We start from the raw sequence: 57,671 nt of genomic DNA, 5'->3' as shown, positions 1-57,671 counted from the left end.
ATCCTTGGGAAAGCGTAGTAGGCGGAGATGGCGCGTATCGTCGTGCTCGGCGCCGGGTTTGCAGGCCTGTGGGCGGCCATCGGTGCTGCGCGCATGCGCGAGGAGATCGGTGCTGTCAGCGACATCGAGATCCGCCTCATTGACCGCAATCCCTATCACAACATCCGCGTGCGCAATTACGAGGCCGATCTTTCCGAGGTCGCCATCCCGCTGCCGCAACTGCTCGATCCGATCGGTGTCAGTCACGGCATCGGTGAGGTCGAGACCATCGATCCGGCACGGCGTGAGATTTCGCTGGTCACCGACCGCGGCGATGAGACGCTGAGATACGACCGCCTGGTGCTGGCGCTCGGCAGCGAGGTGATGCGGCCCGACATTCCGGGCCTCGCCGAGCATGCGTTCGACGTCGATACCTATGCTGCGGCGCTCAATCTCGAGGAGCATCTCACCTCGCTCGGACACAGCGCGCCGTCGCCGGGTCGCTCGACGGTCGTGGTGGTCGGCGCCGGCTTCACCGGCATCGAGGTCGCGGCCGAGATGCCGGACCGGCTGGCGCGTGCAGGTATCACCGGCAGTCGCCGTATCATCCTGGTCGATCCCAATCCGGCGGTCGGCGCCACCATCGGCGTGCATGCGCGACCGGTGATCGAGACCGCGCTTGCCTCGCTCGAGGTCGAGACGCGGCTCGGCGTGCGTGTCGCATCGGTCGAGGCCGCCGGCATGCACCTGAGCTCGGGCGAGTTCATCCCGACGCAGACGGTGATCTGGTGCGCCGGGATGCGTGCAAGCCGTCTCGCGGCGAGCTTTCCGGATGCGCGTGATCGCCTCGGGCGCCTCCTGGTCGATCCCTTCATGCGGGTCGCGGATGTCGGCGGCGTGTTCGCGGCCGGCGATGTCGCCTCCAGCGTCGTCGATGGCTTACATCCGACCGTGATGTCCTGCCAGTTCGCGCGGCCGATGGGCCGTTTCGCCGGCCACAATGTCGTGGCCGATCTCGCGGGCCGGCCGATGCTGCCGCTGCGGATCGACTGGTACGTGACCGTGCTCGATCTCGGCGGCTGGGGCGCGCTCTACACCGAGGGCTGGGACCGGGAGGTGCGGACGACAGGTGCAGCAGCGAAGGCGACCAAGAAGACCATCAACTGCAAGCGGATCTATCCGCCGCTCTCGGGCAGCAAGGACGAGCTGTTCGCAGCCGCTGCGCCGACGGTGCAGGCGCCGCCGCCGACCTACGGGGCGCGGTAGTATCGGGTGACGCTTTGGCAGGGAGCTGGTTGGAGGATCGCGGCTGTGCGCCTTGCTCCGTCATTGCGCTCGCAATGACGGGAACCCCAGACGTGAGAAAGCGCCCGTGGGGGGCGGGCGCTTTCTGTAGTCGACTTGGGGTTGGGGTCGTCTACATATCCACGCGGTGACTTTGGGGGGCTGGTAAAGAGCCGCGTGAATTCAAAAAACTCGTCAGATCTCCTTATCGAACGAGGGATGCGTTCGAGCTGGTGATAACGACCGGCTTCCCGGCCTTGATGACGCGGGCCGTCTGGGTCAGACCTTCATCAGAACCCGAGCGTGCCGTGATGCCGAGGCCTGCCACCGCGATCCCTGCGACGAGGGCCACGACCACAATCTTCAAGTGGGTCGAGCGATCGGCGCTGTAGATCGAGTGGTTCATGGAAGCCTCCTGCCGCCATCTACCCGAAGTAGTCGCCGGCCGTTTCAGGCAGGTTCATGCTTCCGGTGCCCAACAACGTAGTATTGGTGGGATTCGTTCCCAAGAGGCCATCACAAGAGCGTGAAAGGACGTGAAAGATCGCGATCAAAAACGACGCGAGATCGTTCGATTATATAATTATTTCAAAGATATAATGTGCTTGCCTGGCGCCTTTCCGGCCTTTGGTCGACAAGGCGCCAGGAACTCAAAAACCATTTGCCTGTGGCCGAAAAACACACGGCTTCTTAAGGCAAATCAGATGCTTCCGACCGTTTTCAACCTCGCCCTGGGGTGGATTTCAGCCTGCGACAGCACGGTCGTCTGGGCCCGGAACCGCTCGACCAGGGAACGTACGAACGGACGAATTGCCGCAGAGGTGACCAGCACCGGAGCCTCGCCTTCGCGGGCGGCGCGCTCGAACGCCTCGCGCACGGCCGTCATGAACTCCGACAGTTTCGAGGGCTGCATCGCGAGGCTGCGCTCCTCGCCCTGGCCGATGATGGATTCGGCGAACGCCTGCTCCCACTTCGCCGACAGCGCGATCAGCGGCAGATACCCGTTGTAGGAGGTGTTTTGCGCGCAGATCTGGCGCGCCAGGCGGGCGCGGACGTGCTCGACCATGGTCGCGGGATTGCGCGAGAAGGCGAGCGAGTCGGCGATGCCTTCGAGGATGGTCGAGAGGTCGCGGATGGAGATGCGCTCGGCCAGCAGCAGCTGCAGCACGCGCTGGATGCCGGACACGGTGACCTGTCCCGGCACGATGTCCTTGACCAGCTCGCTCTGCTCCTTCGGCAGCTCCTTGAGCAGCTTCTGCACCTCGCCATAGGAGAGCAGGTCCGACATGTTGGCCTTGAGCAGCTCGGTGAGATGGGTCGAGAGCACGGTCGCGGCGTCGACGACGGTGTAGCCCTTGAGCGAGGCTTCTTCCTTGAGGCTGGCGTCGACCCAGGTCGCGGGCAGGCCGAAGGTCGGCTCGGTGGTGTGGATGCCGGGCACCTGAACCTGGCTGCCGCCGGGGTCCATGACCATGAACTGGTTCGGCCAGATCTTGCCGCTGCCGGCGTCGACCTCCTTGATCTTGATGATGTAGGTGTTGGCTTCGAGCTGGACGTTGTCGAGGATGCGCACCGCCGGCATCACGAAGCCCATCTCGATCGCCAGCGAGCGGCGCAGCGCCTTGATCTGCTCGGTGAGGCGGTCGGTGCCGTCGGGCCCGTTGACGAGCGGCAAGAGGGCGTAGCCGAGCTCGATCTTGAGGTCGTCGATCTTCAGCGCAGCGGAGATCGGCTCCTCGGCCGCAGCGGTGCCCGGCGCGCCAGGCTGACCTGCCGCAGGAGCGGCCTTGGCAGCTTCCTCGGCCTTGACGGTGGTGCGCTTGTGGTTGCGGGCGTGCCAGGCCAGCGCGCCGGCGCCGGCGCCGAGCGCGAGGAAGGGGATGGTCGGGATGCCCGGCAGGGCCGCCAGCACCAGCATGACTGCCGAGGACATCGCCAGCGCCTGCGGATAACCGGAGAACTGCTTCATCAGCGCCTTGTCGGCGGCGCCGGAGACGCCGGCCTTGGACACGAGCAGGCCCGCCGCGGTCGAGACGATCAGCGCCGGCACCTGGGTGACGAGGCCGTCGCCGACGGTCAGCAGCGTGTAGCTGCGCCCGGCGTCGGCGAAGGAGAGGCCCTGCTGCGCGACGCCGATGATCATGCCGCCGACGACGTTGATGAAGACGATCAGGAGGCCGGCGATGGCATCGCCGCGGACGAATTTGGAGGCACCGTCCATGGCGCCGAAGAATCCGCTCTCGTCCTCCAGCTCCTTGCGGCGCTGCTTGGCGACCTTCTCGTCGATCAGGCCGGCGGAGAGGTCGGCGTCGATCGCCATCTGCTTGCCGGGCATGGCGTCGAGGTGGAAGCGGGCGGCGACTTCGGCGATACGGCCCGAACCCTTGGTGATGACGACGAAATTGACGATGATCAGGATGGCGAAGACGATGATGCCGATGACGAAATTGCCGCCCATCACGAAGCTGCCGAAGGCTTCGATGACGTGACCGGCGGCATCCGTGCCCTCGTGCCCATGCGACAGGATCAGGCGGGTCGAGGCCATGTTGAGCGAGAGGCGCAGCATGGTCGAGATCAGGAGGATGGTCGGGAAGGCCGAGAATTCGAGCGGCGCCTGGATGAACAGCGAGGTCATCAGGATCAGGATCGAGAGCGTGATCGAGATCGCCAGGAACAGGTCCAGCACGATCGCGGGCAGGGGGAGGATCAGCACCACCAGGATGGTGAGGATGCCGAGCGCGAGCGCGATGTCGCCGCGCTTGAGGATGCTGACGATTTCGTTGAGGGAGGGGATGCCGGGCTTTGCTGCGCCTACGCCCTGTCCCGCGGTGACGTCGACCATGGTAGCTGCCTCCCCGCGCGACTGCCGGCCGCGCGCCCCAAACGCCTGCGCGGCGGCCGAGGGGCCGCCGTTCCGAAAGTGAGGCACCGCACTGGCGTCCACAGGGGATCCCCCGTTCTAACGCGGCCGACGACACTCGACTTCACCCGGCAATTTTTGCCCGGTGTATGGTTAGCAAAGGGTTAACGGAGGGTGCGGCAGGAGGTCTGGGCAGGGGGATTCGGGGGCTGCGGGGTGTCATTCCGGGGCGCCCGAAGGGCGAGCCCGGAATCCATTGTGCGGCGGAGCCAGTAGATAAATGGATTCCGGGCTCGCGCTGCGCGCGCCCCGGAATGACCAAAATGCCCCTACTTCGCCTTCTCCAACTTCGTCACCGTGTACCCGGCCGCCGCCTCCTCGGCCTCGAAGGTCACCTTGTCGCCGACCTTCACCTGCTTGAGCATCGTGGTGTCCTTGACGCGGTAGACCATGGTCATGGGCTCCTCCATGCCGAGGCTCTTGGCGGGGCCGTGCTTGAGCGTGATCTTGCCGGCGCTCTCGTCGATCTTCTTGACCTCGCCGCTGATGGCGGCGCCGGCAGCCACGACTCCAGAAGAAAAGACGCCAGTGGCAAGACCGACGGTCAGCGCCAGCGCTGCGGCGATGCGGATGATGCGGTTCATGGGAGTCTTCCTTCGCGTTACTTCACGGTGACGTGGCCGACCATGCCGTAGTTGCGGTGGTCGGGAATGAGGCAGGAAAATTCGAACGTGCCGGCCTTGCTGAATTTCCAGAGGATCTCGGCGGTCTTGCTCGGTGCGAGGCGCACGCCGTTGGGATCGTCGTGCTCCATGTGCGGATGCTTCTTCATCACCTCGGCATGCGCGAGATTTTCCTTGGTAGTGGCGAGCAGGAATTCATGGTCCTCCTTGCCGACATTGCGCAGCACGAAGCGGATCTGCTCGCCGCGTTTGACCTCGATCTTGGCGGGCGTGTAGTCCATCTCGTTCATCAGGATCTCGATGGTGCGCGCGGGCTTTTTGGGATTGCCGGGCTCCCCGGCCGAAAAGGACTCGTGCCCGTGCTGCTCATGGGCAAAGGCCGGCGCGATCGACAGCGCAGCCAGCGCGAGAGCGAGTTTGATCGTCTTCATCTTGTTCTCCAGTTGATGGTTCATCGAAATCTTCACATCTTCATCTTGTGCGCGGGCGCGCCGGGTTGCCTCGCCGGCTCCGTAGCTGGTGCTGCGACCTCGTAGGCGACGGTGCCTTTGGGGAATTGATAGGGGCCGGGATCGCGATAATCGTCACGCGCAAGGTCCTCGCGGATCTTCATTACCGTGAACATTCCGCCCATCTCGATCGGGCCGAACTGGCCGGTGCCTGACATCATCGGCAGCGTGTTGTCGGGCGCCGGCATCTCCATGTTGCCCATCGCCATGCCGGATTGCCCCATCACCATCGCATCCGGCGCGAGCTTGCCGACGGCCTTGGCGAGGTCCTTGCGCGACACCCCGATCAGGTTGCGCATGTCGTGGCCCATCGCATTCATTGTGTGATGCGACTTGTGGCAATGAAATGCCCAGTCGCCCGGATTGTCGGCGAGCACGTCGAACACTCTGATCGCACCGACCGGGACGTCGGTGGTCGTCTCCGGATATTGCGCGCTCTCGGGAATCCAGCCGCCGTCGGTGCAGGTCACCGCAAAGCTGTGGCCGTGCAGATGGATCGGATGGTTGGTCATGCTGAGATTGCCGATCCGCACGCGCACCTTGTCGCCGAGCCGGACGGCCAAGGGATCGATGCCGGGAAACACCCGCGCATTCCAGGTCCACATGTTGAAATCGGTCATCTCGTTGACCTGCGGCAGATAGGTGCCGGGATCGACGCGATAGGTGCTCATCACGAAGACGAAGTCGCGGTCGACGGGGCGGAAGCCCTGATCGCGCGGGTGCACCACGACCATGCCCATCATGCCCATCGCGATCTGCACCATTTCGTCGGAGTGCGGGTGGTACATGAAGGTGCCGCTCTTCTTCATCTCGAACTCGTAGACGAAGGTCTTTCCCGGCTGGATGTGCGGCTGGGTCAGCCCGCCGACACCGTCCATGCCGCTGGGGATGATCATGCCGTGCCAGTGCACACTGGTGTATTCGGGCAGCTTGTTGGTGACAAAGATGCGGACCTTGTCGCCCTCGACCGCCTCGATGGTCGGGCCCGGCGACTGGCCGTTATAGCCCCACAGGTTCACCTTCATGCCTTCGGCGAATTCGCGCACCACGGGCTCGGCGACGAGATGGAATTCCTTCCAGTCGCCGTTCATGCGGAACGGCAGCGACCAACCGTTCAGCGTGACCACGGGGCGATAATCTGGCCCGCTGATGGGGTGCAGCGGCGGCTGCATCACCACCTTGTCCATGTGCGGGGCTTCCGGAATCGAGGCCGCCTGCACGCGGCCGCTGACGACGGATGCGCTGGCGAGCGCGGCCGTGCCCAAAAATCCTCGGCGGGAAAACATGCTGGTCTCCATCTCAGTGGCCGCCATCGGCAGGCGCTGCCGCGGCGAAGGTGGTTGAAGTCTCGCCGCCGGATGCGGGCACGCCGCCGCCATTGACGGCGGTCTGCAGCTCGGACTGGGCGAGGAAGAATCTCTGCCTGGCGTCGATCGCGCCGCGCAGCGAGGCCAGGCGCTGCCGCGCCTCGGTCAGCAGCGCGAAGATGTCGACCTGCATGCTGGAGAAGCGCAGCTGCATCTCCTCGGTGATGATCTTTCGCAACGGGAGGATCTCGCGCTGGTAGTGGCTGGCGATGTCGTAGCTGGAGCGATAGACGCGATAAGCGTCGCGCGCTTCCGAGCGGACGTTCACGGCGCGCTCGGTCAGGCGGTTGAAGGCGAAATTGTAGGTCTCTGCCGCCTGCCGTACGCGCACCTCGCCGCCGTCGAAGATCGGGATCTGGAACTGCACATCGAAGCCGCGCTCGCGGAACGGCGGCCCTTCCGGATCCTGGGTGCGGCGGGAGATGCCGGCGAGATCGAGCAGCGTGACGAAGCGGGTTGCCTCAGTGAGGTTCAGCGATTTCGCCAGCGCCGTCAGCTCCAGCCGCGCGATCTGCAAGTCGATGCGATGGGACACCGCATCGGCTTCGATCGAGGGCAGCGCTTGTGGCCGGCGCGGCAGCGGCGGCAACTGATTGGGCAGGCGGAAATCGAGGCCGCCGTCCCACAGCCCCATCAGCCGCGCCAGCCTTTCGCGTGCGCTCGTCGCTGCCTGCCGCGCGGTGGCGAGGTCGGCCGTCGTCTCGGCGTAAAACACCTGCTCGCGGGCCTGGTCGAGCTTGTTGAGCGAGCCGGTCTCGCCGAGTTTTATGGCAAGCTGCGCGGTCGATTCCGCCGTTGCCTTCGCGTCGGTGAGCAGCACCACCATCTCGTTGCCGGCGACCGCGCCGATGTAAGCGCGGCGCACGTCAGCGGCGAGCCGCAGCGTCGCCAGCGCCGCGCGCAATTGCGCCTGACGAAAACGTTCGCGGGCGATGTCGGAGCGGAACGGCAGGGTGGCGAGCGCGAGGATGTCGCCGACCACCTGGCGCTCGATCTCGCTGGCGCCATTGCCCGAGATGCGCGAGACCGAGAACACGGGATTGGGCGGCAGGCTCTGCTCGACCAGATCGGTCTCGGCCAGCGCCAGCTCGTTATAGGCGGCTTGCAGCCCCTTGTTGTTGAGCAGCGCGACCTGAACGGCCGTATCTGCGCTGAGCGTCCGCGACAGCAACTCGCGAACGCGCACATCGATCGCACCGGCTCCCTCCGCCGTGCGCACGAAGGCGACGTCCTTGTTGATGGTCTGGCTCGTCAGCTCCGAGACCGTGCTCATGCCGCTGTCGGGCGAGAACGCGGCGCAGCCGGAGAGACCGAAGGCGGCAACAGCGAGCAGGCTTCGCGCAAAATGGTGTGCCATGGCGCGCTCCTACTGGTCTTGCTTCGGCTGTGGCGCGGCGCGGTCGTTGTGCTTGCGCCATGGGGCCGGCGCCGCCGGCCGCAGGCTGGTGTAGGGCGCGATCGTCGACCGATAGCCGGCGCGCGCGACCTTTGCCGCGGGATCGGCGGGATCCGCGCTCGCAATTTGCGTCGTTGCCGGCATGCAGCCGGACAGCGCCAATGCAGCCAAGGCCAGCAATGGCCAATTGAATAGAAAGTGTCCTCCACGCGCCGCGGATGCGGCGGCGGATCTCGCCCCGGAAAGCGTAAGCATAAATTATTCCTGATCTGTCTGGAGACCACAGGTCCGCGCGCGCGGATGCGCGCGGCCTGACGTCGTCGCGTGTCAGATCAGGCGATGGGAGGGCGGTAGTGCCGGGGCGGCGCTGCGCTGTGCAGGCTGGCCACGATCTCGGGCGCGCAGGCGGAGACGGGCTGAAGCGGCTTTGCGACGCCGGGCAGATCGGCCGGCAGCGCGCTCACGCACATCATCGCGCAGCACGGGCCAACCTTGCCCTTGCCGTCATGATGATGCGACGCGGGTGCGTCCTGTGCGGCGGTCTGGTGATGCGCGTGCGGTCCTGCGTGATCATGCGACACGTCGCCGTGCGCATGATTCGCGGCCATCTGGTGATGTGCCGGAACGAGGTCGGCAAGACGCGCGTCGTCGAGGCATGGCGCTGGACCACTGCCCCAGGCAAGGGCGGCTGCCGGCGCGAGCACGCAGAACAGATAGGCGAGGGCAATGAGGCGCCCCACCCTGACCCGCATCGATCGTGTCAATCGCAACAACATTCCGCCGACATGCTCTTTGCGCGGCAACGTTGCACACGCAGATTGCAAACTAATGGCAAAGCGCGGTTTCGCCAAGCTCCTTCTTACCGCAGTGCACCGCGCATGCCCATTATCGCGGCACGATGCTTGACCGCGAGGCGTTCAGCGAACATGGTCCGCGCCGTGCACGCGCCAAATCATCCAGAACAAAGACCGCCTTCTTTCACTCCCGATTCCCGTCAGGCCTGGGTACGACTGCTGCTCGCGCTCGTGATCGGCTCGATCGGGGGCGTCGGCATGTGGGCGATCGTGGTGATGATTCCCGCGGTGCAGGCCGAGTTCGCCGCCACGCGCGGCGCGGTGTCGCTGGCCTTTACCGTGATGATGTTCGGTTTCGGGCTCGGCGGCGTGATCGCGGGCAAGATCACCGACAGGTTCGGTATCGTCCCGGCGATGGCGATCAGCATCGCCTTCCTCGGCGTCGCCAATACGCTCGCGGGCCTCTCGGCCCAGCTCTGGCAGTTCGTCGCGGCCTATTTCCTGATCGGGCTCGGCACGTCCGCGACCTTCGCACCGCTGATGGCGGAGGCTTCGCACTGGTTCGAGCGCTATCGCGGCCTAGCCGTGACCATCGTCGCCAGCGGCAATTATGTCGCCGGCACGATGTGGCCGCCGCTCGTGAACTGGGGCATGCAGACGATCGGCTGGCGCACCACCCATATCGGCATCGGGCTCGTCTGCGTGGGCCTGATGACCATCCTGGTTCTGGTCCTGCGCGCGCAGATGGGCAATGACACGGTCCATGACCACGCCAAGGCACCTCCGCCGCGGGTCGACCTCAAGCTCTCGACCAACACGCTGACCGTGCTGCTCTCGATTGCCAGCATCTCCTGCTGCGTCGCCATGGCGATGCCGCAGGTCCATATCGTCGCCTATTGCGGCGACCTCGGCTATGGCGTGGCGCGTGGTGCCGAGATGCTGTCGCTGATGATGGCCTGCGGCATCGTCAGCCGCATCGGATCCGGCTATCTCGCCGACAAGATCGGCGGCATCCGCACGCTGCTGGTGGGGTCGCTGGCGCAAGGCTTTGCGCTGGTGTTCTACCTGTTCTTCGACAGCCTCGCCTCGCTCTACATCATCTCGGCGATGTTCGGCCTGTTCCAGGGTGGCATCGTGCCGAGCTACGCCATCATCGTGCGCGAGGCGATGCCGGCGAGCGAAGCCGCAACCCGTGTCGGCATCGTGATCTTCGCCTCGGTGTTCGGCATGTCCTTTGGCGGCTGGGTGTCGGGCGTCATCTTCGATGCCACCGGATCCTACGGCGCGGCCTTCGCCAACGGCGTCGCCTGGAACGCGCTCAATATCGGCATCGTCGTGCTGCTGCTGATCCGCTCGCGGATGAGCGCGACGAAGGCCGATCCGGGCTTCGCGACCTAAGCTTCCTGTCCAACCTTCAGCAGCGAACAGCCTGTGATCTTGTAGCTGCCGTCGGCCTGCTGCTCGAGCGTGTAGAGCGCCTCCCAGGCCTCGCCATTGGCATCGACGATATGGACGTGCTGGGCGATCCAGTTGCCCTCGCTCTTGCTCTCGCCGAACTCAAAGCTCTTGTGCCGGTAGACCGGTGCGTAGCCGTTCTGCACCATCGACATGAAGATGTCGGGTGCCGGAAAAATCTCCTTGATCGCCGGCGCGGCGTGGGAATAGGCCGCGGCCGCATCGTCGCGCGCAAAGGCCTGCTCCTGGGCGCGGATGACGCCCTGCGCCGTCGAGACGACATCGCCGGCCAGCGCTGGGACGGCGTGAAGGGCAAAAGTGAGAGCGACCAGCAAGGCGGCGATGCGCATGACAGGCTCCGCGTTGAAATCCCGGCGGTGCCGATCCTAGCACGACCTCCAGGAAATACGGGCGTGCTATCGCTTCCGTTTCACTGCGGGCTTGGCCGTGCGCGCCTTGGCCTTGGCGGCCGTCTGCACCCGCAGCCCGTCGACGAACACGTCGAGCATCCGCAGTACCGACGATTGCCAGCCTGGCTGGTCGTGCATGTAGCACATGCCGAAGAACGCGCGCAGCAAATCCTCGGGACTGATATCAGCGCGCATCTCGCCGGCAGCGACTGCGCGGTCGAGCAGCGAGCCGATGGCCTTCGTCAGCCGATCGAACGAGAAGGCGTGCAGCTCGGAACCGCTTTGGACCGCAAGCGCCAAGGCTGCCACCATGCCCTTCTTGGTGGCGACGAATTCGACACCTGAGCGCAGCCAGCGCCTGAGCGCATCGACCGGATCCTTGGCATTCTTCAACTGCTCGGCAAGCTCGCTGAGCTGCTCGACCTCGCGCCGGTACACCGCCTCGAACAAATCCTCGCGCGTCGGGAAATGCCGGTAGAGCGTGCCGATCCCGACGCCGGCGCGCTTGGCCACGGCCTCTAGGCTCGCCTCAGGGCCGCCTGCATTGAAGACGACCTTTGCAGCCTCGAGCACGCGCTCGCGATTGCGCACGGCATCGGCGCGGGGCTTGCGGGTGTGGTCGGTATGGTCGTCCATATCAGGCAATGTAGATCACGAATTGGTTAGATTGAACCCTTAGCTGGCCGCATCGCGTTGTATGCGCATGGGCTTTTGACGATTTCCAAATATTTTTGCGCAGCCCTTGTTAAGCGGAGGGTGCCTCCGTATCTTCGCTGATGTTGGCCGGGTTCCGCCCGGCCCACGCGATATCGACGGCGGCCACGGCGGTGGCGCGCTGGCCGATGACTTATGTCCATATCTGATCGGAGCCTTGTATGAACCACTCCATCAGCCTCACCGTGAACGGTGCGCGGCGCGACTTCGTCCTCGACGATCCGCGCGTCACGCTGCTCGATCTCCTGCGTGAGCGCCTCCATCTCACCGGCACCAAGAAGGGATGCGACCGCGGCCAGTGCGGCGCCTGCACGATTCTGGTCGACGGCAAGCGCATCAATTCCTGCCTCGCGCTCGCCATCAGCCATGACGGCGCCGACATCCTCACCATCGAAGGTGTCGCGCGTGGCGACCAGCTTCATCCGGTGCAAGCCGCCTTCATCGCCCATGACGGATTCCAGTGCGGCTTCTGCACGCCTGGCCAGATCATGAGCGCAATCGGCATGATGCAGGAGGCGCAAGCCGGCAACGATCCCGAGCGCATCCGCGAATGCATGAGCGGCAATCTGTGCCGCTGCGGTGCCTATGCCGGCATCGTCGATGCCGTGCTGGAGGCGCAGGCCGGCATGGATGAAACCAACCAGAGGCGCTCCGCATGAAACAGTTCGATTATGTCAGGCCGGCCACGGTCACCGAAGCCGTCGCTGCGGCCGCCCAGCCGGGCGCTGTTTATCTCGCCGCCGGCACCAATCTGCTCGATCTGATGAAGGGCGGCGTCAGCCGGCCGGATCGCCTGGTCGACGTCACGCATCTCGACGGGCTCGACCAGATCGAGACCCTCGTTGACGGATCGTTACGCATCGGCGCGCTGGTGAGCAACGCCGATCTCGCGCACGACGCGGAGTTCGCCCGCTCGTATCCTGCGGTGGCTGAAGCGCTGCTCTCCGGCGCGTCGGCTCAATTGCGCAATGCCGCGACCGTCGGCGGCAATCTGCTGCAACGGACGCGCTGTGCGTATTTCTACGACACCGCCAGCCGCTGCAACAAGCGCGAGGCCGGGTCCGGCTGCGATGCCCGCGATGGCGAGAACCGCGGCCACGCCGTGCTCGGCTGGAGCGAGAGCTGCATCGCTACGCACCCGTCCGATTTCTGCGTGCCGCTGGTCGCACTCGACGCCGTCGTCGAGATCGAGGGCAGGAACGGCCGTCGCGAGATCGCGCTCGACGAGTTGCATCGCCTGCCCGGCAATACGCCCGAGCGTGAATCCGCGCTCGAGCCCGGCGACCTCATCGTCGCCGTTAGTTTGCCGCCTGCGGCGCGCGGCTTTGCCGCCCATGCGCGTTACCTCAAGGTTCGCGAGCGGACGTCTTACGCCTTTGCCGTGGTCTCGGCCGCTTCTGCGTTGCGGATCGAGAACGGCAAGATCGCCGAAGCGCGGCTAGCGCTCGGCGGTGTCGCCGCAAAGCCCTGGCGCGCCCGCGCGGCGGAAGATGTGCTCAAGGGCGTGGCACCCACGGCCGACGCTTTCCAGGAAGCCGCTTGGCGCGCGCTCACCGACGCAAAGCCGTCTGGCGATAACGCCTTCAAGATCGAGCTTGCGCGCCGCATCGTCGTGCGCGCGCTGACCCTCGCCGCTGCCGGTACGCCCGCGCGTATTCCCGCACTGCCGGCCTCTCCCTTTGCCTCCATGTCGGGAGCCGTCCATGCCTGAGCTCAATCTCACCAGCGCTCCCGCCCATCTGCGCCACGGCTCGAACATCGGCCAGCCGCTGACCCGCCGCGACGGCATGCTCAAGGTCACGGGCCGCGCGACTTATGCCGCCGACAACCACCCGCCGGGGATGCTGTTCGCGGTGATGGCGGTCGCCAGCATCGCGCATGGCCGGGTCACCTCGCTCGATGTCGCTGCCGCGAAACGTCATCCCGGCGTCGTCGACGTCATGACGCCGGACCACAAACCGCCGCTCGCGATCGATCCCGAGATCAAGACCAATCCATTCGTGTTCCGGATGGAGGTGTTGCAGAGCAATGAGGTCCGCTACGCCAACCAGCCGATCGCCGTCGTGATCGCGGAAACGCTGGAAGCCGCCACCGAAGGCGCCGCATTGCTGGCGCCGCGTTACGAGACGCTGCCCGCGCTGGTCGGCCTCGATGCCGGCGAAAGTTACGTCCCGCCGGTCGTCGGCGTCGGCAATCCCACGGAAAGCCACCGCGGCGATGTCGAGGCGGGGCTTGCCGCGGCGGAGAAGCAGATCGACGCGATCTACGAGACGCCGCCGCAATATCACAACGCGATGGAGCCGCACGCGATCGTCGCGCACTGGGACGGCGACAATCTCCGGATCGACATGCCGACGCAGGGCCTGATGCTGTCGCTGGCGCGCGTTGCCGAGCTGTTCGGCATTGCGCATGACAAGATCCACATCCGCAGCCCGTTCCTTGGGGGCGGCTTCGGCTCCAAGGGGCTGATGGCCGGTCCCCCGGTCCTCGGCATCATGGCGGCCAAGCTCGTCGGCAAGCCGGTCAAGCTGGTGCTGCGCCGTGAGCAGATGTACGGCCCGGTCGGCCATCGCGCGCCGACGCGCCAGCGCCTGCGCATCGGCACCGACGGCGAGGGGCTCCTGACCGCACTCGATCATCATGCGCGGACCGTGTCGAGCACGTTCGACGATTTCTACGAGCCCGCGGCTGATGCCTCGCACACGCTCTACGCGGCGCCGGCGATCCGCACTTCGCATGACGCCGTGCGCGTCAACACCGGCACGCCGCTGTTCATGCGCGCGCCAGGGGAGGCGACCGGCTCGATCGCGCTCGAAAGCGCGATCGACGAGATGGCTTGGGCCTGCGGCATGGATCCGCTCGCCTTCCGCCTGAAGAACTATGCCGAGGTCGAGCCGATGACGGGACGACCCTTCTCCTCGAAGGCGCTGCGGGCCTGCTACGAGCAGGGCGCGGCGCGCTTCGGCTGGTCGAAGCGCTCGCTTCAGCCGCGGCAGATGCGCGACGATGCCGGCCTGCTGGTCGGCTGGGGCATGGGCACCGCGACCTTTCCGGCGCTGATGTTCCAGGCCGAGGCGCGCGCGGTGATCCGCCGCGACGGCTCAGGTGCCATCGAGATCGGCGCGCATGACATGGGGCAGGGCGCCTGGACGGCGCTTGCCCAGATCGCGGCTGATGCGGTCGGCCTCGACATCGACCGTGTCGACTTCAAGGCCGGTACATCCGATCTGCCCGATGCCGGTATCGCCGGCGGCTCGGCGCACACGGCGACCGCAGGTGCTGCGATCCACAGCGCCGGCGCAGCCGTGATCGCAAAGCTCGCTGATCTCGCGACCGGCGACGAGCGCTCGCCGCTGTTCGGCGCTGGCAATGCCGGCGTGATCGCGCGCGATGGCAGACTGGTCCGTCGCGACGACGAGAGCCGCAGCGAGAGCTATGCCGAGATCCTGGCGCGTGCCGGCGTCGCCGAGGTCGAGGCCCGCGGCGCGGGCGCGCCGAACCCTGCGGCGATGCAGGAATATGCGATGCATGCCCACGGCGCGGTGTTCGCGGAGGTGAAGGTCGATCCCGAGCTCGGCCAGGTCCGCGTCACCCGCATGGTCGGCGCCTTCGCGGCGGGGCGCATCGTCAATCCGCATCTGGTGAAGAGCCAGCTGTTCGGCGGCATGATCTGGGGCATGTCCTTCGCGCTGCACGAGGAGGCCATCACCGATCGCCGCAGCGGGCGGATCATGAACGCCAATCTCGGCGAGTACCACATCCCCGTGAATGCCGACGTGCCGCCGCTCGACGTGATCACGGTCGAGGAACACGATCCGCACGTCAATGCGCTCGGCATCAAGGGTGTCGGCGAGATCGGCATTACCGGCAGCGCCGGCGCGGTTGCCAATGCGGTCTGGCATGCGACGGGCGTGCGCGTGCGTCGCTTCCCGATCAGGATCGAGGAATTGCTGACGCAGCGTTGAGGCAAAAGGCGGGGCGAGATCGTCTCGCTCCGCCGCGCACCTTTAATGCAGCTTCTTGCGGACCGCTTTGAGCGCCGCTCGCTGCGTCTCGATGTATTCGGCAATCGCCTTGCGCAGCTCCCGCGAATGGAGCTTGTCGGCATCGCGCTGCACTTCGTCGAGCGCAGCCTCTGCATTGGCGAGCGTGATCTTCATCTGCGAGCCTTATGAAGCGGCGCCGGAATGTCTCTCGGCTGCGGCTCGCATCATATAGAGGATCGGCGCTTGGAAATTGAGATGCATCAAGCTCCGTAAGACACCGGGGCACTCCCGTAGGATCCCGGATAACGCTGATCGCGCGTCAGAACGTCGGCGGCGTGCAGGCCGAGATCACTTCGCAAGCCTTGCCGCCGACGCAGCGGAAGCGATGCGGGCGGCGGCTCTCGAAATAATAGGCATCGCCGGGATTGAGGATGCGGCGCTCGTCCTCGACGGTGACCTCGAGCTTGCCCGAGATCACGATGCCGCCTTCCTCGCCGTCATGGACGAGATGCACGCGTCCGGTGTCGCTGCCGGGTTCGTAGCGCTCCTTCAAAATCTGCAGGCTGCGGCCGAACAGATTGTCGCCGACCTGGCGATACGAGATCGGCTTCTTGCCGACCTCGGTCAGCTCCTCGGCGCGGTAGAAGATCTTGCGCCTGGACTCCGGCTCCAGTGCGAAAAACTCGGCGAGCCCCATCGGGATGCCGTCGAGGATGCGCTTGAGCGCGCCGACCGACGGGTTCATCTGGTTGGATTCGATCAGCGAGATGGTCGAATTGGTGACGCCGGCGCGCTTTGCCAGCTCGCGCTGCGACAGCTTGTGGCGCGCCCGGATGAATCGCAGCCGTCCACCGATGTCGACGCTCATGCCCTGGTCCCGTGTTGCAAGTGTTGCGGATCGCGCAAATATGGACCGGCTGCCCCAGTGAAATCAATGGTTTGCAGGTCACCAGAAAAGGACTTGTTGCGCTATGGAAGCCGTGGCTCTGCTAGAAGGTCAGCAAAGGAGCGCGGCCGTGACCCTTCATCAGATTCCGAACACTATCAAGACCGACTCGTTCTGGATGCCGTTCACGGCCAACCGGCAGTTCAAGAAGGCGCCGCGCCTGTTCTCCTCGGCCGAGGGCATGCACTACAGCACCGTCGACGGCCGCAAGGTGATCGACGGCTCCGCCGGCCTGTGGTGCGTCAATGCCGGCCACGGCCGCAAGCAGATTGCGGCTGCGGTCGAGCGGCAGCTGATGACGCTGGACTTCGCGCCGACGTTCCAGATGGGCCATCCGCTCGCGTTCGACTTCGCCGAGCGCCTCGCCGAGATCGCGCCGAAGGGCCTCGACCGCGTCTTCTTCACCAATTCGGGCTCCGAGTCGGTCGACACCGCGCTGAAGATCGCGCTCGCCTATCACCGCGCCAACGGTCAGTCGAGCCGCACCCGTCTGATCGGCCGCGAGCGCGGCTATCACGGCGTCGGTTTCGGCGGCACCTCGGTCGGCGGCATGGTTGCCAACCGCCGCGCCTTCGCGACCCTGCTGCCGGGCGTCGACCACATCCGCCACACCCATGATCTCTCCCGCAACGCCTTCGCCAAGGATCAGCCCGAGCATGGCGCCGAGCTCGCCGACGATCTCGAGCGTCTGGTCGGCCTGCATGGCGCCGAGACCATCGCCGCCGTCATCGTCGAGCCGGTGCCGGGCTCGACCGCGGTGCTGCCGCCGCCGAAGGGCTATCTGCAGCGTTTGCGCGAGATCTGCGACAAGCACGGCATCATCCTGATCTTCGACGAAGTCATCACCGGCTTCGGCCGCCTCGGCACGCCGTTCGCCGCCAACTTCTTCGGCGTCACGCCGGACCTGATGACGACCGCCAAGGGCATCACCAACGGCACCATCCCCTGCGGCGCGGTGTTCGCGAGCCGCAAGGTGCATGACGGCATGATGGTCGGCCCGGAGAACCAGATGGAGCTGTTCCATGGCTACACCTATTCGGCGCATCCGACCGCCTGCGCCGCGGGTATCGCCACGCTCGACATCTACAAGGACGAGGGCCTGCTGACGCGCGGTGCGACGATGGCCGAATACTGGCGCGATGCGCTGCATTCGCTGAAGGGCCTGCCCAACGTCGTCGACATCCGCAATTGCGGCCTGATGGGTGCGGTTGAGCTGGCGCCGCGCGACGGTGTCGTCGGTGCGCGCGGCTACGACGTGATGGTCGACTGCTTCAACACCGGCCTTTACCTGCGCATGAGCGGCGACAGCTTCGCGATGTCGCCCCCGCTCATCGTCGAGAAGAGCCACATCGACCAGATCGTCTCGATCCTCGGCGACGCCATCAAGAAGGTGGCCTGATAATTGCTCTCGCCGCTGCAGGGTTTTATCTTGCAGCGGCGCGCGTGATGCCGCGGGAGTTTGACCAAGCGTGAAAGTTCTGATCCTCGGCAGCGGTGTCATCGGTGTCACCTCCGCCTACTACCTCGCACGCGCCGGCCACGAAGTGACGGTCGTCGACCGTCAACCAGAGCCGGCGCTGGAGACCTCGTTTGCCAATGCCGGCGAGGTGTCGCCCGGCTATTCCTCGCCATGGGCCGGCCCCGGCGTGCCGGTGAAGGCGGTCAAGTGGCTGTTGATGAAGCACGGCCCGCTAGTGATCCGGCCGAAGCTCGATCCCGTCATGTGGGTCTGGCTGCTCAAGATGCTGCGCAACTGCACCAGCGCGCGCTATGCGGTCAACAAGAGCCGGATGATCCCGATCGCGGAATACAGCCGCGACTGCCTGCGCGACCTGCGCCGCGACATCGGCATCCAATATGACGAGCGTTCGCAGGGCACGCTCCAGCTGTTCCGTTACCAGGCCCAGCTCGACGGCACCGGCGAAGACATCGCCGTGCTCAAGCAGTACGGCGTGCCTTTCGAGGTGCTGAGCCGCGAGGGCTGCATCGCAGTCGAGCCGGCGCTATCAGGCGTGAAGGAGAAGTTCGCCGGCGGGCTTCGCCTGCCGCAGGACGAGACCGGTGACTGCCACATGTTCACGCAAGCGCTGGCCAAGCATGCCCAGGCGCTCGGCGTTCGCTTCATGTTCAACACCGGCATCGACCGCATCGTTACGGATGGTGCGCGCGTCAGCGGTGTTGCGACCAGCGCGGGGATGCTGCAGGCCGACGCTTATGTGCTCGCGCTCGGCAGCTGGTCGTCGCGGCTCGTTGCGCCACTCGGCATCTCGCTGCCGGTCTATCCGGTGAAGGGCTATTCGATCACGGTGCCGATCAAGGACGCCTCCGGCGCGCCGGAATCCACCGTGATGGACGAGAGCTACAAAGTCGCGATCACCCGCCTCGGCAATCGCATCCGCGTCGGCGGCACCGCGGAGATTTCGGGCTATTCGAGCAAGCTGTACGACGCGCGCCGCGCCACGCTCGATCATTCCCTGACCGACCTGTTCCCGCGCGGCGGCGATCTCTCCAAGGCGACGTTCTGGAGCGGGCTGCGCCCGATGACGCCGGATGGCCCGCCCGTGATCGGCCCGACGCAATACGCCAACCTCCACCTCAACACCGGCCACGGCACGCTCGGCTGGACCATGTCCTGCGGCTCGGGGCGGGTGCTCGCGGACATGCTGTCGGGCAAGAAGCCGGATGTCGATGTCAGCGCGCTGACGGTGGAGCGGTATATGCATCGGTTTGGCTAGGCGCTCTTCTCGTCATCGAACCATCACCGTCACCCTGAGGTGGCCGCGAAGCGGCCCTCGAAGGGCGACGGCCCGGCTGCATCGGGGCCGTGCATCCTTCGAGGCTCGCTGCGCGAGCACCTCAGGATGACGGGATTAGAATTGTGCTCGCCGCGCGAAAAGAAGCTATCCCGCTCCCGTCACGCAGTTCACCCACAGCACCACGGCCTTCGCGTCATTCGCTGGATTCGAAAACCGGTGCGGCCTGCGGCTGGCAAATCTAAAACTGTCGCCCGTCTTCAGCGACCACGTCTCGCTGTCTACCGTCAGCATCAACTCGCCTTCGAGCACGAGGCCGGCTTCCTCACCGTCATGGGTGTAGAGCTCGTCGCCGGTCGAGCCGCCGGGCTCCAGATGCACCAGGAACAGGTTGAGCCGGTTGTCGGTGCTCGCCGGGCTCAGCAACTGCTTCGACACGCCGGTGCGCCAAAGCTTCAGTTCGGGCCGCTGCAATCCGCGCGTCACCACCTGATCCGATGCGCCGTCGGCGCTCGGGCTGGCGCCGAATAGCGCGGCGATGCCGACGCCGAGCACGTCGGCGAGCGTGGCGAGGACGCGCAACGACGGCGACGACAGGCCGCGTTCGATCTGGCTGAGGAAGCCGATCGAGAGGTCCGTGCGCGCCGCCACCGTTTCGAGCGAGAATTGCCTGACACGCCTGAGATCCCTGATGCGGCGGCCGACTGCGACGTCCATCGCCGGCTCGGCCGGCTTGGCGGTCGTCTTGCCCTTCACCTTCCTGGCCGGCTTTGCGGCGGCCGGTTTGCGCATTCTTTTGCCACCGCTCACGTCAAACCGCTTCCTTCATGTGCATGAAAACCGCTTGCATCGACCGCGAAAGTGTGACCAAATTTTCATATTGGTGAAAATAGGCCGAAACGGCTTGGCCCGCAACGTCTGATCACGACCTGCGCGAGCGCCGTCATCGGCCAAGCCCAAAAGGGGGATGCGATGAAGCGTTTTGGTCTGGCCGCGGTCGCGGCATTCGCAATTGCAGCGATAACGCCGGCTTCGGCGCAGCAGGTGCTCAAGGTCGGCTCGACGCCGACCGGCATTCCCTTCACCTTCCTCGATACCAAGACCAACACTATCCAGGGCATCATGGTCGATCTCGTCACCGAAGTGGGCAAGGATGCCGGCTTCAATGTGCAGATCGAGCCGATGCAGTTCTCGGCGCTGATCCCGTCGCTGACGTCGAGCAAGATCGACATCATCGCCGCAGCGATGTTCATCACCGCGCCGCGCAAGGAAGTCGTGGATTTCTCCGATCCGATCTACACCTATGGTGAAGGCCTTGTGGTACCGAAGAGCGACACCAAGGCCTATGCCACGCAGGATGATCTGAAGGGCGAGACCGTCGGCGCCCAGGTCGGCACCGCCTTCGTCGATGCGCTGAAGAAGACCGGCCTGTTCGCCGAGGTCAAGGCCTACGACACCATCCCCGACATCCTGCGCGACGTGAACACCGGCCGTCTCAAGGCCGGCTACGCCGACTATCCGATCCTCGCCTACAATCTGAAGCAGGGCGGCTTCCCCGATGTGCGCCTCGTCGACGGCTACAAGCCGGTCACCGTCGGCTCGGTCGGCATCGGCGTCCGCAAGGGCGAGACCGCGCTGCTCGGCAAGATCAACGCGTCACTGGCGAAGCTGAAGGCCAACGGCACCATCGACAAGATCCTCGATAAATGGGGCTTGAAGGCCCAAGGTTGATAGAGGCTGATAGCGCGTCATTGAAGGCTGCCCGATGAAAGGTTTTTGGCACGACACCGTCGAGTTCTTCCCGATCCTGATGAATGGCGTCGCGCTGACGATCATCGTCACCATCGGCTCGCTGCTGCTCTCGACGGTGCTCGGCCTGATCTGGGCGATGATGCGAGTCTCCGGGATCAAGGCGCTGTCGATGCTCAGCGCCAGCCTGATCAACGTGATCCGCGGCATCCCGATCATCGTACTGCTGTTCTACCTCTACTTCGTCATGCCCGATCTCGGCGTCAGGCTCAGCGCGTTGCAGGCCGCGATCCTCGGCCTCGGCATCGCCTATTCGGCCTATCAGGCGGAAAACTTCCGCGCCGGCATCGAGGCCATCGACAAGGGCCAGATCGAGGCGGCGCAGTCGATCGGCATGGGCTGGTGGCTGACCATGCGCCGCGCGGTGCTGCCGCAGGCGGTGCGCATCGTGTTGCCGCCCTATGGCAACGTCATGATCATGATGCTGAAGGATTCTTCGCAAGCCTCGACCATCACGGTCGCCGAGCTTGCGCTGCAGGGCAAGCTGATCGCGTCATCCACCTTCAAGAACACCAGCGTGTTCACGCTGGTCGCGCTGATGTACCTCACCATGAGCATTCCGCTGATCCTGCTGGTCCGTCACTTCGAGAAGCGGGCCGGCAAGAAATGATCGAGCTGAACGACGTCCACAAGAGCTTTGGCAAGGTCGAGGTCCTCAAGGGCATCACGGCGAACGTCGAGAAGGGCGAGGTGGTCTGCATCATCGGCCCCTCGGGCTCCGGCAAGTCCACCATCCTGCGCTGTATCAACGGCCTCGAAAGCTACGACCGCGGCGAGATCAGCGTCGAGGGCCTGAAGGTCGACCGCGACGCGCCGTCGATCGTGAACATCCGTACCCAGGTCTCGATGGTGTTCCAGCGCTTCAACCTGTTTCCGCACCGCACCGCGCTGGAGAACGTGGTCGAAGGCCCGCTGTTCGTGAAGAGGGAGCCGCGCGCGCAGGCGTACGAGCACGGCCGCGCGTTGCTCGCCCGGGTCGGGCTTGCGGAGAAGGCCGACGTGCATCCGCCGCAACTCTCCGGCGGCCAGCAGCAGCGCGTCGCGATCGCGCGGGCGCTGGCGATGCAGCCCAAGGCGATCCTGTTCGACGAGCCGACCTCGGCGCTCGATCCCGAGCTCGTCGGTGACGTCCTCGGCGTGATGCGCAAGCTCGCCGACGAGGGCATGACCATGGTCGTCGTCACCCATGAGATGGGCTTTGCCCGCGACGTCGCCGATCGCGTGCTGTTCATCGACGGCGGCGTCATCGTCGAGCAGGGGCCGGCCAAGGCGCTGCTCAACCAACCCCAGCACCCGCGCACGCAGGACTTCTTGCGCCGCGTGCTGCATCCGCTCTGACCGGACTCTCATGATGACGCGCCTGCCTCTGCCGCCCTCGCTTTATGCCGACACCGCCGTCGCGCCGGTGGCGACGCCGCCGCTTGATACGGACAAGAGCGTTTCCGTTGCGATCATCGGCGGCGGCTACACGGGCCTCTCCACCGCGCTGCATCTGGCGGAGCAGGGCGTCGACGCGCTGGTGCTGGAAGCGCAGGAGCCGGGCTGGGGCGCGTCCGGCAACAATGGCGGCCACACCAATCCCGGCCTGAAGCACGATCCTGATCAGATCGAGGCCGATTTCGGCGCGGAGCTCGGCCGCCGCATGATCGCGTTCTCCTACGGTACGACGAACTTCACGCACGACCTGATCCGCCGCTACCAGCTCCCCTGCGAGGCGCGGCAGAACGGCACGCTGCGCGCTGCCTATAACGAGGCCAGCGCCGCCGCGATCGAGAGCACGGCGCAGCAATGCATCCGCCGCGGCATGCCGGTGACCTACCTCAATCGCGAACAGTTGCGCGAGATGACCGGCACCGACCGCTATATCGGTGCGATGCTCGACACGCGCGGCGGCGATCTGCATCCCCTCAGCTACGCCCGCGGCCTCGCGCGCGCCGCGATCTCGGCGGGTGCGAAGGTCCACGGCGAAACGCCAGCGCTGTCGCTGCGTCGCGACGGCAGCCGCTGGCGTATCGAGACGCTGCGCGCGGTGGTGCATGCCGACAAGGTCCTGCTCGCCACCAACGGCTTTACCGACGATCTCTGGCCCGCGCTCCGCCGCACCATCGTGCCGGTGTTTTCCTCGATCGCCGCCACCGCGCCGCTGTCGGATGCGGTTGCCCGCTCGATCATGCCGACGCGCCCGGTGCTCTACGAGAGCGGCCATATCACCGTCTATTACCGCATCGACCAGCAGAACCGCCTCCTGATGGGCGGCCGCGGCCCGATGCGCTGGATCAACTCGCCGCACGACGTCGCCTATCTCATGCGTTATGCGGAGCGGCTGTGGCCGCAGCTCAAGGGCGTCACCTGGACCCATGGCTGGAACAGCCGCCTCGCCATCACCGGGGATCATTATCCGCATGTGCACGAGCCCGCAGAGAACATCCTGGTCTCGCTCGGCTGCAACGGCCGCGGCGTCGCGCTCTCGACTGCGATGGGCGCGCAGCTCGCGCGTCGCCTGATCGGCGGCGCCAAGGCTGAGATCGACATGCCGATATCAGGCATCAAGCCGATCCCGATGCATGCGTTCTGGCCGGTCGGCGTGACGACCGCCGTGATCGCAGGCCGCGTGCGCGACCGGCTGGGGATTTAAAGAAGAAGGCGCCGCCCGGTCAGGAGCGACGCCTTGCAAGACTTGCAGCTAGGCTCGTCAGCAGCGGCCCTGTTTCCACAGCCCGGGCGGGCACCCGTGACCGCGCCAGCCGACCTTGCGTCCATGATGCCATCCGGGCGGAGTTCCATGGCGATGCGCATGGTATCCGCCATGATGGCCGTGGCCATGGCCGTGACTATGACCATGACCGCCTTTGGCCAATGCCACGCTGGGCATGGTCAAGCCGGCAGTGATGATCACTGTTGCGGCGAGCGCGAGCTTCTTCATCCGAAATCCTCTCTTGTTAGGCACGCATCTGTCCGTTCGACGAACCGACATCGATCGCGATGTCGCGCGCAAATGCGGAGGAGTCGTGACGCTCAGGATTCGGCCACAGCATCAGCCCAAGGCTGGAAGATCTCGACCGCGCCCGAATTGGTACCGCCCTCGCGCATCACCACGCTTGGGCAGGCGAATTTTTGCGGCACGGCCTGCACCCGGCTTTCCTCATAGTCGAAGCGCGCGGCCAGGGTCTTGCGCACGTCCGCCGGCAATCTGGCATCGCCAATCACGATCGCGCCTTCGCTCGCGTCGATACGCGGCTGGTGGATGGCAGTGTCCAGGTCCATGCCAAAATCCATCGCGAAGGAGACGAGCTGCATCACCGAGGGCAGGATGCGGCGGCCGCCGGAGGCGCCGACGGCGAGACGCTTGCCGTTCTTCGTCTCGGCGATAACCGGCGTGTAGTTGCACAGGCAGCGCTTGCCGGGTGCGAGCGAGTTTGTGGTGCCCGGCGTCGGATCGAACCACATGATGCCGTTGTTCATGGTGATGCCGCTATGCGGCGTCACGTATTTCGAGCCGAAGGACGAGAGCAGGGTCTGCGTCACCGCCGCGATGTTGCCGTGCCGGTCGACCACGGAGAAATGGGTGGTGCAGGCGGGCGCCAGATATTCGGCGCCGAGCGAGCGCTTGCCGTCCGCATCGCCCATGTCCTTGAGCCGCTCGCGGAAGGCCCCCTGCAGCGCGAGCGCATATTCGACATAGGCGGCAGCATCCGGCGCGTCCGCCGGCTTCAGGCTCTGCTGCAACAGGCGCAGCGCATGTGCCATGGTCGGGCCGGCCGTCAGCTCCGGCGTCGCGTAAACCTTGCCGTCGCGATAGGGGATCGCCAGCGGCTCGCGCGGATGCGCGCGGAACGCGGCGAGGTCCTCGACCGACAGCGAGCCGCCGTCGGCCTTGATGTCGGATGCGATGCTCCGGGCGAGATCGCCCTGATAGAAATCGCGCGGCCCTGCGTCGGCGAGATGCGATAGCGTCGCCTTGAGCGAATCCTGCGGCAGCCGCGTCTCGGACTTGATGCCCCATGGCGCGCTCGGCGGCAGGCCATCCTTCAGATATGCCGCCGCACTCGCAGGATAGCGCCTGAGATCGGCCGCCGAGCCCGCGATCGTCAGCGTCGTCCACCAATCGGCAAGCAGGCCTTCGCCGGCGAGCCTGGCTGCCGGCGCGACCAGATCCTTCCACGGCATCTTGGCGTAGCGGCGATGCGCCTCCTCCATGCCGGCGACGACGCCGGGCACGGCGATCGAACCGGGGCCGTGGATGTTGCGATCGTCCTTTACCCGCGGCCAGGGGAAAAGGTCCGACGCGGCGCCTTCGCCGCTGAGCGGATAGTCGGCGGTGCGCAGGCTCTGCGGCGCGCTCATGCCGTAATCGATCACCTCGGTGCGATTTTCCCTGGCGCGGTAGAGCACCATCGCGCCGCCGCCGCCGATGCCGCTGTTCCAGGGCTCCAGCACGTTCAGCGCAAAGGTGGTCGCGACGATCGCGTCCACGCAGTCGCCGCCCGCCGCCAGCACCTGCGCCCCGACTTCGGCCGCCCGCCGCGATTGCGAGGCGACGATGCCGCCCTTGGATGTGACGGCGGGCTTGCGGACGGCTTGGTTAAGGCTGAACTGATGAGGCATGATGTCGTCTTGATCTCTGTTGTTCTTGATTTGTGGCGCTGGCGCGGAAGCTCAGCATTGGCGGGGCGCGCGGAGGATGGCACATTGCCGTCAACGAGAACAAACGGAGGAGCGACATGGCAGGTGTGAAACAGGCGCGGGATGGCGCGGTCGGAATCCTGACGCTCGATGAGCCCGCAAGCCTGAACGCGATGACGCCGGACCTGCTTGGCGCGCTTGCCGCCGCTGTCGCCGAGATGACTGGGGATGAGGAGGTCCGCGCGCTGGTCCTCACTGGCGCCGGGCGTGGATTCTGCTCAGGACAGAATTTGAAGGCGTCGGAAGCGCTCGGCGAGGACATCGCGGCCGGCGTGATGCGTTTCTACTGGCCGGCCTTCAAGGCATTGCGCGAATGCCGCGTGCCTGTCGTCGTTGCCGTCAACGGTGTCGCGGCCGGCGGCGGCTTCAGCCTCGCGATGGCCGGCGACATCATTGTTGCGGCGCGGTCGGCGAGCTTCATCCAGGTGTTCAGCCGCATCGCGCTGGTGCCCGATCTCGGCTCGACCTGGCTGCTGCCGCGCCTGATCGGCCGGCAGCGCGCGCTCGAACTGATGCTGCTGAACGAGCCGCTGACGGCCGAGCGCGCTCAGGAGATCGGCCTGGTGCGGCAGGTTGTCGACGATGAGAGGCTAATGGACGAGGCGCTCGCGCTGGCGCGCCGTCTCGCCGACGGCCCGACGCGTGCTTTGGTCGCAACCCGCGCGCTGGTCGAGGAGAGCGAGCACGCGACCTACGAGGCGCAGTTCCGCCGCGAGATCGAGCTTCAGGCCAGCATCCGCAAGAGCGCGGACGCGATCGAAGGTCGCAACGCCTTCGTCGAGAAGCGCAAGGCGAAGTTTAGTGGGAAGTGAGGTAGGGGCCGCTTCCTCCCACGTCATGCCCGGGCTTGACCCGGGCATCCACGTCTTCGTATCCGCGCCCTAAAACGTGAATGGCCGGGACAAGCCCGGCCATGACGACGAAGACCAGTGGAATTCTGCGAACCAGCCCTCAGAGCCCGCGGTTCAGCCGGCTGGCCTGGTACTTGGCGTGCCATTTCGGGCCGGGCCCGCGCATGTAGTGAAGCTCGGGGCGATAGGGGTTGCCGGCGATCCGCACCAGCTTCTGCCATTTGGCGGCGACGAAGCTCAGCGGCTGGCGGATGAGGCTCAGTGACAGCACGGCATCACCTCAATGCGGCTTGCCGAGCATGGCGGTGAAGGGGAGATCGAACAGATCCTCGCCATCGGAGCCGCTGACGTGGATCACCCAGTCGCGCCAGTCTTCGGCACCAGGCGTCAGGATCATCGAACTCATGATCTGGGCGGCGCGGTCGCGCGCTTCGGTCAGGTTGGCCACGGCGGCGCCGCTGCGATCGATCAGCGTGCCCTCGGTGTTGGAGCAGTGAAAATAGACCTGGACCATATGCGTCTCCTATTGGGAGCGATTGGGACGGCAAACCGATACCACCCGAGGCCTTCGCGAAACATTCGGGGCGAGCCCGGTAAGGGAATTTACGGAGATTGGTCGGCTCCAAGGTCGTTACGGGTTTAATCACAGGCGGGTGATGATCGACTGGACGGCGTATGGGCGGCATGGAACAAGCTTTACGGGAAAGTCCGGGGGGCCGCCGTGAATCAGCTCACATTGTCGCGCAAATGCCGGCGCTGGTTGGCGGCGGTCCTCGCCGGCGTGCTGCTTGGCGTCGCGCCCGCCGCCTCCTCCGAACCGGTGAGGAAAAGCGGCTATGCGATCGGCACGGACCTCTGCGGCAGCGGGGACCTCGCCTTTCCCAGGATCCAGATCGACATGAAGGCGGGATTCTGCGCCGGCCTCGTCGCCAGCGAGGAGGACCATCTCAAATTTCCGCGCTCGATCGTCCAGGTGCCGGGACGCGACCTGTTCGTGGTCGCCGACATGGGCGGCTGGGGCCACACCGATGGCCGGCTGCTGCTGCTCGATCCGCGCGCGCCGCAGGGCCAGCGTTTCAAGGAGCTGCTGACCGGGATCGAATATCCATTCGGCCTCGTGATCGGCCCCGACAACAAGCTCTATGCCTCGTCCGCGGAGGCGATCTTCCGGTTCGATCCGCTGGCGGAGAATCCGCGCAGCACGGTCGAGACTATCATCCGGCACATGCCCGGCCGGCGGATCAAGCTGCCCGACGGCACCAGTCTCGACGAGAGCGCGCATCCGCTCAAGCAATTCGCTTTTGATAAAAATGGTCGGCTGTTCGTCAATGTCGGCTCGCACAGCGACGATTGCATCACGCCGGCGCCGATCACAAAGCCCTGCGCGGCGGCCGAGGGCGCCTCCGCGATGGCGTCGATCTGGCTGTTCACGCCGCCCGCGAATGGGGTCTTTCCGGCGTTGACACCGAAGGATCCCGACCCGCCGCACATCGTCTACGCGCGCGGCCTGCGCAACTCGATGGCGCTGGCTCTGCATCCAAACTTTCCCGACGCCGGCTACGCCTTCCTGCAAGGCGAGAACGGCCGCGACCTGCCCGACATCTTCAAGCCGAACGAGGAGATCAACGCGATCGAGCAGGGCAGGCATTATGGCTGGCCCTATTGCTACGACCTCTCGACGCCAAGCCCCGAATTCAAATTCGTGCTGCAGTCGGGTGTCTACAAATCGCTCTGCACCGCCAATGCGCTCTACAAGCCGCCGTTCTCGCTGCTGCCGCCGCACGGCGCGCCGCTCGCGATGCTCTATTATCACGGCGCAAAATTTCCGGAGCTCGAGGGCAAGCTGCTGGTCGGCCTGCACGGCTATCGCCCGACCGGCAGCCGCGTCATCGTCTACGACGTCGACGACCACGGCTTTCCCCAGCCGAGCCCGCCACCGGTGCGCTACCATGTCAGCTGCGCCGCCGATCCGACCCACAGCTTCCAGACCGAGGCCGGCGAGGTCGCCGCCGCGCCGTTCGAGGAGCTGATCGCGGGCTGGCACCGCGTCAACGGCGCGCGGCCGCAAGGCGCGCCGGTCGGCATGACGGTCGCCGAAGACGGTGCGATCTGGCTGGTCGAGGACAAGAACCAGACCGTGATCCGCATCGATCGTGCCGCGGGTGAAGCGCCTCAGCCGCTGCCCTGCGACACGCGCAGCCAGGCGATGATCGACCAGCTCGCAGCGTTCGTTGCCAGAGACGCGCAGAACAGCATCCGTCTCACCACGCTTCGCAAGGGCCTCGTCGAAAAACACTGCGTCGGATGCCACTCCGATTTCGGCCTGAAGGCGGGACAGTCGGACTCGGGGAAGGACGTGACGGTGCTGCGCTTCATGCTATCGCAGGACGACTGGATCTATCCCGGCGACCCCGAGTCCGGCCGGCTGCGCACGCGCCTGCGCGGTATCGGCGCCGAGAAGCTGATGCCGCCCGGCGGCGAGAGCCTGCCGAAGACCGAGCCCGGCTACACGCGCCTGCTCGATACCGCGGATTTGCTGGTTGCGAAAATGGTTCCGGGCACGCGCATGCGGATCAAGGCCGGTCCGCCGCAACGCAAGTTCTTTGGCAAAACCAACAAGGAATGCGGCGAAATACCGGCCGGCAAGGTCGTCGTCGTGACACAAAGGAGCGCTGTAGACAAATCCGGCTTCAGCCGGTTCTTCCGGCCGGCCGATCCCTATCTGAATGGCGAGTGCAGCGACGACGATGGCTATTACATCCGGCAGGAATTTCTGGTGCCTGTGCAGTAGCATTGTCCTCGTCATCGCGACGGCGTCCGCGCAAGCGGAGACAAAACTGTTCGAAAGCGTGCAGGTGACGCCTTCAGGTGAATACACTTTCGGCATTGAAGGGCCCGCCGCCGATCTCGATGGCAATCTCTTCGTGGTCAATCTCGGCAAGCCCGGCACCATCGGCAGGCTGCCGGCAGGTGGCGCGGCGTCGGTACTGTTCACGGCGCTGCCCGAGGGCAGCGTCGGCAACGCCATCCGCTTCGATCGCAGCGGCACCATGTTCATCGCCGACTACAAGAAGCACAACATCTTCGTGATCCCGAAGGGCGCGAGCGAGCCCGCCGTCTGGTTTCACTCCGACGAGATGAACCAGCCCAACGACATCACGGTCGCGCGCGATGGCTCGATCTATGCGAGCGATCCGAACTGGAAGGGCAGGGAGGGCCACATCTGGCGCATCGCCAAGGCCGCCGATGGCTCGGTGCAGGGGCAGGTGATGTCGGCACCGCGTGCCATGGGCACCACCAACGGCATCGACCTCAGCCCCGACGGCAAGACGCTCTATGTCGGGGAATCCAGCAGCGGCCAGATCTGGTCCTATGCGATCAACGGCAACGAGCTCACCGGTGCGAAGATGGTCAAGGCATTCCAGCCTGACACCGTCGACGGGCTGCGCACGGATGTCGCCGGCCGCCTTTTCGTCGCGCGCATCCTCAAGGGCACCATCGCGGTGATGAAGCCCAATGGCGCGGTCGAGCGCGAGATCGCGCTGAGGGCCAAGGAGCCGACCAACCTCGCCTTCGGCGGCAGCGACGGCAAGACCGTCTTCGTCACCCAGCGCCAGGGCGGCTTCATCGAGGCCTTCCGCACCGACCAGCAGGGTCGCGAGCACTGCCTCCAGCGCGGGCGCTGCTGAGCATGATCCGGACAAGCGTGCAGCGGTCTTCCGAAAAGATCATGCTCAAATAAAAGCGCATCTCACGGGCGCTCTGCTTCCGGCGCAGAGCGGCGCGGCAAGGGCGGCATTCTTCTTGCTTGCATCCGGCCGCCGCAGCGATCAAGACAGCTGTGGCACTATTCCAAGAGCGCACGCCACGGAGTGTTTGAGTGAAAGCCGTCCATACCGAACTGCATCGTAGCCACGATCCGCAATTCTTCCTGGTTCGCGGCGTCGTCAAGCGCACCACCGAGCAACCCGAGCGCGCCGACCGCCTGCTCAAGGGACTGAAGGACGGCAAGCATCAACTGGTCGAACCCAAGGGATTCGGGCAGGGGCCGCGTGCACGCATCCACAGCCCGGAATACCTGACATTCCTCAGCGAAGCCTGGGACGCCTGGACCGCGCTCGGCGATTCCGGTCCGGAGATGATCGGCAACATCCATCCCGTGCGCCATGCCGCGACCTATCCGACCCATATCGTCGGCAAGCTCGGCTGGCACACCGCCGACACCGCGGCGCCGATCGGTCCCGGCACCTGGGCCGCGGCCTGCGCTGCGACCGACGTTGCTGTCACCGCGGCGCAGATGGTGATGGACGGCGAGGATGCGACCTATGCGCTCTGCCGTCCGCCCGGCCATCACGCCTATCGCGACATGGCCGGCGGCTTCTGCTTCCTCAACAACAGCGCGATCGCAGCCGCACATCTGCGGCTCAAGCACGAGCGCGTCGTGATCCTCGACGTCGACGTCCATCATGGCAACGGCACGCAAGGCATTTTTTACGCACGGCCGGACGTCTACACGATCTCGATCCACGCCGATCCCGTTGCGTACTATCCCTTCGTGTGGGGCTATGCCCATGAGCGCGGCGAGGGCCCGGGCCTCGGCACCAATCTGAACATTCCCCTCGCCATCGGCACCGGCGATGACGACTACATCCAGGCGATGGACGTTGCGCGCAAGGCGATCGAGTCCTTTGCGCCCGGCGCCCTCGTCATCGCGCTCGGCCTCGATGCCTCCGAGCACGATCCGCTGCGCGGCCTCGCCGTCACCACGCCCGGCTTCCGGCGCATCGGCCAGGCCATCGCCAAGCTCGGCCTGCCCACCGTGTTCGTGCAGGAAGGCGGCTATCTCTCCGATATTCTGGGCGCGAACCTGACCTCGGTGCTGGCGGGGTTTGAAGAGGCAAGGTGAGATGGTTTTTTTAACCTCTTCCCGCTTGCGGGGAGAGGTCGGAATTTGCGCAAGCAAATTCCGGGTGAGGGGGTACAGGTCTCACGAATATCTCGTGCGCGGAGAGAGGACCCTCATCCCAACCCTCTCAGCGCGAGCGAAGCTCGTCGCGCCCCCGTAAGAACGGGGAGAGGGAGAAAAGGCAACTTCTAAAACATCCCGCTCGCCGCGAGCGCCTTGCAGACGTGCTGCATCTCGCTCTCATCCGCGACCATGTCGAGCATGATCGTGGTCAGGCCCTTCGCGGCGAACGCTTTCAGCTTCGCGCCGATCTCCGCGTAGCTGCCGACAAGATAGGGGCAGTCGGCCTGGAAGGTCAGGAACGGCAACAGCCAATAGCCATTGTCCTGAAGCTCGCCGCTTTGTCCTTCATACAGCCGCCGCTTCCACACGGAGTCGCTGTTCTCGACCGTGAGCGCCAGCAGCTTGCGATCATCGACATTATCGCGAAAGCGCGCCTTCGCCCCCCGCCGCGCCTCGTCGCGGCTCTCGCGGGCGAAAATCCCAAAGTTCATGCCCGGCGCATCGAGACCGTGATCGAGATCGGGCGGCAGCATCTGCATCTTGATGCAGCCTGTCTCCCTTGCCACGCGCTGCGCCGCCTCGGACTGGCCTGCGATCAAAAATTCCGGCATCAGCTCCGCCGGCAGGCGCGGACGCAGTTGCAAATTGCTGGCGCGGTAGAACCGGCCCTCGATAGTCACCGGGCGCGGGCTCGAGAGCAGCTGGCGCATCAGCGCGACGAACTCGCCGAGCCTGATATAGCGATCGCCATGCGACTGCTCGTCGCCCAGCCCCTGCAAGTCGCTGACTGCGGTCCCCGTGATCATGTTGAGATAGACCTTGCGGCCGTAGAGCTGCGCGAAGGAGGAGACGAACTTCGCCGCCGTGAACGGGTGCATGTAGACCGGGTTGACCGCGATCAGTGGCGAAGACCGCGCTGTTTCCGCCATGATGTGCTGGGCCATCGCCCAGGGCTCGACGAACACGTCGTTGCCTTCGAACAGCAGAATGCCTTCGAAGCCGTTGCGGTCGGCGAACTGCGCCACGCCCATCAGCTCGCCGACATATTTTTTAGGGTCGCGGTTGCGCGAGATCGCCGGAAAGACGCGCAGCCGCGGTAGCGTCATTCCGCCGCTTCCTGGAACGGCCAGGCGTTGCGGCTGATGGGAAGGCCGCCGTCCGCACGGGAGCCGTCGGCGATCGCAAGGCGATGCGAGGGGGAGGGCGAGCACAGCGAAAAGCGCCAGCCCTGGGGATCATCGGCAATATCGGGCTTGAAGCTGATCTCGATCGCCTCGCGCGAAACCTGCATCGCGAAGGCGTCGAGCGGCAGATTGAGGCCAAACCCCCTGGCCTTGAGATAGGCCTCCTTGAGCGTCCAGTAATCGAAGAAGCGCTCGATCGCCGCAGGTTCCGGGAGCCCGCGCAAGGTTTCGACCTCTTCCGGCGCGAAGAAGCGAAGCGCGGTCGACAGTGGCGCAACCCGCCGCGATACGGTTTCGACGTCGACACCGACGGCCTCATGCCGGGACACGACGCAGGCGACGCAGCCGTCGGCATGTGACAGGCTGAAATGCAGTGCGGTCGAGGTCTTCGGCGCTGCGACATACGGCCGTCCGTATCGCCCGGCACCAAACGACCAGTCGGAGGGCGCGACGTTTGGCGCGACCTGGGACAGCGCCAGGCGCAGCATCGCGTGCGCGAAAATATATTGCCGCCGGTGCCGCTCGAACACGAAGCGGTCGGCGCGGACCCGTTCGTCGACCGAGAGTAGGCGACGGCACGCATCGGCGGCGCCCGGCGCGTCAATGGTCTCGATCAATCCGACAAACAGTTCAATTTTGTCGTCTGCCATCAATTGGGCCTTTGGCATCGGGCGGAGGCTGGATTGCCGGTCCCGACGGAAGAAACAACTGAGCAAGAATCAACTGAGCGGACCGCTTGTAACGGTCCACCCGGGCAAATTCTTGTCGATTTGCAGGCCGGTTTACAGGCGCAAGCTTGTGCGAGACCCCAACTCGACGCGCGAGCGGCCGATTTCCGTAAATGAAGCCTGAAGATTCGTGCGGCCTCCCGGCCGAGGATCCTTACTTCTTCTTCTTCTTGGCCTTCTTCGCGCCGCCCAGCACCGAAAGGCTGGCGTCGACGTCCTTCAGCGCGGCCTGGAGCTTCTTCTTCTCGTTGCTCAGCAGCTTTTGCAGGGCCTTTCGGTCCTTGTCGCTCAACGAGGTACCCTTGGCAAATTTGATGAAACCCATAACACACTCCCCCGGTTGAAAATGATCGTCCAAATCAAAACGCGGGAATAATCTTGCGCGGTGGCGTCAAATAATCAAGATGCAACTTGCCCATTCACAGCTTTGGCGAGTGAACCCGTATTCGTCCGTGCTGTATAGCTGGTCATGCCGCCCGGCGCGCGAGCAATCGGCCGAGCGGTGCGTTGGGTTGGGCGCTAGCGGCCACCAGCAGCGCGACGAGATCCTCCATCCATTCGCCGACCATACCGCCGTCGAGCAATTCGCTTTTGTAATTGCATGACCCCGTGATTCCGGTTGGGCGCTCCTTGAGCATCAGCGACAGCCAAGTCTGGTCGATCGGCAGCACCGGCTGGCCTTCGCGCGCGATGTTGCCGATCGAGGCGGTGATGAGATCGGGCAGGTCGAGCGGCTGGCGCAGCGGATTTTGCAGTGTGAAATAAACCTGGAGCAGGGCGGCGGTATCGATCCCCTCCTGCTCCAGATGGTCGGCCACGAGGTTGAACGGCAGCTCCTGCCGCGCATGCGCATCGAGCACGCTCTGGCGCACCCGGGCCAGGGCTTCCACGAACGACAGCTCCGGCGTGATTTTCGTGCGGACGATCACCGTATTCTCGAACGGGCCGACGATTCGGTCGGTGTCCGGCTGGGCACGATTGGCCATGGCGGTGGCGACTGCGATGTCGCTACGGCCGGTTCGCGCCAGCAGCAGGGCCTTCAGGCCGGTGAGGAGGCACATGAACAAGGTGCCATTGTGCTGGCCGGCAAAGGCTGTGAGCCGTGCGATCAGGTCGGGCTCGAGATTGACCGGATGATGGCCGGTGGATGGGCTCGGGCTTGATTCGCCGTCGAACAGAGCGACCGCGCCGCGCAGATTCTCGGTCCAGTCGGCGGCCTGGCGGCGGGCGGCGTCGGTGCCGCACCACCAGCGCTGCCAGCGTGCGACATCCGCGAAAGCCGGTGGCGATTTCGGCAGCGGCACCGACGGATATCCGGCCAGCGCCGCATAACGGCTCGACAATTCCTCGAACAGCACGCCGATCGACCAGCCGTCGACGATGGCGTGATGCAACGTCAGCAGCAGCACGTGATCGTTCGCGTGGAGCCGCAACAACCGGGCTCGCAGCAGCGGTGCCTGTGTGGTGTCGATCGGGGTGTACGTCTCCTGTTCGATCAGGAGGTCGATCTTCCTGAGCTCCAGGGCCTTGCGGCGCTTATTGTTGTGGGGATGACCGTCGCCGATCGTCTCGACGGTCACCAGGTGGCGGAGCTTGCCGGGCGGAATGATGCGGCTGGTCGGCTCCTCGCCGTTCCAGCCGAACGTGGTCCGCAGCGATTCGTGCCGGGCTGCGACATCATCGATCGCCTGCGCCAGGGCGGCCGGATCGAGCGGGCCCTGGAGATGGAAGGCAAAGGGCAGGTTGAACAGTGGGAGTCCCGGCAGGTTCTGCTCGATCCGCAGCATCTGGTCCTGCGCGACCGAGAGTGTCGGAGGTCCGCGCTCGGTCAGGAGCGGCGCCGTTGCAGCAGGCTTGCGCGGCTTTGCCGCCACGGCCTCGTCGACCCGCCGGGCGAGCTCTTCGATCGTCGGTGCCTCGAAGATGGTCTTGATCGGCAGCGACACCCCGAGCGCACGGGCGACGCGCGCCATCGCCTGGCCCGCCAGCAGCGAATGGCCGCCGAGGTCGAAGAAATTGTCGGTGACACCGATGCTCTCGACTTTCAGTAAATCGGTCCAGATGTCCGACAGCACCTTTTCGGTGAAGCGCCGCGCCGGCACGGCCGCATCCGGTCCGGACGCGTCCACCTGGGCGGGTGCCAGCAGCGCAGACCGGTCGATCTTGCCGTGGGCATTGAGCGGCACTTGCTCCAGGAACAGGAACGCCGACGGGATGGCGTGGACCGGTAGCCGGCTCTTAAGGAACTCGCGCAGCTCGCTGGCGCTGCTCCGGCTGCCCGGTTTTGCGACAATATGGGCGATCAGCCTGACATCGCCGCTCGCCTCGCGGCGCGGCTCGACGATGCCGGCGCGCAATGCCGGATGCTCGGCCAGCGCGGCCTCGATCTCCTTGAGCTCGATACGGTAGCCGCGGACCTTGACCTGTTGGTCGGCGCGGCCGAGGCACTCGATCGTGCCGTCACTGCGGCGGCGGGCGAGGTCGCCGGTCCGGTAGAGACGGCTGCCGGCCTGGCGCGCAAACGGATCGGGCAGGAAACGCTGCCGGCTCTGTGCGGGATCGTTGACATAGAAGCGGCCGACGCCGGCGCCGCCGATGCAGAGCTCGCCGACGACGCCGACCGGCTGCGGCTCGAGATTTGCGTCGAGCACGTAAAGCTGCGTGTTCGGCAGCGGCGCGCCGACCGCGACGTTGCTCGTCGCGGTCGGCGGCGCCTTGGTCAGGCGATGCAGGGAGACGTCGTCGGAGCATTCCGACGCGCCATAGGCGTTGACCAGCGGCACTTTCGGGCAGCGGTCGAACCAGGCGCGGCAGAGATCGACCGGCAGCGGCTCGCCGGTCGAGATCAGTAGCCGCAGTTTTGCGAAGGCGCGCCGGATCTGCGCCTCGTCCATGCGATCGAGGATCACGCGCAGCAGTGACGGCACGATCTCCAGCACCGTGATGCCCTCGCGCGTGATCTCCTGCGCGAGCCGGATCGGGTCCTGCACGACCGCATTGGCACAGACATGGACGCGCGCGCCGACCATGGGGCCGGCGAGGAACTGCCAGACCGAGATGACAAAACTCTGCGGTGCGGTCTGGGCGATCACGTCCCTGGCCGAAAGGCGGAGCTCGGCGATGAGCGAGGCCAGATGGTTCGACAGTCCGCGCTGCTCGATCATGACGCCCTTCGGCGCGCCGGAGGAGCCGGAGGTGTAGACGAGATAGGCAAGGCTTGCGGCGTCGCGCCGCGCGGCACGGGCCGGCTTGGTCGCGCCTGGCGCGATCGCGTCTTCGAGCTCGGCCACATGGATGCGCGCGACCAGCGGTTCGAGCAGCGCCTCGACCATCGGCGATTGCGCGCGACCGGCCAGCAGCATCCGGGCGCAGCTTGATCCCAAAATGGTCGCGAGCCGCGCCGGCGGCTGCTCGGGATCGAGATTCAGGAACGCCGCGCCGGCGCGTTGCGCACCCATCATCGCGGCCAGCAAGTCGGGCCCGCGCTCTGCAAGCAGGGCAACCACGCTCTCGGCACCGATGCCTTCGCGCGCCAGCCAGCCGGTTACCGCCTCGCTGCGGCGCGCCAGCTCGCGATAGGTCACGGACGTTCGACCATCGGACACGGCGATCGCGTTCGGTGTCTTCCTCGCTAGGGCATCGAAGCGTTCGCTGAGTTTGCCGCGCTTGCCAAAAATGACGCGGGCTCCGCGGCCTTGCGCCAGCAACTGCCGGCGTTCGGCCTCAGCCAGCAGCGGCAGGCGCGAGATGTGCTGCTCCGGGTTGGCGATGGCGGCCTTGAGCAGGGTCTTGAATTGCGCAGCCATGCCTTCGATCGTCGCCGCGTCGAACAGATCGGTCGCGTATTCGAAGAAGCCGGTGAAGAGGCCGTCGGCCTCGACCAGCTCGAGCGTGATGTCGAAGCGCGCGACCTTTGGATCGATCTCGATCCGCCGCGTCGACAGGCCGGGGAAGCGCGCCGCCTCGATCGAGGCATTCTGGAGGATGAACATGATCCGGAACAGCGGATTGCCATCCGTCCTTCGCGCCACCTGAAAGGCGCGCAGCACCTCCTCGATCGGAAGGTCCTGGTTGCGGTAGGCATCGAGCGTGACCTGCCGCACCCGCCGCAGCATTCCGCCAAAGCTCGGATCGCCGCTGAAATCGTTGCGCAGGATCAGCGTGTTGGCGAACAGCCCGATCAGGCGCTCGCTCTCGATCTGGTTACGGTTGGCGATCAGCGATCCGGTCGCGACGTCCTCATGCCCGGTGTGGCGGGACAATAGGCACTGGAACGCCGCGAGCAGCGTCATGAACGGCGTGACGCCCTGGTCCTGGCTCAGCGCGCGGATATCGCCCGACAGCGGCGTGGAGAACTCGAAATAATGACGGGCGCCGTGACCGCTCCAAATCTCCGGCCTCGGCCGGTCGGTCCGTAGCGGCAGCGTGGTGACGCCGTCGAGCTGGTTTTTCCAGTAATCGAGTTGCTGTTTTGCCGCCGGCGTCTGCGCCCAGCTCTGCTGCCACAGCGCGAAGTCGCGATACTGGAAGGTGGGCGAGGGAAGCGCCGCTACGCTCTTCTTGCGCGCGGCACTGTAATGGGCGGCAAGCTCCTCCCAGAACAGCCGCTGCGACCAGCCGTCGGTGACGAGATGATGCACATTGACCACCAGCACGTGGCTGGATGCGCCGAACGACAGCAGCGTGACCTTCAGCGGCGGCTCGCGCGACAGATCGAACGGATATTGCGCGAGCTTGAGCGCCTCGCGCCTGATGACCTTGGCCCGCTTGCCGGCAGGGCAAGGCTTGAGCTTGACCCGATCGAATCGAGGGGGCGATCGCAGTACCCGCTGTGCCGGCTCGCCCTGTTGCTCGACGAAAACTGAGCGTAGCGCCTCGTGGCGCGCGCAGATCGCGGTGAGCCCCGCAGACAGCGCGGCGACGTCGACCTGCCCCTTCAGCAGCGCGACTTCGACGACATTATAGTTGTAGTGCGTCGGATCGAGCCGCGAGAGCACGTACATCCGTTGCTGCTGGAACGACAGCGGCGCGTCGGTTTCTCTGGCCTGGCGCCAGGCCGGGAGTGCCGCTTCACGACGGCTTGCGGCGGTCTCGATCCGCGCCGCAAGCGCAGTGACCGTGGCGCAATCGAAGATGTCCTCGAACGAGAAGTCGACATTGAAGCGCTCCCGCAGGCGCGAGCGCATCTGCGTCACCGCAAGCGAATCCGCGCCGAGCGCGAAGACGTCCTGATCGATACCGACTTGCGACAGCTCCAGCAGGCCGGCCCAGATCTCCGCGAGCTGGGTCTCCAGCATGTTCCGCGGCAGTTGCTCCTCGTCGGCGTCCTTTGCCGTCGCGATCAGCTCGGCCAGCGCATTGCGCTTGACCTTGCCGCTGGCGCCTTTCGGCAGCGCCGCCACGCTGCGGATCAGGCTCGGCACCTTGTAGGCGGCGAGGCGCTTGCGCGCGAACTGGCGCAGCTGGTCCGAGGTCGCCTCTGAATTCGGCCGCAGCACCACGACGGCGGCGACGTTCTCGCCGAGCTTTGGGTGCGGGACGGCGAACACGCCGGCCTCCAGCACCGCGGGATGGCTCAAGAGGATCTCTTCCACTTCGAGCGGCGAGATCTTCTGGCCGCCGCGGTTGATGACGTCCTTGATGCGCCCGACGATGAAGAGGTAGCCGTCGGCATCGAGATAGCCGAGATCGCCGGTCCTGAACCAGCCGTCGCGGTACGCGGCCCGCGTCGCCGCCTCGTCATTGTAATAGCCACGGCTCATGTTGGGGCCGCGCAGCATGATCTCGCCGCGCTCGCCGCTCGCAAGCAGCCGGCCGGTCTCGTCCATGATCGCGATCTCGGGGCCTGCGGCGCGCCCCACAGATCCGACCTTGCGCAACTCGAACGGATTGGCCGCGATCTGCGAGGCCGCTTCGGTCATGCCGTAGGTCTCGAGCACGGGAACGCCGAACGTCGCTTCCAATCCGTTCAGGATCGCGGGCGCGAGCGAGGCGGAGGCCGAACGGATCACGCGCACCGACGACGAGCGGGCGCGGTCCGGGTCGGCTTCCGCCGCCGTCAGCAGCGCGCGATGGATGGTCGGCACCGCCGTGTACCAGGTCGGTTGCAGCTCCCGCATCCAGCCGAAGAAGGACGCGGCATCGAAACCCTCGGTGCAGATCACGCTGGAGCCTGCGGCCAGCGCCGTCAGCAGGCCGGAGATCAGGCCATGGGCGTGAAACAGAGGCAGAACGTTGAGCAGGCGGTCGTTCGGCGCGAGCGACAGCACGCGGCCGGCATTGCGCGCGGAGAGGCACACATTGCGCTGTGTCAGCGGCACCATTTTCGGCCGCGCCGCCGTGCCCGACGTGAGCAGAATGAACGCATCGTCGTCGCCGCGCGAAGCGCCGCTGCTGCTGGCCGGACCGATCGTCGGGCCGATGAATGCGCAGCCGCCGAGATTGTCTTTCGGTCCCGGCACGAAATCGATCACCGCGATATCGAGCGCCCTGGCGACGTCACGACTCGGTGAGTTCATGTCGGCCCGGGTGACGAGCGCGGTCAGCTCCAGTTCGCTGAAATAGCGCTGCAGCTCGTCCGCGGTCAGATCGGGATTGACGGGAACGCAGGTGCAGCTTGATGCGACCGCGATCAGCGCCAGCGCGCTGTCGGCACCGCGCGGCAATGCAACGGCGATGCGGTCGGCAGGGCCGATGCCAGACCCGCGCAGGTTACGGATCAGATGCCGGATCAGCTCGTCCAGTCCGGCATAGGTGAGGGCCGGCCGGCCAGGGGCGAGAAGGGCCGGTGCTGATGGCGTCTTCCGCGCATAATGCTCGAGAAGACCGCCGATATGGGCAAAGGTTCCGGTTTCGGCACTTTCGCCGTCCGATCCCTCTCCCGCTCCGGATGCAATGTCGGACAACGCCATTCCCTTTTGATCTGATTGGGCTATTCTTCCCAAGACTTAGGGAACGCGTCCAGTCTGAGGTGAAGTTCGGGCCCCAAAATCTGTGGTTGAGGGACCCAAAGCCCTTCGACGGAGTGAGGGTCGGGCAGAAATCACCATGCTGGAGAACGAGCCGGACATCGGGGCGGAAGGCGGGCTGAAGCGCTGGCTCGAGGCCATTGGCCTCGGCCATTACAGCGATCTCTTCGCGCAGCACCGCCTCGATCTCGATGTCATGCCGGATCTGACCGAATCGGATCTGGTCGGACTCGGATTGCCGCTCGGCGATCGCAAGCGGCTCCAGCGGGCGATGGCCGCGCTGTTCAAGGCGGAAACCGCGGAGACGCCGGCGCCAGCGGCGCGCCCGCAAGCACGGACGGAAGTCGGCGCCGAGCGGCGCCAGCTCACCACCATGTTCTGCGACATGGTGGATTCAACTTCGCTCTCGGTGCAGTTCGATCCGGAAGACGTGCGCGACATGATCGCGAGTTTTCGCGAAACCTGCGTCCGCGTGGTGAAGCATTACGAAGGTTTCGCCGCACGCTTCGTCGGCGACGGCATTCTGGTCTATTTCGGTTATCCGACCGCGCATGAGGACGACGCCGAGCGCGCGGTGCGTGCCGGGCTCGAGATCGTGCGCGTGCTCTCGACCGCGCGCGCGATCGAGCCGCGCGGGGCGCTCACCCACTCGCCCGCCGTCCGCATCGGCATCGCGACCGGGCTCGTCGTGGTCGGCGACCTCGTCGGACAGGGCACCGAGGAGCGCGACTCCGCGGTCGGGGAGACCGTCAATCTCGCCGCGCGCCTGCAAGCCCTGGCGCCGCCCAATGGCGTCGTGATCTCCTCCTCCACCCATTCGCTGCTGAAGGGGAAATTCGACTACCGCAATCTCGGCGTCCATGTCCTGAAGGGCATCTCGGAGAAGGCGCAGGCCTGGCACGTGGTGCGCGCCACGCGGGTGGAGACCCGCTTTGCCGCCGCCATGGGCGGCCGGCTGACGCCGCTCGTCAACCGCGAGGAGGAGATCGCGCTGTTGATGGGCCGCTGGCAGCAGGCCAAGGACGGCGACGGCCAGGTCGTGGTCAAGTTCGGCGAGCCCGGCATCGGCAAGTCGCGCATCATCCAGGAGATCTTCGAACGGATCTCGGGCGACCGCCATGGCCAGGTCTCGTTCCAGTGCTCGCCCTATTACACCTCCACCGCGTTCTATCCGTTTGCCGAGCAGCTCAAATTCTCGCTTGGCCTCGACCGCGAGGATGCTTCCGCGCTGTCGCTCGCGAACCTGGAGACCGCGATCGCCGCCGCCCATGGCGACATCGAGCAGGTCACGCCGCTATTCGCCGGGCTGCTGTCGATTCCGACCGGCGATCGCTATCCCCCGCTCGAGCTGTCGCCGCAGCAGCAGAAGGACGCGACGGTCGCGGCGCTGGTCAATCACTTCCTTGGCCTTGCGCGCGAGATGCCGCTGGTGATCGCGTTCGAGGATCTGCACTGGATCGATCCGACCTCGCGCGAGGTGATCGACCTTCTGGTCGATCGGGTGCAGAACCGGCCGGTCCTGGTCATCATCACCGCGCGCTCCGAATTCCAGCCGAGCTGGAACGCGCATTCGCATATCACCACCTTGGTGCTGAACCGCCTGAGCCGCCAGCTCCGCACGACGCTGGTTGAGCGCGTCGCCGGCAGGGAGCTTCCCAAGGAGGTCGTCGAGGAGATCATCGTCAAGACCGACGGCGTACCGCTGTTCCTGGAGGAGCTGACCAAGACCGTTCTCGAATCCAACCTGTTGACCGAACGGCACGGACGCTACGTGCTGTCGGGCCCGTGGCGGCAGCTCGCGATCCCGGCAACGCTGACCGACTCGCTGATGGCGCGGCTGGACCGGATGGGGCCGTTCAAGCGGATCGCGCAGATCGGCGCCACCATCGGCCGCGAGTTCTCCTACGAGACGCTGCACGCGGTCGCCAATACGCCGGCCGAGCAGATCGAGGCCGCGCTCAATCATCTGGAAGAAGCGGGGCTGATCATGCGCCGCGGCCATCCGCCCGATGCGCTCTACTCCTTCAAGCATGTGATGATCCAGAACGCCGCGCATGCGAGCCTCTTGCACAGCGAGCGGCGCAAGCTGCATTCCCGCATCGCGCAGGTGCTGGGCGAAATGTATCCGGAGAAGACCGAGCGCGAGCCGGAGCTGCTCGCCCACCACCTGACCGAATCGGGCCAGAGCGAGGGCGCCGCCAGCTTCTGGCTCAAGGCCGGCAAGCAGGCGGCCAAGAGCGGCGCCAATCTGGAGGCAATCGGCCATCTCCGGCGCGGCCTCAGCGTCGTGCAGGCGAATGCGCGCATGCAGGGCGCCGACGAGATGGAGCTCGAGCTGCGCATCGCGCTCGGCAACGCGCTGATCGCGGCCAAGGGCTATGCGGTGCAGGAGGTCGAGGAGAACTACACCCGCGCGCTCGAGCTCGGCCAGCAGCTCGACGACGAGGAAAAGGCCTTCGCCGCCACGCGCGGCCTCTGGGTGTGTCACTTCATCCGCGCTGACCTCACCCGCGCGCACGATCTCAGCGTCGAGCTGTTGAAATTCGCCAAGCGCGAGCGGCTCAACGACCGGACCCACCCGGCGCAGCAGACCGGCTATCTGATCGAGGCGCACCGCTCGATCGCGATGACCATGCTCTATCGCGGCCGCTTTGCCGCGTCCCAGCATCATCTGCACCGCTGCATCAACCTCTACAGCCCCGACCTGCACTCCGATCTGATGGAGCGGCACGGCACCGATCCCGGCGTCGTCTCGCTGTCCTATCTCGGCTACCTCCTGTGGTTCCTCGGCCGGCCCGACGCGGCGCGCCAGCACAGCGAGCAGGCGATCCTGCATGCGGAGAAGATCCGCCATCCCTTCTCGCTCGCCTTCGCGCTCGTGTTCGGCGCCTATCTCTGCCAGCATCTGCGCGATATCGAGGGCACGCGCGACTATGCCAACCGCGCCATGATCATCGCCACCGAGCACAATTTCCTGCACTGGAAGCAGCAGGCCGCGATCCTGCGCGGCTGGGCGCTGGCGCAGCTCGGCGAGGCCGACGAAGGCATCAGCCAGATGCGCTTCGGCCTCGACGAATACGAGGCGATGGATTCCTGGCTCGCCGGCTGCTGGTTCCGCTGCCTGCTGGCGGAAGCCTATGCCAAGGTCGGGATGCGCGAGGCCGCCTTGCGCGCGCTGGACGGCGCGCTCGCGACCGCGCGGCGGACCGGCGATCACTCCTACCTCGCCGAGGTCTACCGCCTGCAAGGCGAGATCACGCTGCTCGACCGCGACCCGGCCTCGGTGCAGGAGGCCGAGGATCTGTTCGCGCTGTCGCTGGAGACCGCGCGCAAGCAGGGCGCGCTGTCCTGGGAGCTCCGCACCGCCGTCAGCCTCGCGCGCCTGTCGCACGAGGCCGGCAAGCGCGAGCATGCAAGCCTCCTGCTCGTGCCGATCGTCGGCAAGTTCAGCGAGGGCTTTTATACGCCCGACCTGAAGCAGGCGATGCAGCTCGTCAACGAGCTCGGCGCGGACGTACCCGTGCGCGAACCGGCTGATCCCGTGCGATGAATGACCTTGCCGCCGCGCGTGCGCGTTACGTCGCGATGATTGCGAAGCGCGAGCGGATTTCCTCACCGCGCTTGCTCGAAGCACTGGCTGCCGTCCCGCGCGAGGATTTTCTGGCCAGAGGGCCGTGGCGCGTCAAGAGCGAGGCAGCGCGGAGCTACCGGCTGACGCCCGATGCCGATCCGGTTCATCTCTATGACAATGTGCTGGTCGCGATCGACGCGCGCCGCAAGCTGGACGTGGGTCTGCCGAGCCTGTGGGCGCATTTCATCGACGTGCTCGACATCAAGGAGAAGGACCGCGTCGTGCAGATCGGCTGCGGGCTCGGCTATTACTCCGCGATACTGTCGAAGATGGTCGGCCCGAAAGGGCGCGTGATGGCGGTCGATTGCGATAAGGTTCTGGCGTACCGCGCTGCGAGCTTCCTGCGCCGCTATCACAACGTCATCGTGTTTCATGGCGACGGTTGCGAGGAGATCCGTGAACCAGCTGACGTGATCATCATCCACGCCGGTTTCTCGCATCCGCATCCGCTCTGGCTCCAGTCGCTCCGCCCGCGTGGCCGCCTCCTGGTGCCGCTGACCCAGCGGGACCGCGAAGGTGCCGCGATCAAGATCACGCGCAAGGGCAAAGGCTTCGAAGCCGAGGCGGTGCAGCAGATTCGGATCTATCCCGGCCTGGGCCGAGGTATGACCGCGCTCGACGACCGCGTCGCGGACTGGTGGCAGCGCGCCTCCGCGCTTTCGCCGCTGCGGTTTCGGAGGATAGAGCAGGGACTGCCCTCGGATGGCTAACAATTCGTTTCATTTTACCTTGATTGCGAATCCAAGTTTCCAATGTCTCGCACCGCTTGTATGACTGCGGCTTGATGGCCATTCGGGCGCACTCCATGCATTCCGTTGCACTGCTGACTGCCAGCTATGCCAAGGATATCGAACGCTTCTCGCTGCTCAGCGAGAGCATCGACACGTGGCTGACGGGATACACGCGGCATTATGTTCTTGTTAACGATGAGGACGTGCCGCTGTTCGAACGGTTCGCGTCCGACAAGCGCGTCATCGTTCCGGCCTCACGTTATTTGCCGAAATGGCTGTTCGCGCTGCCGCCAGCGCTTCAGTTCATCAGCAGCCGCAGGGTCTGGCTGTCGCTGCTATCGTCGCCCGTGCACGGCTGGCACATCCAGCAGATCCTGAAGATCGCCGGCGTCCTCAACGCGCCCGAGCAGCGCGTCTGCATTCTGGACTCCGACAATCTGTTCTTCCGCGAATTCGACGTCGGCCAGTATGCCGGCGGCGAGAAGACGCCGCTGTTCGTCACGCGCAAAGGGATCGACGCTAGTCACCCCTTGCATGTGCTGTGGCTGCGCACCGTCGACCTGCTCCTCGGCATCAAGGACCGGTCCTTCCCCGCAGACGACTATGTCGGCAACGCGCTGGTCTGGGACAAGGACAGCGCGCGGGCGATGACCGCCGCCATCAAGTCGGCGACGGGCCTGAGCTGGGCGCTGGCATTGTGCCGGAAGAAGAAGTTCTCCGAATACCTGCTTTACGGAAACTTCGTCGCGAACTCGCCGGAACATCTGGCGAGGCATCAGGTCACCGAGGACAGCATCGCCGTCTCGCATTGGGACGACACCTGCCTCGACCGCGCCGCGATCGAAGCGATGATGCGGGCCGCTTCGCCGGAGCAGGTTGCGCTGTGCATCCAGTCCTATTCGTCGACCTCGATCGACGACATCCGCGACGTGTTCTGCTTCAGTTCGCGCGATCGCCGCGGCCCGAGTCTGTCGCCGGATCACATCGGCGATGCGGCGGAATTCGAAGTGCCGAAGACGCGCTAAGCGCTGCCGCCGCCCTCAAACTTCCTTCGTGAACTTGCTGATGACGTCCATGAACGGTTTTGGCTTGAACTCGCCGTCGAGCGGCAAGGGCCGGTTCGGCTGCTTGTCCTTGCGGGCGAAGACGCCGTTGATCCAGCTGTAGCGGTCGGATATGCCCCAGGTCAGGATCGAGCGCACCGGGCCGCTGGTCGAGATCGCCGTCAGGAGATCATCGACGCGTTTGGCGACGATGGCATCGCGCTCTGCCGGACTGCCCGCCAGCTTCTGATCGTCGACGTCGAGCTCGGTGACGTACACCTCGAGCCCCCACGAGCGCAATTCGGTGACGAACTCGGCGAGGCCGTGCGTATCGATCTCGAGCTCGGCATGCAGATGCGATTGCAGGCCCACTGCATGCAGCGGCACGCCCTGGTCGAGCAGGTCCATGATCAGGGTGCGGTACGCCGCGCGCTTGGCGATGAACGAGTCCTTCGCCGATTCGATGTCGTATTCGTTGATCGCGAGCTTGACGAAGGGATCGGCCGCGGCCGCCGTGCGGAAGGCCAGCGGGATCCAGCGCTCGCCGAGATGCTGCGTCCAGAACGTGTCGCGCCGGTCCTTCACACTGCGGGGATTGTCGGGGATCGGCTCGTTGACGACGTCCCACGACGTCAGCTTGTCCTTGTAATAGGAGACGACGGTGCCGATGTGATCGACATAGGCGCGCTCGACGCCTTTGGCGTCCTTGATCTGCTTGGTCCAGTCCGGAATGTCGTGATACCAGGCGAGGGCGTGGCCGCGCATGGTCAGATCGTTCTTCTGCGCGAATTCATAGATGGCGTCGGCGCGTTCGAACGCGAACGTATGCGCATCCGGCCGCATCATCGGCCATTTCAGCTCGAGCACCGGCACCACCTGGGTGCAATAGGTGCTGATGGCCTCGCCAAGCCGCGGATCGGCTTGCAGGTCCCACAGTGTCGCGGCTGCGCCATAGCCGGGACGGCGCTGGGCGAGCTTTGACGCCGGCGCGGCCGATGCCGTTGCACCCGCCGCCAGTGCTGCGGCGCCGCCGAGAAGAAATTCGCGTCTGTCGAGCCTGGTCACGTCGGAATCTTCCTTTGGGAACCAACGCGCTATGGTACCAAGCGTCGCCCTGCGACGCCGGGGATTTCCTGTTGTTGGGTTAACCCTTGCCGGATGCCTGTTGCGTCGATGCACGTGACGCTGGGGCCGATGTGCCAGCCTGGATCATGGTTTCATTCGTGATGGCGAAAACCGCTTCAGCGAAAGGGCAAATTTAACGCTAACGGGTGAAAGCGGTGTCAAACCCTCATTCGCCGCCCGATCTCCAGACTTATGTGACACTCTTGCGAGATGCTGCGGCGCAATTCATTCGCCCCGCAAGGCCCATTGATTTAACGGCCGTCATCATCCCAACGGTCCTGCAATGCTGAACCGCCATTTCTCGATCTATCTCGTCGCCTATATCCTGCCTGCGGCGGTGGGCTTCTTTGCCGTCACGGCCTACACGCGGCTGCTGACGCCTGCGGAATACGGTGTCTATGTCGTCGGCATCAGCCTGGCCGGCATTTTGGGCGCGATCTTCTTCGCTTGGATCAAGCTGTCGGTGTCGCGCTATCAGGCGATGTCGGCGGAGGTGGATTTCCGCGGCACGGCGATGGTCGCTTTTGCGCTGACGGCAGCGGTGCTCTGCGCCACCACGCCGCTGGTGTTCCTGTTCCGCAGCGATCTCAGCGTCGAGCTGCTGCTCGCCAGCATGTTCGTCGCGATCATGGCCAATGCAGTCGATGTCGGCCAGGAGTTCGAGCGCGCCAAGCTGCGCCCCTATCGGTTCGCCGCGATCTCGATCGTGCGCAGCGTCTCCAGCGTCGGCTTCGGCCTCGTCGGCATCTGGCTCGGCTGGGGCGGCCTCGGCTTGCTTGCGGCCTTCGGCCTCGGTTCGCTCACCGGCATCATTCTCAACCTTGTCGGCGACCGCACCAAGATCGCAGGCTTCCAGCGCAGCCAGTTCATGCAGCTGGCGCGCTACGGGCTGCCGCTGACGCTGGCCGGACTGTCCGTCGCGGTCTATTCCGCCTGCGACCGACTCATTGTGGCTTATCTCCTCGGCAAGGACGCTGCCGGCATTTTCGGCGTCGCCGCCGATCTGCCGCGTCAGTTCATGGTCATGATCGCCTCCAGCGTTGCCGCGGCGACCGTACCGCTGGTGTTCCGGTCACTGTCCGAGAACAACAAGGAGACGACGCGGGAGCGGTTGACCGAAAGTCTCGAGCTGCTGCTTGTCGTCGTCGCGCCGGTCGCGGTCTGGCTTGCGCTCGCGGCCGACCAGGTCGCCGGCACGCTCGTCGGCGTCGACTTCCGCGCCGGCGTGTCGGCGTTGCTGCCGACCCTCGTGCTCGCGCGCTTCTTCGGCATCGCCAACCAGTTCTATGTCCAGATCAGCTTCCAGCTCGCCGAGCGGCCGTTCATGCTGGCGGCGCAGTCCTTCCTTACGCTCGTTCTGAGCGTAGCGCTGATGTTCGTCCTGGTCGCCGGCTACGGCCTCTACGGTGCGGCACTGGCGACGCTTGTGACCGAGGCCGTCGGCTTCCTCGTCGCCGTCGTGCTGATGCGCCGCGCCCATCCGGTCCCGTTCGACTTCAACCGCCTCGCCGGCGTTGCCGCCTCCGCCGCCGTAATGGCCGCTGCAATCCTTATCGCGCGATCGCAAGCCGGCGGCACCGGCCCCGTCTCTCTCATCATCGTCAGTCTCGCCGGCGGCCTTGCCTATGCCGCGACGGCCTGGCTGCTGAACGTCGCCAATGTGCGGACGCTGTCGCTGCGCTTCGTGCGGACGCTGTCGCTGCGCTTCGTGCGGACGTTCAACCGGAAAGCGCTGGGGGTCTAGCCGGGCTCATGGCAACCGGAGGCAGATCTGACGCATGCGACGATATGTGATCCGGATTGCGATCTTCGGTCTGCTCGGTCCCGCGGCGACGCATCTCGGCTTCTATTTGCTTGTGAGACATGCCGAAAGGTGGTGGTGGCCGCAGCCTGCGATCTATCTCGTCGAACTGCTGCCATTTCTTCTTTGCGCCGTCATTGACGGCGCGCTGAAGGATGCGCGCGCCTGGGAGCGTGCGGTCGTCGCCGGGATCAGCGCACTCGTCGCATCGAGCCTGGCATTGGCCATTGTCTTTGGAGGGTTCGGAGCCTGGACATTCGGATTAGCCGCGCCGCTCGCGGCGGTTGCCTGCTCCATTCTGGCGACAGGGACGGATGTGCCGGACAGCACGGATCCGATCGACCGGCTTTAGGTGGAGAGCATCTTCCGCGGTACCGCCGTCCGCCGCATGCGAGTTTCCCCTTGCGTTCTATTCCTTGTCGCGGAATGCTGAGGACGGGTTGGCCGGCCGGATCACATTTCATAGCGGCGGCCGGAGCCATGCCCTGTCGCGCTTGAAAAGCAAAGTTCGTTCTGCTCATTAGGGGTTTGAAATTGCGCTGCAACATGCGCAAAAAGCCCATCGACTAAAGTCGATAGCCAGCGAGGAAACAAACAATGCGCAAGCTCACATTGGCCATTGCCGTGATCGCCCCGATGCTCGGTCAACCAGCGTCGGCCGAGGACACCATCAAGATCGGCTATATCGATCCGCTCTCCGGCGGCGGTGCCAGCGTCGGCGAGGGTGGTCTGAAGACCTTCCAGTATCTGGCCGACGAGCTCAACGCCAAGGGCGGCATCCTCGGCAAGAAGATCGAGATCATCGGGCTCGACAACAAGACCAATCCGCAGGAGAGCCTGGTGCAGGCCCAGAAGGCGATCGATGCCGGGGTGCGTTACATCACGCAAGGCAACGGCTCGTCCGTCGCCGCCGCGCTCTCGGACTTCGTCACCAAGAACAATACGCGCAATCCCGGCAAGGAGGTCCTGTACTTCAACTACGCCGCCGTCGATCCGAGCTTGACCAACGAGAAGTGCAGCTACTGGCATTTCCGCTGGGATGCGAGCTCCGACATCAAGATGGAAGCGCTCACCAACTACATGAAGGACACCCCGTCGATCAAAAAGGTGTACCTGATCAACCAGGACTATTCGTTCGGCCAGTCGGTACGCACCGATGCGCGCAAGATGCTGGGCGCCAAGCGTCCTGATATCCAGATCGTCGGCGACGAGCTGCATCCGCTGCTCAAGGTCACCGATTTCTCGCCCTATATCGCCAAGATCAAGGCGTCCGGCGCCGACAGCGTCGTCACCGGCAATTGGGGCCAGGATTTTGCGCTGCTGCTCAAGGCCGCGGCTGATGCCGGTCTGAAGGTCAACTGGTATACTTATTATGCCGGTGGCGCCGGCGGTCCAACTGCCGTCAAGCAGACCGGTCTGGATCATCAGGTCTTCCAGATCACCGAAGGCTTTGCGAATTCCGGCAACAAGGCTGCGATGGACTATGAGAAGGCGTTCCGCGCCAAGGTCAATCTGTCGCTGTGGTATCCGCGCGCAGTCAACGAGATGCGCATGTTCAAGGCGGCGGCCGAGAAGGCCAACTCGATCGACCCCGTGAAGGTCGCAGCGGCGCTTGAGGATCTGAAGTTCGAGGTCCTCGATGGTGGCCAGGGCATCATGCGCAAGGACGACCACCAGTTCTTGCAGCCGATCTACATCTCCTCCTTCGGCAAGCTGACCGAGAGCGAGCCGTTCGACGAGGAGAGCACCGGTTGGGGCTGGCATCTGGTGTCGAAGATCGACACGCCGCAGGCGATGGTCTCCACCACCTGCAAGATGGCGCGGCCGTAATCACTGAGCTTGTCGTTGTCCCGCGGCCATCATGGGCTGCGGGGTGACGGCAGCCGGACGATTCTTGATTGGGCGATGTTCACCGGGGTCATCAGGCCCCGGATATCCATGAGTGCGCTGTGCTTGAACTCATTGTCATTTCGACCCTGAACGGCGTGCTGTTCGGCATGCTGCTCTTCCTGTTGTCGAGCGGGCTCACCGTCATCTTCAGCATGATGGGCGTCCTCAACTTCGCCCATGCCAGCTTTTACATGCTCGGCGCCTTCTTCGGCTTCCAGCTCACCAAGTGGATCGGCTTCTGGCCGGCACTGGTGCTGGCGCCGCTGCTGGTCGGCGCCATCGGCATGGCCGTTGAGCGTTACGGCCTGCGCAATACCCACAAGCACGGCCATGTCGCCGAACTGCTGCTGACCTTCGGTCTCGCGTTCGCGATCGAAGAGATCGTGTCGATGATCTGGGGCAAGAGCCCGGTCGACTACCGCGTGCCGTCGCTGCTCGATTTCCCCGCCTTCACGATCTTTTCGACCAACTATCCCGCCTACAAGCTCTTCATGTTGGCCGTGTCGGTCGTGATCTTCATCGCGCTGCTGATCGTGCTCAAGCGCACCCGCGTCGGCCTGATTGTGCAGGCGGCGCTGACCCATCCGCACATGGTCGGGCATCTCGGCCACAACGTCGGCCGTGTGTTCATGGTGGTATTCGGCGTCGGCAGCGCGCTCGCCGGCCTTGCCGGCGTCATCGCCGGTCCCGCCCTGGTGACGCAGTCCGACATGGCCGCGGCGTTAGGGCCGATCCTGTTCGTGGTCATCGTGTTCGGTGGCCTCGGCTCCTTGCCCGGCGCCTTCGTCGCTTCACTGGTGATTGGCCTGGTGCAGACTTTTGCTGTCGCGCTGAACGGCTCGCTCGCCAGCGCCTTCGGCCCGCTCGATCCGTCGGCGGGGCCGTCCGTCCTCACCGACGTCTGGAACGTCACGATCGCCCAGGTCGCGCCGATCGTGCCTTACCTTCTGCTGGTGATCATTCTGATCGTACGCCCCATGGGCCTGATGGGGACGCGCGAGTCATGACCACCACGAAGACCTCGACATCCAAGATTGCAGACAAGCCCGCCGGCGACGGCCTGCGCTTCTACGGCGTCTGGCTGATCGGCATTGCCGCGCTGATCGTCCTGCCGATCGTCTTCTCCTCCGGCGGCTCGCTAACGTCGTTCAGCCTGATCGGCATCGCGATCGTCTTTGCGCTGTCCTACAACATCCTGCTCGGCCAGACCGGGCTGTTGTCATTCGGCCATGCCGTGCATTACGGCCTCGGTGGTTTCGCCGCCTGCCACATGATGAACGCCGTGGTCTCGCACGGCTGGCCGATCCCGCTGCCGTTCATTCCGCTGTTCGGCGGGCTCGGCGGCCTCGTCTTTGCGATCATCATCGGCTGGGTGATGACCAAGCGCGCCGGCACTGTCTTTGCGATGATCTCGCTCGGCATCGGCGAGCTGGTCGCATCGTCCTCGCTGATCCTGCGCTCGGTGTTCGGCGGCGAGTCTGGCATCACCACGGACCGCACCGCGCTGCCAAAAATGTTCGGCTGGTCGTTCGGGCCGCAGCTTCAGGTCTACTACCTCATCGCGTTCTGGCTGGTGCTGTCGGCGATCGCGATGTACGCGCTGACCCGGACGCCGCTCGGCCGGATCAGCAATGCCGTCCGCGACAATCCGGAGCGCGTCCAGTTCATCGGCTATGATCCGCACGTCGTCCGCTATCTCGCCTTCTGCTTTGCCGGATTCTTTGCCGGCGTCGCGGGCAGTCTTGCCGCGATCAATTTCGAGATCGCCAACTCCGCCTATCTCGGCGCGATCCAGTCCGGCCTCGTGCTGTTCTCGACCTTCATCGGCGGCACCGCCTATTTCTTCGGCCCGATCCTCGGCGCGATCCTGGTGACGTACCTCCAGCTCGGGCTGACCAGTGTCACCAGCGTATGGCAGCTCTATTTCGGCATCATCTTCATCGGCATCGTGATGTTCTCGCCGGGCGGTATCGCGGGCCTGGTGATGATGCACCGTCCGCTGGTGCGCGCCGGAACGCTGTGGACGGTGATCCCGTCCTATCTCGTCGCTGTCGTGCCGACCGTGGCACTCGCCTGCGGAATCATTCTCACGATCGAGACCATCGCGCGCTATTCGGGCGGGGAAGTCATCAACCTGTTCGGGATCGGCTTCAAGCCGACATCACCGGTGACTTGGGTCGCTGCCGCGGTTCTCGTGATCGGCGGCGCCTTCGTCGCGCGGCTGACCTGGCGGCGAATCGCGGACGCGTGGGACAGGGCTGCGACGGTCGCCCGTGACCGGGGGTATCTCGCATGAGCGGAGCGGTATCTGGAAAGCGCGCAGCCATCGAAGTCCGCGCCGTCGAAAAGCGCTTCGGCAATGTCGGCATCATCCGCGACCTGAACCTCAGCGTCGCCCAAGGCGAGCGTCATGCCATCATCGGCCCGAACGGCGCCGGCAAGTCCACGACGTTCAACCTGATCAGCGGCCACATCAAGCCGACCGCGGGCGAGGTGAGGCTGAATGGCGACCTGATCTCGGGCTTACGGCCCTTCGAGATCAACCGGCGCGGCCTGTCGCGCTCGTTCCAGGTGACCAACGTATTTGCCCGGATGTCGGTCTGGGAGAACGTCCGCTGCGCCGTGCTATGGGCGACGGGGCATCGCTACGCCTTCTGGAAGAACGTCGACAGCCTGCCTGAGGTGCGCGAGCGTACCGCGCAGATCCTGGACGACATCCATCTGACGCATCGGCGCGACGTTCCGGCTGGGCTTCTCACCTACGCCGAGCAACGCGAGCTCGAGATCGGCATCACCATCGCGAGCGGCGCCACGGTCGTCATGCTGGACGAGCCGACCGCCGGCATGAGCCATGCCGAAACCGATCGCGCGGTGTCGCTGATCCGCCGGCTGACCGAGGGCAAGACCCTCGTCATCGTCGAGCACGACATGAGCGTCGTGTTTGGTCTGGCCGACCGCATCTCCGTGCTGGTCTACGGCCACATCATCGCCTCGGGCACGCCGGAAGAGATCCGGCGCGACCCGAAGGTCAAGGAAGCCTATCTCGGCGAGGAAGCGCACTGATGCTCGAGGTCAGGGATCTCCACGCCTATTACGGCAAGAGCCACATTCTCCAGGGTGTCGATCTCGACGTCGCCGCCGGCGAGGTCGTGAGCCTGCTCGGCCGCAACGGCGTCGGCCGCTCCACCACGGTCAAGGCGATCATGGGCGAGGTCGCGCCGCAAGGCACGATCCGCTTCAAGGGCAAGGACATCGCGGGTCTTCCGAGCTACAAGATCGCGCGGCTCGGCCTCGGCTATGTCCCTGAGCATCGCGACATCTTTCCGAGCCTGACGGTTCGCCAGAACCTGCTGCTCGGGGTCAAGGACACGCGCCGTCCCGGCAAGTGGCGGCTGCAGGACATGCTCGACATGTTCCCCAATCTCGCCGCGCGGGCTGATACGGCCGCAGGCGTGCTGTCCGGCGGCGAGAAGCAGATGCTCACGACCTGCCGCACGCTGATGGGCGATCCGGATCTCATCATGATCGACGAGCCGACCGAAGGCCTCGCGCCGCTGATCGTGCAGCAGGTCGGTGATCTCATCGCGCGCATCGCACAGGCCGGTGTCGCGATCCTGCTCGTCGAGCAGAAGCTGTCGATCGCGATGCGGATTTCGAAGCGCGTCTACATCATGGGCCACGGCCGCGTCGTCTTCGAAGGCACGCCCGATGAGCTCAAAGCCAACGCCGCCGTGCGGCAAGAGTGGCTCGAAGTCTGACGCCCCACAGGACGAGACATCCGCTGGCGTTCCGATAGCGAGTACCCGGGCTGCCGGCATGGCAGCCGTATGACACAGCTCTGTGTGATGAGGGTCACATCGTGCGGCCTCCAGCGGGGCTAGCACAGATGTGTTCACCTTCGCCCGGTTCAGGTCATGACCGTCACCGACTTTGCCTCCGTTTTGCGCAAGCTGGGTCTTGCCGCAGCTCTCATCTGCGCGCTCCTGAGCCTCACCGTGTTCGCAGTGCTGCTGATCATGCAGCATGAGCCGGCTGCGCAGGCCGCAGCGCGTGCTCTGCCGCTCATGGTCTTTGCGCTGTTCGGCCAGTTCGGCGCTGCAATGACCCGGCTGATCGGACGCCGGACCCATTAGCCCGGACATTCTGCCGCAGTGATTCGACGCCAGCCCCGGACCAGCCCCGGCCCCGGGCCATCTTCCGCCTTTCCGGGCCGTCGTATATGAGAGATTTGCCGCCGGACCGGACCGAATATCGCCAGATACGGAACGCAAGGTGGCCGCGAATTCTTAATCCACAGATCGCAATCTGACATGCGATCGACACACAGGCACGGACTGGCATTGGACCGGGGTATGGCATGAAAGACCAGATGACGACGGCGCAATCCACGATGGCGACGCGGCGTTGGCGGACTCCCGGACTTGTTGCGCTCGCGACGATCGCCGCCCTGACCGGGCTGACTGCCAGCGCCGACGCGGCCAAGCAGGCCCGCCAGGTGGCCGAGGCGGTGGCGCCGCGCGAGGCCGGCGAGCCGATCATGGCGATCGTGTCGATCAAGAGCCAGCAGGTCACCTTCTACGATGCGGACGGCTGGATCCTGCGCGCGCCGGTCTCGACCGGCACCACCGGCCGCGAGACGCCGGCCGGCGTCTTCGCCATCATCGAGAAGGACAAGGACCACCATTCGACCATGTATGACGATGCCTGGATGCCGAACATGCAGCGCATCACCTGGAACGGCATCGCGCTGCATGGCGGGCCACTGCCCGGCTATGCCGCCTCGCACGGCTGCGTACGCATGCCCTTCAACTTCGCCGAGGGCCTGTTCGACAAGACCAACATCGGAATGCGGGTGATCATCTCGCCGAACGACGCAGCCCCGGTCGATTTCTCCCACCCCTCGCTGTTCGTGCCGAAGCCGGAGGCCATCGCGGCGGCCCCAGGCCGTATCGGCAAGCTCTCCGCTGAAGCCGAGGAGGCGACGCGCGCTGCCGACGAGACCAAAAAGGCCGCCACCGCAGCGGCGAAAGAGGCGCAATCGCTTCCGGCGACGCTGCGCAAGCTTGAGCAGCAGAAGACCCGCGCCGACGGTGAGAACGCTTATGCCGACAAGCTGATTGCGAATGCCAAGACCGACCAGGCCAAGGCAAAGGCCGAGGAACTGAAGCAGAAGGTGGCTGCCAAGGCTGCCGATGCGGCAACCCAGCTCGATGCCGCCAAGGCCGCCGCGCAGCCGAAGCGCGATGCCGCCGCCGCCACCAAGGAAGCCGCGAAGGTCGCGGCGGCCAGGAAGGCCGATGCCGTCAAGGCGGAACTCGACGCAAAGCTCGCGCTCGAACCGGTCTCGGTCTACATCAGCCGCTCGACGCAGAAACTCTATGTGCGGCGGAACACGCACAAGCCGGCGCCGGACGGCGGCGGCGAGGTGTTCGACACCAGCATCGAGGTCCCCGTCACGATCCGCAATCCCGACCAGCCGCTCGGCACGCACATCTTCACGTCGATGGCGAGGAACGGCACCGGCCTGCGCTGGAGCGTGGTCACGATCGACGACGGCGACAATGCCAAAAACGCGCTCGACCGCATCACCATCCCGCAGGAGGTGTGGGATCGCATCGGGCCGACCGCATTGCCGCGCTCGTCGATCATCATCTCGGACGAGCCGCTGAGCAGCGAGACCAACTACCGCACCGAGTTCGTCGCGGTGCTGAGCAACCATCCGCAGGGCGGCTTCATCACGCGCAAGCCGACCGCGCCGCCGATGGCCGTTGCCAGCGATGACGGCTACTGGGACAATGGCGGCAACGGCGGCAACGGTTTCGGCTTCTTCTTCCAGCAGCCGAACCCGCAGCCCGTCAATCCGCGTCGCCGCGGCCAGTATCAATATTATCAGCCGGCGCAGCCGATGCCGCGGAGCTTCTGGTAGCAGAGCGCTCTAAAGCATGATCCTGAAAAGTGCGAAGCTGTTTTCCGGAAAGATCATGCGTAAACGACAACCTGAAGCGCGATGATGAATTCATCCAAATCTCATCGCGCTTTAGGGTGACCCCGTCGACATGCCCTGCAGCTGTCGAAGCGGATTGAGCGGGCCGAGCGGGATCAGCTCGAAGCGCATGAGATGAGCTTCGCCCAAGGGCAGCTTTTCGAGCATGTCGTGAGCAGCCGCGACATCCGTGACGTTCAGGATGAACGCGACGCCGACGCGATCTTGCAGCGAGTACCACTGGTCGATCTTGCCCTCGAGATAGAGCTTCACCGTCTCCCGCACTTCCTTCGGCAGGATCGCGCGCGCGGCGGCGGCATCGGCGCCGGGGTTGATCGTGCCGATCGCAAGAATTCGGGTGGTTGGTGTCGGCGGTGTCGGTGACTGCGCGCGTCCCGGGACCGCGGATGCCAGGCAGAGGATCAAAGTCACCAAGACGGCAGCGAGCGTAGGCTTCATTCGTATTCTCCTTGCCCTGAGGTTTACGCTGTTCAACCACATAGAGTGCGTGCTGCATCGCCGCCGCGCGGCGGCGATGCAGGCTCGAATGTCAGGCGCAGGTCCGGCGCGTGGTCACTTGCCTTGATTCACTTGCCCTGGATCAGAAGACCCAGCGGCGCGAGCGGGCCGACCGGCATCAGCTCGTAGGTGCAGAAACCGTCGGTCACGAGTGGCAGTGCCTCCACGGTCGCCTTGGCCTGTTCGAGGGACTCGACGTTCATCAGGAAGACCACGCCGGGCTTGTCTTGGCGAAACCAGAACTGCTCGATCTTCCCGTCGAGATAATGCTTCAACGTAGCCGGCACTTCCCGCAGCATGATCTGCTGCCGCTGCTCCGGCGTCGGCGCTTTGGTGATGTTGCCGATGGCGATGATTTTCATGGGGCTCTCCTTTTGGATTGGTGCTCGTCAAGGGGCGGCGTCCAGTCCGAAGGCTCCGCAAAGAGGGGCGAAAACGCCATCTTTGGAGGCATTTACGCCATCGATAATCGTGCCGATCGTCCGCAAAAACGTTGTTTTCTCAGATTGCTACGACTATCTCTCGCTCGCGGTGTGGGCTTCGGACCGAGCGCCGATGGGGACCAAGCTAAGCCGCCCTCCGCATCAGCGGTATTGTCGTAAACGACAACTTTGAGAGCA

50 protein-coding genes are annotated in these 57,671 nt (G+C 65.2%); 27 read left to right on the top strand and 23 right to left on the bottom strand.

Annotated elements, in window-relative coordinates; genetic code table 11:
* Positions 1–27: 27 nt before the first annotated feature.
* Positions 28–1,245, top strand: a complete 1,218-nt coding sequence (locus tag WN72_RS40340) for an NAD(P)/FAD-dependent oxidoreductase (RefSeq protein ID WP_092217602.1) — start codon at positions 28–30, stop codon at positions 1,243–1,245.
* Positions 1,246–1,468: 223 nt separating this feature from the next.
* Here WN72_RS40340 and WN72_RS40335 read toward each other — a convergent pair whose 3' ends face one another.
* From WN72_RS40335 to WN72_RS40300, 8 genes are all read right to left on the bottom strand, one after another.
* Complete coding sequence (locus WN72_RS40335) at positions 1,469–1,669, bottom strand: hypothetical protein (protein ID WP_092217603.1); 201 nt, start codon at positions 1,667–1,669, stop codon at positions 1,469–1,471.
* 294 nt (positions 1,670–1,963) lie between these two features.
* Positions 1,964–4,105, bottom strand: coding sequence for a flagellar biosynthesis protein FlhA (flhA, locus tag WN72_RS40330; protein WP_027562553.1), 2,142 nt, complete (start codon positions 4,103–4,105; stop codon positions 1,964–1,966).
* A 347-nt stretch (positions 4,106–4,452) separates the two neighbouring features.
* A complete protein-coding gene (locus WN72_RS40325) occupies positions 4,453–4,767 on the bottom strand; it encodes a copper-binding protein (protein ID WP_092217605.1) in 315 nt (104 codons plus the stop codon).
* Positions 4,768–4,784: 17 nt separating this feature from the next.
* Complete coding sequence (locus WN72_RS40320; RefSeq protein WP_027562555.1) at positions 4,785–5,237, bottom strand: cupredoxin domain-containing protein; 453 nt, start codon at positions 5,235–5,237, stop codon at positions 4,785–4,787.
* Positions 5,238–5,269: 32 nt separating this feature from the next.
* Positions 5,270–6,601, bottom strand: coding sequence for a multicopper oxidase family protein (locus WN72_RS40315; protein WP_092217698.1), 1,332 nt, complete (start codon positions 6,599–6,601; stop codon positions 5,270–5,272).
* Between the two features lie 13 nt (positions 6,602–6,614).
* The gene (locus WN72_RS40310) at positions 6,615–8,039 is read right to left on the bottom strand and encodes a TolC family protein (RefSeq protein WP_092217607.1); all 1,425 of its coding nucleotides are present in this window, start codon (positions 8,037–8,039) and stop codon (positions 6,615–6,617) included.
* Positions 8,040–8,048: 9 nt separating this feature from the next.
* On the bottom strand, positions 8,049–8,333 hold the full coding sequence (locus WN72_RS40305) for a hypothetical protein (RefSeq protein ID WP_092217608.1): 285 nt from the start codon (positions 8,331–8,333) through the stop codon (positions 8,049–8,051).
* A gap of 77 nt (positions 8,334–8,410) precedes the next feature.
* Positions 8,411–8,854, bottom strand: coding sequence for a hypothetical protein (locus tag WN72_RS40300; RefSeq protein ID WP_092217699.1), 444 nt, complete (start codon positions 8,852–8,854; stop codon positions 8,411–8,413).
* A 150-nt stretch (positions 8,855–9,004) separates the two neighbouring features.
* On the opposite strand from WN72_RS40300, the gene WN72_RS40295 reads away from it, so the two are divergent.
* Positions 9,005–10,270 (top strand): MFS transporter, encoded by a 1,266-nt coding sequence (locus WN72_RS40295; protein ID WP_092217609.1) that lies wholly within the window; start codon positions 9,005–9,007, stop codon positions 10,268–10,270.
* Here the strand turns inward: WN72_RS40295 and WN72_RS40290 are convergent.
* Together WN72_RS40290 and WN72_RS40285 are read right to left on the bottom strand one after the other, a co-directional pair.
* Entirely contained in the window at positions 10,267–10,677 is a 411-nt protein-coding gene (locus tag WN72_RS40290) for a DUF4864 domain-containing protein (RefSeq protein WP_027562561.1), read from the bottom strand. The two genes, WN72_RS40295 and WN72_RS40290, sit on opposite strands and share 4 nt — an antisense overlap.
* 66 nt (positions 10,678–10,743) lie before the next feature.
* On the bottom strand, positions 10,744–11,373 hold the full coding sequence (locus WN72_RS40285; RefSeq protein WP_092217610.1) for a TetR/AcrR family transcriptional regulator: 630 nt from the start codon (positions 11,371–11,373) through the stop codon (positions 10,744–10,746).
* Positions 11,374–11,612: 239 nt separating this feature from the next.
* Between WN72_RS40285 and WN72_RS40280 the strand changes: the two genes are divergently transcribed.
* Genes WN72_RS40280 through WN72_RS40270 form a run of 3 tightly spaced genes read left to right on the top strand, consistent with a single transcriptional unit; the run spans position 11,613 to position 15,416 of the window.
* Positions 11,613–12,110, top strand: a complete 498-nt coding sequence (locus WN72_RS40280) for a (2Fe-2S)-binding protein (RefSeq protein ID WP_027562563.1) — start codon at positions 11,613–11,615, stop codon at positions 12,108–12,110.
* On the top strand, positions 12,107–13,162 hold the full coding sequence (locus WN72_RS40275; RefSeq protein ID WP_092217611.1) for an FAD binding domain-containing protein: 1,056 nt from the start codon (positions 12,107–12,109) through the stop codon (positions 13,160–13,162). Before WN72_RS40280 ends, WN72_RS40275 begins: the two co-directional genes overlap by 4 nt.
* Positions 13,155–15,416, top strand: a complete 2,262-nt coding sequence (locus WN72_RS40270; protein ID WP_092217612.1) for a xanthine dehydrogenase family protein molybdopterin-binding subunit — start codon at positions 13,155–13,157, stop codon at positions 15,414–15,416. The genes WN72_RS40275 and WN72_RS40270 overlap by 8 nt, the downstream gene beginning before the upstream one ends.
* A gap of 42 nt (positions 15,417–15,458) precedes the next feature.
* Here WN72_RS40270 and WN72_RS40265 read toward each other — a convergent pair whose 3' ends face one another.
* Together WN72_RS40265 and WN72_RS40260 are read right to left on the bottom strand one after the other, a co-directional pair.
* On the bottom strand, positions 15,459–15,611 hold the full coding sequence (locus WN72_RS40265) for a hypothetical protein (RefSeq protein ID WP_167380979.1): 153 nt from the start codon (positions 15,609–15,611) through the stop codon (positions 15,459–15,461).
* Between the two features lie 145 nt (positions 15,612–15,756).
* Positions 15,757–16,305: a cupin domain-containing protein gene (locus WN72_RS40260; RefSeq protein WP_092217613.1), complete on the bottom strand. Its 549-nt coding sequence runs from the start codon at positions 16,303–16,305 to the stop codon at positions 15,757–15,759.
* Positions 16,306–16,453: 148 nt separating this feature from the next.
* Here WN72_RS40260 and aptA point away from each other — a divergent pair, with 148 nt between their 5' ends.
* Both aptA and WN72_RS40250 read left to right on the top strand, forming a co-directional pair.
* Positions 16,454–17,782, top strand: a complete 1,329-nt coding sequence (aptA, locus tag WN72_RS40255) for an omega-aminotransferase AptA (RefSeq protein WP_167380980.1) — start codon at positions 16,454–16,456, stop codon at positions 17,780–17,782.
* A 70-nt stretch (positions 17,783–17,852) separates the two neighbouring features.
* Entirely contained in the window at positions 17,853–19,118 is a 1,266-nt protein-coding gene (locus WN72_RS40250) for a D-amino acid dehydrogenase (protein WP_092217614.1), read from the top strand.
* 165 nt (positions 19,119–19,283) lie between these two features.
* Here the strand turns inward: WN72_RS40250 and WN72_RS40245 are convergent, their stop codons facing one another.
* Positions 19,284–19,928 (bottom strand): helix-turn-helix domain-containing protein, encoded by a 645-nt coding sequence (locus WN72_RS40245; protein ID WP_167380981.1) that lies wholly within the window; start codon positions 19,926–19,928, stop codon positions 19,284–19,286.
* Between the two features lie 180 nt (positions 19,929–20,108).
* On the opposite strand from WN72_RS40245, the gene WN72_RS40240 reads away from it, so the two are divergent.
* Genes WN72_RS40240 through WN72_RS40225 form a run of 4 tightly spaced genes read left to right on the top strand, consistent with a single transcriptional unit; the run spans position 20,109 to position 23,580 of the window.
* Complete coding sequence (locus WN72_RS40240) at positions 20,109–20,867, top strand: ABC transporter substrate-binding protein (protein WP_092217616.1); 759 nt, start codon at positions 20,109–20,111, stop codon at positions 20,865–20,867.
* A gap of 34 nt (positions 20,868–20,901) precedes the next feature.
* Entirely contained in the window at positions 20,902–21,555 is a 654-nt protein-coding gene (locus tag WN72_RS40235; RefSeq protein WP_092217617.1) for an amino acid ABC transporter permease, read from the top strand.
* On the top strand, positions 21,552–22,283 hold the full coding sequence (locus tag WN72_RS40230; RefSeq protein WP_092217618.1) for an amino acid ABC transporter ATP-binding protein: 732 nt from the start codon (positions 21,552–21,554) through the stop codon (positions 22,281–22,283). The genes WN72_RS40235 and WN72_RS40230 overlap by 4 nt, the downstream gene beginning before the upstream one ends.
* Before the next feature lie 10 nt (positions 22,284–22,293).
* Positions 22,294–23,580 (top strand): NAD(P)/FAD-dependent oxidoreductase, encoded by a 1,287-nt coding sequence (locus tag WN72_RS40225; RefSeq protein WP_092217619.1) that lies wholly within the window; start codon positions 22,294–22,296, stop codon positions 23,578–23,580.
* A 380-nt stretch (positions 23,581–23,960) separates the two neighbouring features.
* Here WN72_RS40225 and WN72_RS40220 read toward each other — a convergent pair whose 3' ends face one another.
* Positions 23,961–25,550, bottom strand: coding sequence for a gamma-glutamyltransferase family protein (locus WN72_RS40220; RefSeq protein ID WP_092217620.1), 1,590 nt, complete (start codon positions 25,548–25,550; stop codon positions 23,961–23,963).
* Between the two features lie 116 nt (positions 25,551–25,666).
* On the opposite strand from WN72_RS40220, the gene WN72_RS40215 reads away from it, so the two are divergent.
* Positions 25,667–26,440: an enoyl-CoA hydratase-related protein gene (locus WN72_RS40215; protein ID WP_092217701.1), complete on the top strand. Its 774-nt coding sequence runs from the start codon at positions 25,667–25,669 to the stop codon at positions 26,438–26,440.
* Between the two features lie 139 nt (positions 26,441–26,579).
* On the opposite strand, the gene WN72_RS40210 is transcribed toward WN72_RS40215, so the two are convergent.
* Together WN72_RS40210 and WN72_RS40205 are read right to left on the bottom strand one after the other, a co-directional pair.
* A complete protein-coding gene (locus tag WN72_RS40210; protein WP_167336558.1) occupies positions 26,580–26,750 on the bottom strand; it encodes a hypothetical protein in 171 nt (56 codons plus the stop codon).
* Between the two features lie 9 nt (positions 26,751–26,759).
* Complete coding sequence (locus WN72_RS40205; RefSeq protein WP_027562577.1) at positions 26,760–26,993, bottom strand: DUF6894 family protein; 234 nt, start codon at positions 26,991–26,993, stop codon at positions 26,760–26,762.
* 207 nt (positions 26,994–27,200) lie between these two features.
* On the opposite strand from WN72_RS40205, the gene WN72_RS40200 reads away from it, so the two are divergent.
* The 3 genes from WN72_RS40200 (at position 27,201) to WN72_RS40190 (ending at position 31,385) form a co-directional block, all read left to right on the top strand.
* On the top strand, positions 27,201–29,270 hold the full coding sequence (locus WN72_RS40200; protein WP_092217621.1) for a PQQ-dependent sugar dehydrogenase: 2,070 nt from the start codon (positions 27,201–27,203) through the stop codon (positions 29,268–29,270).
* Positions 29,227–30,168 (top strand): SMP-30/gluconolactonase/LRE family protein, encoded by a 942-nt coding sequence (locus tag WN72_RS40195; protein ID WP_027562579.1) that lies wholly within the window; start codon positions 29,227–29,229, stop codon positions 30,166–30,168. The genes WN72_RS40200 and WN72_RS40195 overlap by 44 nt, the downstream gene beginning before the upstream one ends.
* 191 nt (positions 30,169–30,359) lie before the next feature.
* Positions 30,360–31,385: a histone deacetylase family protein gene (locus tag WN72_RS40190; RefSeq protein WP_027562580.1), complete on the top strand. Its 1,026-nt coding sequence runs from the start codon at positions 30,360–30,362 to the stop codon at positions 31,383–31,385.
* Between the two features lie 188 nt (positions 31,386–31,573).
* Here the strand turns inward: WN72_RS40190 and WN72_RS40185 are convergent, their stop codons facing one another.
* From WN72_RS40185 to WN72_RS40170, 4 genes are all read right to left on the bottom strand, one after another.
* A complete protein-coding gene (locus WN72_RS40185) occupies positions 31,574–32,554 on the bottom strand; it encodes an LLM class flavin-dependent oxidoreductase (protein ID WP_027562581.1) in 981 nt (326 codons plus the stop codon).
* Positions 32,551–33,282, bottom strand: a complete 732-nt coding sequence (locus WN72_RS40180) for a 4'-phosphopantetheinyl transferase family protein (protein WP_027562582.1) — start codon at positions 33,280–33,282, stop codon at positions 32,551–32,553. The genes WN72_RS40185 and WN72_RS40180 overlap by 4 nt, the downstream gene beginning before the upstream one ends.
* 232 nt (positions 33,283–33,514) lie before the next feature.
* A complete protein-coding gene (locus WN72_RS40175; protein WP_167336559.1) occupies positions 33,515–33,685 on the bottom strand; it encodes a hypothetical protein in 171 nt (56 codons plus the stop codon).
* A gap of 142 nt (positions 33,686–33,827) precedes the next feature.
* Complete coding sequence (locus WN72_RS40170; RefSeq protein WP_092217623.1) at positions 33,828–40,271, bottom strand: non-ribosomal peptide synthetase; 6,444 nt, start codon at positions 40,269–40,271, stop codon at positions 33,828–33,830.
* 136 nt (positions 40,272–40,407) lie between these two features.
* Here WN72_RS40170 and WN72_RS40165 point away from each other — a divergent pair, with 136 nt between their 5' ends.
* The 3 genes from WN72_RS40165 (at position 40,408) to WN72_RS40155 (ending at position 45,715) form a co-directional block, all read left to right on the top strand.
* On the top strand, positions 40,408–43,878 hold the full coding sequence (locus WN72_RS40165) for an ATP-binding protein (protein WP_092217624.1): 3,471 nt from the start codon (positions 40,408–40,410) through the stop codon (positions 43,876–43,878).
* On the top strand, positions 43,875–44,669 hold the full coding sequence (locus WN72_RS40160) for a protein-L-isoaspartate O-methyltransferase family protein (protein ID WP_092217625.1): 795 nt from the start codon (positions 43,875–43,877) through the stop codon (positions 44,667–44,669). The genes WN72_RS40165 and WN72_RS40160 overlap by 4 nt, the downstream gene beginning before the upstream one ends.
* 95 nt (positions 44,670–44,764) lie before the next feature.
* Positions 44,765–45,715 carry a DUF6492 family protein gene (locus WN72_RS40155; protein WP_167380982.1) on the top strand — a complete coding sequence of 317 codons (951 nt, stop codon included), beginning with the start codon at positions 44,765–44,767 and terminating at the stop codon, positions 45,713–45,715.
* A gap of 15 nt (positions 45,716–45,730) precedes the next feature.
* Here WN72_RS40155 and WN72_RS40150 read toward each other — a convergent pair whose 3' ends face one another.
* On the bottom strand, positions 45,731–46,798 hold the full coding sequence (locus WN72_RS40150) for an endo-1,4-beta-xylanase (protein ID WP_092217626.1): 1,068 nt from the start codon (positions 46,796–46,798) through the stop codon (positions 45,731–45,733).
* A gap of 343 nt (positions 46,799–47,141) precedes the next feature.
* Between WN72_RS40150 and WN72_RS40145 the strand changes: the two genes are divergently transcribed.
* The 9 genes from WN72_RS40145 (at position 47,142) to WN72_RS40105 (ending at position 56,475) form a co-directional block, all read left to right on the top strand.
* A complete protein-coding gene (locus WN72_RS40145) occupies positions 47,142–48,602 on the top strand; it encodes a lipopolysaccharide biosynthesis protein (protein ID WP_092217627.1) in 1,461 nt (486 codons plus the stop codon).
* Positions 48,603–48,648: 46 nt separating this feature from the next.
* Positions 48,649–49,011: a hypothetical protein gene (locus WN72_RS40140; protein ID WP_143130690.1), complete on the top strand. Its 363-nt coding sequence runs from the start codon at positions 48,649–48,651 to the stop codon at positions 49,009–49,011.
* A gap of 245 nt (positions 49,012–49,256) precedes the next feature.
* The gene (locus WN72_RS40135) at positions 49,257–50,489 is read left to right on the top strand and encodes a branched-chain amino acid ABC transporter substrate-binding protein (RefSeq protein ID WP_027562590.1); all 1,233 of its coding nucleotides are present in this window, start codon (positions 49,257–49,259) and stop codon (positions 50,487–50,489) included.
* 119 nt (positions 50,490–50,608) lie between these two features.
* On the top strand, positions 50,609–51,556 hold the full coding sequence (locus WN72_RS40130; protein WP_092217629.1) for a branched-chain amino acid ABC transporter permease: 948 nt from the start codon (positions 50,609–50,611) through the stop codon (positions 51,554–51,556).
* Positions 51,553–52,845, top strand: coding sequence for a branched-chain amino acid ABC transporter permease (locus WN72_RS40125; RefSeq protein ID WP_027562592.1), 1,293 nt, complete (start codon positions 51,553–51,555; stop codon positions 52,843–52,845). Before WN72_RS40130 ends, WN72_RS40125 begins: the two co-directional genes overlap by 4 nt.
* Complete coding sequence (locus WN72_RS40120; protein ID WP_027562593.1) at positions 52,842–53,612, top strand: ABC transporter ATP-binding protein; 771 nt, start codon at positions 52,842–52,844, stop codon at positions 53,610–53,612. Before WN72_RS40125 ends, WN72_RS40120 begins: the two co-directional genes overlap by 4 nt.
* Positions 53,612–54,307 carry an ABC transporter ATP-binding protein gene (locus WN72_RS40115; RefSeq protein WP_014497636.1) on the top strand — a complete coding sequence of 232 codons (696 nt, stop codon included), beginning with the start codon at positions 53,612–53,614 and terminating at the stop codon, positions 54,305–54,307. The genes WN72_RS40120 and WN72_RS40115 overlap by 1 nt, the downstream gene beginning before the upstream one ends.
* 156 nt (positions 54,308–54,463) lie before the next feature.
* The gene (locus WN72_RS40110; RefSeq protein WP_092217630.1) at positions 54,464–54,682 is read left to right on the top strand and encodes a hypothetical protein; all 219 of its coding nucleotides are present in this window, start codon (positions 54,464–54,466) and stop codon (positions 54,680–54,682) included.
* 224 nt (positions 54,683–54,906) lie between these two features.
* Positions 54,907–56,475 (top strand): L,D-transpeptidase, encoded by a 1,569-nt coding sequence (locus WN72_RS40105; RefSeq protein WP_092217631.1) that lies wholly within the window; start codon positions 54,907–54,909, stop codon positions 56,473–56,475.
* Positions 56,476–56,586: 111 nt separating this feature from the next.
* On the opposite strand, the gene WN72_RS40100 is transcribed toward WN72_RS40105, so the two are convergent.
* Complete coding sequence (locus WN72_RS40100) at positions 56,587–56,991, bottom strand: hypothetical protein (protein ID WP_027562596.1); 405 nt, start codon at positions 56,989–56,991, stop codon at positions 56,587–56,589.
* Positions 56,992–57,119: 128 nt separating this feature from the next.
* Complete coding sequence (locus tag WN72_RS40095; protein WP_092217632.1) at positions 57,120–57,413, bottom strand: hypothetical protein; 294 nt, start codon at positions 57,411–57,413, stop codon at positions 57,120–57,122.
* Positions 57,414–57,671 lie beyond the last annotated feature (258 nt).

Source organism: Bradyrhizobium arachidis (genome assembly GCF_015291705.1).
GTDB lineage: Bacteria > Pseudomonadota > Alphaproteobacteria > Rhizobiales > Xanthobacteraceae > Bradyrhizobium > Bradyrhizobium arachidis.
The sequence above is the reverse complement of the archived record's forward strand: the minus strand, read 5'-3'. Positions and strand labels throughout refer to the sequence as shown.

Coding starts and splice junctions, on each gene's coding strand:
- WN72_RS40340 (WP_092217602.1), top strand. CDS start 28: ATGGCGCGTATCGTCGTGCTCGGCGCCGGGTTTGCAGGCCTGTGGGCG.
- WN72_RS40335 (WP_092217603.1), bottom strand. CDS start 1,669: ATGAACCACTCGATCTACAGCGCCGATCGCTCGACCCACTTGAAGATT.
- flhA (WP_027562553.1), bottom strand. CDS start 4,105: ATGGTCGACGTCACCGCGGGACAGGGCGTAGGCGCAGCAAAGCCCGGC.
- WN72_RS40325 (WP_092217605.1), bottom strand. CDS start 4,767: ATGAACCGCATCATCCGCATCGCCGCAGCGCTGGCGCTGACCGTCGGT.
- WN72_RS40320 (WP_027562555.1), bottom strand. CDS start 5,237: ATGAAGACGATCAAACTCGCTCTCGCGCTGGCTGCGCTGTCGATCGCG.
- WN72_RS40315 (WP_092217698.1), bottom strand. CDS start 6,601: ATGTTTTCCCGCCGAGGATTTTTGGGCACGGCCGCGCTCGCCAGCGCA.
- WN72_RS40310 (WP_092217607.1), bottom strand. CDS start 8,039: ATGGCACACCATTTTGCGCGAAGCCTGCTCGCTGTTGCCGCCTTCGGT.
- WN72_RS40305 (WP_092217608.1), bottom strand. CDS start 8,333: ATGCTTACGCTTTCCGGGGCGAGATCCGCCGCCGCATCCGCGGCGCGT.
- WN72_RS40300 (WP_092217699.1), bottom strand. CDS start 8,854: ATGTTGTTGCGATTGACACGATCGATGCGGGTCAGGGTGGGGCGCCTC.
- WN72_RS40295 (WP_092217609.1), top strand. CDS start 9,005: ATGGTCCGCGCCGTGCACGCGCCAAATCATCCAGAACAAAGACCGCCT.
- WN72_RS40290 (WP_027562561.1), bottom strand. CDS start 10,677: ATGCGCATCGCCGCCTTGCTGGTCGCTCTCACTTTTGCCCTTCACGCC.
- WN72_RS40285 (WP_092217610.1), bottom strand. CDS start 11,373: ATGGACGACCATACCGACCACACCCGCAAGCCCCGCGCCGATGCCGTG.
- WN72_RS40280 (WP_027562563.1), top strand. CDS start 11,613: ATGAACCACTCCATCAGCCTCACCGTGAACGGTGCGCGGCGCGACTTC.
- WN72_RS40275 (WP_092217611.1), top strand. CDS start 12,107: ATGAAACAGTTCGATTATGTCAGGCCGGCCACGGTCACCGAAGCCGTC.
- WN72_RS40270 (WP_092217612.1), top strand. CDS start 13,155: ATGCCTGAGCTCAATCTCACCAGCGCTCCCGCCCATCTGCGCCACGGC.
- WN72_RS40265 (WP_167380979.1), bottom strand. CDS start 15,611: ATGAAGATCACGCTCGCCAATGCAGAGGCTGCGCTCGACGAAGTGCAG.
- WN72_RS40260 (WP_092217613.1), bottom strand. CDS start 16,305: ATGAGCGTCGACATCGGTGGACGGCTGCGATTCATCCGGGCGCGCCAC.
- WN72_RS40245 (WP_167380981.1), bottom strand. CDS start 19,928: ATGCGCAAACCGGCCGCCGCAAAGCCGGCCAGGAAGGTGAAGGGCAAG.
- WN72_RS40240 (WP_092217616.1), top strand. CDS start 20,109: ATGAAGCGTTTTGGTCTGGCCGCGGTCGCGGCATTCGCAATTGCAGCG.
- WN72_RS40235 (WP_092217617.1), top strand. CDS start 20,902: ATGAAAGGTTTTTGGCACGACACCGTCGAGTTCTTCCCGATCCTGATG.
- WN72_RS40230 (WP_092217618.1), top strand. CDS start 21,552: ATGATCGAGCTGAACGACGTCCACAAGAGCTTTGGCAAGGTCGAGGTC.
- WN72_RS40225 (WP_092217619.1), top strand. CDS start 22,294: ATGATGACGCGCCTGCCTCTGCCGCCCTCGCTTTATGCCGACACCGCC.
- WN72_RS40220 (WP_092217620.1), bottom strand. CDS start 25,550: ATGCCTCATCAGTTCAGCCTTAACCAAGCCGTCCGCAAGCCCGCCGTC.
- WN72_RS40215 (WP_092217701.1), top strand. CDS start 25,667: ATGGCAGGTGTGAAACAGGCGCGGGATGGCGCGGTCGGAATCCTGACG.
- WN72_RS40205 (WP_027562577.1), bottom strand. CDS start 26,993: ATGGTCCAGGTCTATTTTCACTGCTCCAACACCGAGGGCACGCTGATC.
- WN72_RS40195 (WP_027562579.1), top strand. CDS start 29,227: ATGGCTATTACATCCGGCAGGAATTTCTGGTGCCTGTGCAGTAGCATT.
- WN72_RS40185 (WP_027562581.1), bottom strand. CDS start 32,554: ATGACGCTACCGCGGCTGCGCGTCTTTCCGGCGATCTCGCGCAACCGC.
- WN72_RS40180 (WP_027562582.1), bottom strand. CDS start 33,282: ATGGCAGACGACAAAATTGAACTGTTTGTCGGATTGATCGAGACCATT.
- WN72_RS40175 (WP_167336559.1), bottom strand. CDS start 33,685: ATGGGTTTCATCAAATTTGCCAAGGGTACCTCGTTGAGCGACAAGGAC.
- WN72_RS40170 (WP_092217623.1), bottom strand. CDS start 40,271: ATGGCGTTGTCCGACATTGCATCCGGAGCGGGAGAGGGATCGGACGGC.
- WN72_RS40165 (WP_092217624.1), top strand. CDS start 40,408: ATGCTGGAGAACGAGCCGGACATCGGGGCGGAAGGCGGGCTGAAGCGC.
- WN72_RS40160 (WP_092217625.1), top strand. CDS start 43,875: ATGAATGACCTTGCCGCCGCGCGTGCGCGTTACGTCGCGATGATTGCG.
- WN72_RS40155 (WP_167380982.1), top strand. CDS start 44,765: ATGCATTCCGTTGCACTGCTGACTGCCAGCTATGCCAAGGATATCGAA.
- WN72_RS40145 (WP_092217627.1), top strand. CDS start 47,142: ATGCTGAACCGCCATTTCTCGATCTATCTCGTCGCCTATATCCTGCCT.
- WN72_RS40135 (WP_027562590.1), top strand. CDS start 49,257: ATGCGCAAGCTCACATTGGCCATTGCCGTGATCGCCCCGATGCTCGGT.
- WN72_RS40125 (WP_027562592.1), top strand. CDS start 51,553: ATGACCACCACGAAGACCTCGACATCCAAGATTGCAGACAAGCCCGCC.
- WN72_RS40120 (WP_027562593.1), top strand. CDS start 52,842: ATGAGCGGAGCGGTATCTGGAAAGCGCGCAGCCATCGAAGTCCGCGCC.
- WN72_RS40115 (WP_014497636.1), top strand. CDS start 53,612: ATGCTCGAGGTCAGGGATCTCCACGCCTATTACGGCAAGAGCCACATT.
- WN72_RS40110 (WP_092217630.1), top strand. CDS start 54,464: ATGACCGTCACCGACTTTGCCTCCGTTTTGCGCAAGCTGGGTCTTGCC.
- WN72_RS40105 (WP_092217631.1), top strand. CDS start 54,907: ATGAAAGACCAGATGACGACGGCGCAATCCACGATGGCGACGCGGCGT.
- WN72_RS40100 (WP_027562596.1), bottom strand. CDS start 56,991: ATGAAGCCTACGCTCGCTGCCGTCTTGGTGACTTTGATCCTCTGCCTG.
- WN72_RS40095 (WP_092217632.1), bottom strand. CDS start 57,413: ATGAAAATCATCGCCATCGGCAACATCACCAAAGCGCCGACGCCGGAG.